This is a genomic window from Streptomyces sp. NPDC019396, assembly GCF_040632375.1.
Lineage (GTDB): Bacteria > Actinomycetota > Actinomycetes > Streptomycetales > Streptomycetaceae > Streptomyces.
In genome coordinates, this window is sequence record NZ_JBEYBS010000005.1 from 115,343 (window position 1) to 170,690 (window position 55,348).

The 55,348-nt window shown below is 71.0% G+C and carries 55 protein-coding genes, 2 pseudogenes and 1 riboswitch (2 of these 58 cut by a window edge); of the genes and pseudogenes, 34 read left to right on the forward strand and 23 right to left on the reverse strand.

From position 1 onward, the window contains the following. Positions 1 to 1,627, forward strand: the 3' portion of a protein-coding gene (locus ABZ532_RS07485; protein ID WP_361280234.1) for an ABC transporter permease subunit. It extends 356 nt beyond the left edge of the window; only the last 1,627 of its 1,983 coding nucleotides appear in the window; its start codon lies beyond the left edge, outside the window; it ends in the stop codon at positions 1,625 to 1,627. Between the two features lie 50 nt (positions 1,628 to 1,677). Then, entirely contained in the window at positions 1,678 to 2,634 is a 957-nt protein-coding gene (locus ABZ532_RS07490; protein WP_361280235.1) for a glycine betaine ABC transporter substrate-binding protein, read from the forward strand. Positions 2,635 to 2,823: 189 nt separating this feature from the next. Here ABZ532_RS07490 and ABZ532_RS07495 read toward each other — a convergent pair whose 3' ends face one another. Further along, on the reverse strand, positions 2,824 to 3,216 hold the full coding sequence (locus ABZ532_RS07495; RefSeq protein ID WP_361280237.1) for a VOC family protein: 393 nt from the start codon (positions 3,214 to 3,216) through the stop codon (positions 2,824 to 2,826). Between the two features lie 145 nt (positions 3,217 to 3,361). Beyond that, positions 3,362 to 3,865, reverse strand: coding sequence for a carboxymuconolactone decarboxylase family protein (locus ABZ532_RS07500; RefSeq protein WP_361280239.1), 504 nt, complete (start codon positions 3,863 to 3,865; stop codon positions 3,362 to 3,364). A gap of 159 nt (positions 3,866 to 4,024) precedes the next feature. Between ABZ532_RS07500 and ABZ532_RS07505 the strand changes: the two genes are divergently transcribed. Beyond that, the gene (locus ABZ532_RS07505) at positions 4,025 to 5,434 is read left to right on the forward strand and encodes a PLP-dependent aminotransferase family protein (RefSeq protein ID WP_361280240.1); all 1,410 of its coding nucleotides are present in this window, start codon (positions 4,025 to 4,027) and stop codon (positions 5,432 to 5,434) included. Between the two features lie 27 nt (positions 5,435 to 5,461). Here ABZ532_RS07505 and ABZ532_RS07510 read toward each other — a convergent pair whose 3' ends face one another. Further along, the gene (locus tag ABZ532_RS07510; RefSeq protein WP_361280242.1) at positions 5,462 to 6,319 is read right to left on the reverse strand and encodes a hypothetical protein; all 858 of its coding nucleotides are present in this window, start codon (positions 6,317 to 6,319) and stop codon (positions 5,462 to 5,464) included. A gap of 139 nt (positions 6,320 to 6,458) precedes the next feature. On the opposite strand from ABZ532_RS07510, the gene ABZ532_RS07515 reads away from it, so the two are divergent. Both ABZ532_RS07515 and ABZ532_RS07520 read left to right on the forward strand, forming a co-directional pair. Continuing rightward, positions 6,459 to 6,743 (forward strand): hypothetical protein, encoded by a 285-nt coding sequence (locus ABZ532_RS07515; RefSeq protein WP_361280468.1) that lies wholly within the window; start codon positions 6,459 to 6,461, stop codon positions 6,741 to 6,743. Positions 6,744 to 6,764: 21 nt separating this feature from the next. Then, on the forward strand, positions 6,765 to 7,958 hold the full coding sequence (locus ABZ532_RS07520; protein ID WP_361280243.1) for a glutathionylspermidine synthase family protein: 1,194 nt from the start codon (positions 6,765 to 6,767) through the stop codon (positions 7,956 to 7,958). A 49-nt stretch (positions 7,959 to 8,007) separates the two neighbouring features. On the opposite strand, the gene rocD is transcribed toward ABZ532_RS07520, so the two are convergent. After that, complete coding sequence (gene rocD, locus ABZ532_RS07525) at positions 8,008 to 9,216, reverse strand: ornithine--oxo-acid transaminase (RefSeq protein WP_361280245.1); 1,209 nt, start codon at positions 9,214 to 9,216, stop codon at positions 8,008 to 8,010. 171 nt (positions 9,217 to 9,387) lie between these two features. After that, positions 9,388 to 9,478: riboswitch (ZMP/ZTP riboswitch) on the forward strand. Positions 9,479 to 9,574: 96 nt separating this feature from the next. Between rocD and glyA the strand changes: the two genes are divergently transcribed. From glyA to ABZ532_RS07550, 5 genes are all read left to right on the forward strand, one after another. Then, positions 9,575 to 10,852 carry a serine hydroxymethyltransferase gene (gene glyA / locus ABZ532_RS07530; protein ID WP_361280246.1) on the forward strand — a complete coding sequence of 426 codons (1,278 nt, stop codon included), beginning with the start codon at positions 9,575 to 9,577 and terminating at the stop codon, positions 10,850 to 10,852. Positions 10,853 to 11,179: 327 nt separating this feature from the next. Beyond that, positions 11,180 to 12,193: a tryptophan--tRNA ligase gene (gene trpS, locus ABZ532_RS07535; protein WP_361280247.1), complete on the forward strand. Its 1,014-nt coding sequence runs from the start codon at positions 11,180 to 11,182 to the stop codon at positions 12,191 to 12,193. A gap of 200 nt (positions 12,194 to 12,393) precedes the next feature. Beyond that, on the forward strand, positions 12,394 to 12,987 hold the full coding sequence (locus tag ABZ532_RS07540) for a 2'-5' RNA ligase family protein (protein WP_361280248.1): 594 nt from the start codon (positions 12,394 to 12,396) through the stop codon (positions 12,985 to 12,987). A 334-nt stretch (positions 12,988 to 13,321) separates the two neighbouring features. Then, positions 13,322 to 14,566, forward strand: a complete 1,245-nt coding sequence (locus ABZ532_RS07545) for a YncE family protein (RefSeq protein ID WP_361280249.1) — start codon at positions 13,322 to 13,324, stop codon at positions 14,564 to 14,566. A gap of 64 nt (positions 14,567 to 14,630) precedes the next feature. Then, positions 14,631 to 15,185, forward strand: coding sequence for a hypothetical protein (locus ABZ532_RS07550; protein WP_361280250.1), 555 nt, complete (start codon positions 14,631 to 14,633; stop codon positions 15,183 to 15,185). Between the two features lie 84 nt (positions 15,186 to 15,269). Here ABZ532_RS07550 and ABZ532_RS07555 read toward each other — a convergent pair whose 3' ends face one another. Further along, complete coding sequence (locus tag ABZ532_RS07555) at positions 15,270 to 16,025, reverse strand: decaprenylphospho-beta-D-erythro-pentofuranosid-2-ulose 2-reductase (protein WP_361280251.1); 756 nt, start codon at positions 16,023 to 16,025, stop codon at positions 15,270 to 15,272. A 52-nt stretch (positions 16,026 to 16,077) separates the two neighbouring features. Next, positions 16,078 to 17,514 (reverse strand): FAD-binding oxidoreductase, encoded by a 1,437-nt coding sequence (locus ABZ532_RS07560; protein ID WP_361280252.1) that lies wholly within the window; start codon positions 17,512 to 17,514, stop codon positions 16,078 to 16,080. 150 nt (positions 17,515 to 17,664) lie between these two features. Between ABZ532_RS07560 and ABZ532_RS07565 the strand changes: the two genes are divergently transcribed. From ABZ532_RS07565 to ABZ532_RS07575, 3 genes are read left to right on the forward strand one after another with little or no spacing between them, the layout of a single operon-like run. Then, entirely contained in the window at positions 17,665 to 18,219 is a 555-nt protein-coding gene (locus tag ABZ532_RS07565; RefSeq protein ID WP_361280253.1) for a phosphatase PAP2 family protein, read from the forward strand. Continuing rightward, positions 18,212 to 19,189 carry a decaprenyl-phosphate phosphoribosyltransferase gene (locus tag ABZ532_RS07570; RefSeq protein WP_361280255.1) on the forward strand — a complete coding sequence of 326 codons (978 nt, stop codon included), beginning with the start codon at positions 18,212 to 18,214 and terminating at the stop codon, positions 19,187 to 19,189. The genes ABZ532_RS07565 and ABZ532_RS07570 overlap by 8 nt, the downstream gene beginning before the upstream one ends. Positions 19,190 to 19,241: 52 nt before the next feature. Beyond that, complete coding sequence (locus tag ABZ532_RS07575; RefSeq protein WP_361280256.1) at positions 19,242 to 20,177, forward strand: YihY/virulence factor BrkB family protein; 936 nt, start codon at positions 19,242 to 19,244, stop codon at positions 20,175 to 20,177. Here the strand turns inward: ABZ532_RS07575 and ABZ532_RS07580 are convergent. Then, positions 20,125 to 21,444 (reverse strand): D-alanyl-D-alanine carboxypeptidase, encoded by a 1,320-nt coding sequence (locus ABZ532_RS07580; RefSeq protein WP_361280257.1) that lies wholly within the window; start codon positions 21,442 to 21,444, stop codon positions 20,125 to 20,127. The genes ABZ532_RS07575 and ABZ532_RS07580 overlap by 53 nt on opposite strands. Before the next feature lie 130 nt (positions 21,445 to 21,574). Here ABZ532_RS07580 and ABZ532_RS07585 point away from each other — a divergent pair, with 130 nt between their 5' ends. The 3 genes from ABZ532_RS07585 (at position 21,575) to ABZ532_RS07595 (ending at position 24,081) form a co-directional block, all read left to right on the forward strand. Beyond that, entirely contained in the window at positions 21,575 to 21,829 is a 255-nt protein-coding gene (locus ABZ532_RS07585) for a hypothetical protein (RefSeq protein ID WP_361280258.1), read from the forward strand. 14 nt (positions 21,830 to 21,843) lie between these two features. After that, entirely contained in the window at positions 21,844 to 23,196 is a 1,353-nt protein-coding gene (locus ABZ532_RS07590; RefSeq protein ID WP_361280259.1) for a metallophosphoesterase, read from the forward strand. A gap of 213 nt (positions 23,197 to 23,409) precedes the next feature. Then, positions 23,410 to 24,081, forward strand: a complete 672-nt coding sequence (locus tag ABZ532_RS07595; RefSeq protein ID WP_361280469.1) for a TMEM175 family protein — start codon at positions 23,410 to 23,412, stop codon at positions 24,079 to 24,081. A gap of 60 nt (positions 24,082 to 24,141) precedes the next feature. Here ABZ532_RS07595 and ABZ532_RS07600 read toward each other — a convergent pair whose 3' ends face one another. From ABZ532_RS07600 to ABZ532_RS07615, 4 genes are read right to left on the reverse strand one after another with little or no spacing between them, the layout of a single operon-like run. After that, positions 24,142 to 25,104, reverse strand: a complete 963-nt coding sequence (locus tag ABZ532_RS07600; RefSeq protein ID WP_361280261.1) for an alpha/beta hydrolase — start codon at positions 25,102 to 25,104, stop codon at positions 24,142 to 24,144. A gap of 35 nt (positions 25,105 to 25,139) precedes the next feature. After that, positions 25,140 to 25,880 carry a TetR family transcriptional regulator gene (locus tag ABZ532_RS07605; protein WP_361280262.1) on the reverse strand — a complete coding sequence of 247 codons (741 nt, stop codon included), beginning with the start codon at positions 25,878 to 25,880 and terminating at the stop codon, positions 25,140 to 25,142. A gap of 11 nt (positions 25,881 to 25,891) precedes the next feature. After that, on the reverse strand, positions 25,892 to 26,296 hold the full coding sequence (locus ABZ532_RS07610) for a DCC1-like thiol-disulfide oxidoreductase family protein (protein ID WP_361280470.1): 405 nt from the start codon (positions 26,294 to 26,296) through the stop codon (positions 25,892 to 25,894). Between the two features lie 8 nt (positions 26,297 to 26,304). Further along, the gene (locus tag ABZ532_RS07615; protein ID WP_361280263.1) at positions 26,305 to 26,739 is read right to left on the reverse strand and encodes a hypothetical protein; all 435 of its coding nucleotides are present in this window, start codon (positions 26,737 to 26,739) and stop codon (positions 26,305 to 26,307) included. Between the two features lie 175 nt (positions 26,740 to 26,914). Between ABZ532_RS07615 and ABZ532_RS07620 the strand changes: the two genes are divergently transcribed. After that, positions 26,915 to 27,739, forward strand: a complete 825-nt coding sequence (locus ABZ532_RS07620) for an alpha/beta fold hydrolase (protein ID WP_361280264.1) — start codon at positions 26,915 to 26,917, stop codon at positions 27,737 to 27,739. Here ABZ532_RS07620 and ABZ532_RS07625 read toward each other — a convergent pair. Continuing rightward, on the reverse strand, positions 27,725 to 28,285 hold the full coding sequence (locus ABZ532_RS07625) for a hypothetical protein (RefSeq protein WP_361280265.1): 561 nt from the start codon (positions 28,283 to 28,285) through the stop codon (positions 27,725 to 27,727). The genes ABZ532_RS07620 and ABZ532_RS07625 overlap by 15 nt on opposite strands. A 124-nt stretch (positions 28,286 to 28,409) precedes the next feature. On the opposite strand from ABZ532_RS07625, the pseudogene ABZ532_RS07630 reads away from it, so the two are divergent. Further along, a pseudogene (locus ABZ532_RS07630) lies at positions 28,410 to 28,622 on the forward strand (MarR family winged helix-turn-helix transcriptional regulator); the annotation flags it as partial. A gap of 43 nt (positions 28,623 to 28,665) precedes the next feature. On the opposite strand, the gene ABZ532_RS07635 reads toward ABZ532_RS07630, so the two are convergent. From ABZ532_RS07635 to ABZ532_RS07660, 6 genes are all read right to left on the reverse strand, one after another. Next, positions 28,666 to 29,214 carry a hypothetical protein gene (locus ABZ532_RS07635; protein WP_361280267.1) on the reverse strand — a complete coding sequence of 183 codons (549 nt, stop codon included), beginning with the start codon at positions 29,212 to 29,214 and terminating at the stop codon, positions 28,666 to 28,668. A 114-nt stretch (positions 29,215 to 29,328) separates the two neighbouring features. Beyond that, positions 29,329 to 30,093: a succinate dehydrogenase iron-sulfur subunit gene (locus ABZ532_RS07640; protein ID WP_361280269.1), complete on the reverse strand. Its 765-nt coding sequence runs from the start codon at positions 30,091 to 30,093 to the stop codon at positions 29,329 to 29,331. Then, positions 30,093 to 31,847: a succinate dehydrogenase flavoprotein subunit gene (gene sdhA, locus ABZ532_RS07645; RefSeq protein WP_361280271.1), complete on the reverse strand. Its 1,755-nt coding sequence runs from the start codon at positions 31,845 to 31,847 to the stop codon at positions 30,093 to 30,095. Before sdhA ends, ABZ532_RS07640 begins: the two co-directional genes overlap by 1 nt. A 23-nt stretch (positions 31,848 to 31,870) precedes the next feature. Beyond that, positions 31,871 to 32,347 (reverse strand): succinate dehydrogenase hydrophobic membrane anchor subunit, encoded by a 477-nt coding sequence (locus ABZ532_RS07650; protein WP_361280272.1) that lies wholly within the window; start codon positions 32,345 to 32,347, stop codon positions 31,871 to 31,873. 8 nt (positions 32,348 to 32,355) lie between these two features. Beyond that, positions 32,356 to 32,736 carry a succinate dehydrogenase, cytochrome b556 subunit gene (gene sdhC / locus ABZ532_RS07655; protein WP_147987791.1) on the reverse strand — a complete coding sequence of 127 codons (381 nt, stop codon included), beginning with the start codon at positions 32,734 to 32,736 and terminating at the stop codon, positions 32,356 to 32,358. A gap of 155 nt (positions 32,737 to 32,891) precedes the next feature. After that, a complete protein-coding gene (locus ABZ532_RS07660; protein WP_361280471.1) occupies positions 32,892 to 33,443 on the reverse strand; it encodes a 2-oxo-4-hydroxy-4-carboxy-5-ureidoimidazoline decarboxylase in 552 nt (183 codons plus the stop codon). Positions 33,444 to 33,781: 338 nt separating this feature from the next. On the opposite strand from ABZ532_RS07660, the gene ABZ532_RS07665 reads away from it, so the two are divergent. The 3 genes from ABZ532_RS07665 to ABZ532_RS07675 all read left to right on the forward strand — a co-directional run bounded on the left by ABZ532_RS07665 (position 33,782) and on the right by ABZ532_RS07675 (position 37,022). Continuing rightward, on the forward strand, positions 33,782 to 35,413 hold the full coding sequence (locus tag ABZ532_RS07665) for a glycoside hydrolase family 20 protein (protein WP_361280273.1): 1,632 nt from the start codon (positions 33,782 to 33,784) through the stop codon (positions 35,411 to 35,413). 144 nt (positions 35,414 to 35,557) lie between these two features. Then, positions 35,558 to 36,379: a DUF4328 domain-containing protein gene (locus ABZ532_RS07670; RefSeq protein ID WP_361280274.1), complete on the forward strand. Its 822-nt coding sequence runs from the start codon at positions 35,558 to 35,560 to the stop codon at positions 36,377 to 36,379. A gap of 115 nt (positions 36,380 to 36,494) precedes the next feature. Next, entirely contained in the window at positions 36,495 to 37,022 is a 528-nt protein-coding gene (locus ABZ532_RS07675; protein ID WP_361280276.1) for a hypothetical protein, read from the forward strand. Positions 37,023 to 37,029: 7 nt separating this feature from the next. Here the strand turns inward: ABZ532_RS07675 and ABZ532_RS07680 are convergent, their stop codons facing one another. After that, positions 37,030 to 38,700 (reverse strand): N-acetylmuramoyl-L-alanine amidase, encoded by a 1,671-nt coding sequence (locus tag ABZ532_RS07680; protein WP_361280277.1) that lies wholly within the window; start codon positions 38,698 to 38,700, stop codon positions 37,030 to 37,032. Positions 38,701 to 38,917: 217 nt separating this feature from the next. Here ABZ532_RS07680 and ABZ532_RS07685 point away from each other — a divergent pair, with 217 nt between their 5' ends. The 7 genes from ABZ532_RS07685 to ABZ532_RS07715 all read left to right on the forward strand — a co-directional run bounded on the left by ABZ532_RS07685 (position 38,918) and on the right by ABZ532_RS07715 (position 45,785). Beyond that, positions 38,918 to 39,430 carry a hypothetical protein gene (locus ABZ532_RS07685; RefSeq protein ID WP_361280279.1) on the forward strand — a complete coding sequence of 171 codons (513 nt, stop codon included), beginning with the start codon at positions 38,918 to 38,920 and terminating at the stop codon, positions 39,428 to 39,430. 47 nt (positions 39,431 to 39,477) lie between these two features. Further along, complete coding sequence (locus tag ABZ532_RS07690) at positions 39,478 to 40,029, forward strand: hypothetical protein (protein ID WP_361280281.1); 552 nt, start codon at positions 39,478 to 39,480, stop codon at positions 40,027 to 40,029. Positions 40,030 to 40,054: 25 nt separating this feature from the next. Further along, positions 40,055 to 41,302 (forward strand): MAB_1171c family putative transporter, encoded by a 1,248-nt coding sequence (locus ABZ532_RS07695; protein WP_361280282.1) that lies wholly within the window; start codon positions 40,055 to 40,057, stop codon positions 41,300 to 41,302. Beyond that, positions 41,299 to 42,864, forward strand: a complete 1,566-nt coding sequence (locus ABZ532_RS07700; RefSeq protein ID WP_361280283.1) for an amidase — start codon at positions 41,299 to 41,301, stop codon at positions 42,862 to 42,864. The genes ABZ532_RS07695 and ABZ532_RS07700 overlap by 4 nt, the downstream gene beginning before the upstream one ends. Before the next feature lie 348 nt (positions 42,865 to 43,212). Next, entirely contained in the window at positions 43,213 to 43,737 is a 525-nt protein-coding gene (locus ABZ532_RS07705) for a GNAT family N-acetyltransferase (RefSeq protein ID WP_361280284.1), read from the forward strand. A gap of 249 nt (positions 43,738 to 43,986) precedes the next feature. Further along, positions 43,987 to 44,727 (forward strand): RNA polymerase sigma factor, encoded by a 741-nt coding sequence (locus tag ABZ532_RS07710; RefSeq protein ID WP_361280472.1) that lies wholly within the window; start codon positions 43,987 to 43,989, stop codon positions 44,725 to 44,727. Then, entirely contained in the window at positions 44,727 to 45,785 is a 1,059-nt protein-coding gene (locus ABZ532_RS07715; protein ID WP_361280285.1) for a hypothetical protein, read from the forward strand. Before ABZ532_RS07710 ends, ABZ532_RS07715 begins: the two co-directional genes overlap by 1 nt. A 229-nt stretch (positions 45,786 to 46,014) precedes the next feature. On the opposite strand, the gene ABZ532_RS07720 is transcribed toward ABZ532_RS07715, so the two are convergent. Then, complete coding sequence (locus ABZ532_RS07720; RefSeq protein ID WP_361280286.1) at positions 46,015 to 46,884, reverse strand: L,D-transpeptidase family protein; 870 nt, start codon at positions 46,882 to 46,884, stop codon at positions 46,015 to 46,017. A 155-nt stretch (positions 46,885 to 47,039) separates the two neighbouring features. Here ABZ532_RS07720 and ABZ532_RS07725 point away from each other — a divergent pair, with 155 nt between their 5' ends. Beyond that, positions 47,040 to 48,629, forward strand: coding sequence for a methylmalonyl-CoA mutase family protein (locus ABZ532_RS07725; protein ID WP_361280288.1), 1,590 nt, complete (start codon positions 47,040 to 47,042; stop codon positions 48,627 to 48,629). 78 nt (positions 48,630 to 48,707) lie between these two features. Beyond that, the gene (leuE, locus tag ABZ532_RS07730) at positions 48,708 to 49,361 is read left to right on the forward strand and encodes a leucine efflux protein LeuE (protein ID WP_361280289.1); all 654 of its coding nucleotides are present in this window, start codon (positions 48,708 to 48,710) and stop codon (positions 49,359 to 49,361) included. Here the strand turns inward: leuE and ABZ532_RS07735 are convergent. Then, a pseudogene (locus ABZ532_RS07735) lies at positions 49,348 to 49,961 on the reverse strand (FAD-dependent monooxygenase); the annotation flags it as partial. The gene leuE and the pseudogene ABZ532_RS07735 sit on opposite strands and share 14 nt — an antisense overlap. Between ABZ532_RS07735 and ABZ532_RS07740 the strand changes: the two are divergent. Next, entirely contained in the window at positions 49,914 to 50,063 is a 150-nt protein-coding gene (locus tag ABZ532_RS07740) for a hypothetical protein (RefSeq protein ID WP_361280488.1), read from the forward strand. The pseudogene ABZ532_RS07735 and the gene ABZ532_RS07740 sit on opposite strands and share 48 nt — an antisense overlap. On the opposite strand, the gene ABZ532_RS07745 is transcribed toward ABZ532_RS07740, so the two are convergent. Together ABZ532_RS07745 and ABZ532_RS07750 are read right to left on the reverse strand one after the other, a co-directional pair. Then, positions 50,060 to 51,454 (reverse strand): polysialyltransferase family glycosyltransferase, encoded by a 1,395-nt coding sequence (locus tag ABZ532_RS07745; RefSeq protein WP_361280290.1) that lies wholly within the window; start codon positions 51,452 to 51,454, stop codon positions 50,060 to 50,062. The genes ABZ532_RS07740 and ABZ532_RS07745 overlap by 4 nt on opposite strands. Continuing rightward, complete coding sequence (locus tag ABZ532_RS07750) at positions 51,454 to 52,470, reverse strand: glycosyltransferase family 2 protein (protein WP_361280292.1); 1,017 nt, start codon at positions 52,468 to 52,470, stop codon at positions 51,454 to 51,456. The genes ABZ532_RS07745 and ABZ532_RS07750 overlap by 1 nt, the downstream gene beginning before the upstream one ends. A gap of 187 nt (positions 52,471 to 52,657) precedes the next feature. On the opposite strand from ABZ532_RS07750, the gene ABZ532_RS07755 reads away from it, so the two are divergent. The 3 genes in view from ABZ532_RS07755 to ABZ532_RS07765 are tightly spaced (at most 32 nt apart) and all read left to right on the forward strand, a layout consistent with a single transcriptional unit that may run on beyond the window. Continuing rightward, positions 52,658 to 53,995, forward strand: coding sequence for a DUF6716 putative glycosyltransferase (locus ABZ532_RS07755; protein ID WP_361280293.1), 1,338 nt, complete (start codon positions 52,658 to 52,660; stop codon positions 53,993 to 53,995). A gap of 32 nt (positions 53,996 to 54,027) precedes the next feature. Next, on the forward strand, positions 54,028 to 55,281 hold the full coding sequence (locus ABZ532_RS07760; RefSeq protein WP_361280295.1) for an acylneuraminate cytidylyltransferase: 1,254 nt from the start codon (positions 54,028 to 54,030) through the stop codon (positions 55,279 to 55,281). A 10-nt stretch (positions 55,282 to 55,291) separates the two neighbouring features. Next, positions 55,292 to 55,348 carry the beginning of an N-acetylneuraminate synthase family protein gene (locus ABZ532_RS07765; protein ID WP_361280296.1) on the forward strand. 900 nt of this gene lie beyond the right edge of the window, so the window shows 57 of its 957 coding nt (coding positions 1–57); it begins with the start codon at positions 55,292 to 55,294; its stop codon lies beyond the right edge, outside the window.

Sequence of the window (55,348 nt, forward strand, 5' to 3'; positions counted from 1 at the left end):
TGTGGTGGCGGCCGGAGTGCTGGTCGCCTGGCGCGCCGCCGGTCTCGGGGCACGCGGCGCCCGGGTGGCGCTCACCGCGCTCGGGGCGTTCACCGTGTGCGGGCTGCTCGGCATGTGGGACGCCACGCTGATCACCATCGCGCTGATGGTGGTGGCCGTGGCGGTGGCCGCCGTGCTCGGTGCCCTGATCGGGCTTCTCGCCGGGATCTTCGACAGGTTCGACCGGGTACTGCGCCCGGTGCTGGACACCATGCAGGTGCTCCCGGCGTTCGCGTATCTGCTGCCGTTCGTGCTGGTCTTCGGCACGGGTACACCCGCCGCGCTGTTCTGCACGGTCATCTACGCGGCCCCCCCGATGGCCCGGCTCACCACGCTCGGCCTGCGCGGCGCCGACCCCGGGGCCCTGGAGGCGGCTCAGTCGCTCGGCGCCAGCGGCTGGCAGCGGCTGTGGACGGCCCGGCTGCCGCTCGCGCGCAAGCAGATGCTGCTCGGCCTCAACCAGACGATCATGATGGCGCTCTCGATGGTCGTCATCGCCGCGCTCGTCGGCGCGGGCGGCCTCGGCGAGGAGGTCTACTCGGCGCTGTCCACGACGGACGTCGGCAAGGCCTTCGCCGCAGGCGTCCCGATCGTGCTCATCGCGATCTGGCTGGACCGTACGACGGCGGCGGCGGGCGACCGCCTGGCCGCGACGGATCCGGGTGGCGGCTGGCTGCACGGTGGCAGGGCCTGGGCGCTGGTCGCCGTGGGTGCCGGCGCCGCAGCCGCCGTGCGCACCACCACCTGGCCCGAGGCGTGGACGTACGAGATCTCCACGCCGGTCAACCAGGCCCAGGAGTGGATCACCGAGAACCTCGCCTTCGTGGAGGTCTGGGCCCGGGAGTTCACGCTGTGGATCCTGAACCCGCTGCGGGACACCCTGATGTGGCTGCCGTGGTGGTCGGTGCTGCTGCTTGTGGCAGCCGTGGCCTGGCTGGTGGGCAACTGGGTCTCCGCGCTCACTGCGACCGGCGCGATGGCCGCCGTCGGCGCGCTCGGCGTCTGGGCCAAGTCCCTGGACACCCTGTCCCAGGTGCTCGCGGCACTGGTGGTCACGCTGGTGCTGGGCATCCTCGTGGGTGTGCTCAGCGCACGGGCCGGATGGCTGGAGCGGCTGCTGCGTCCGCTGCTGGACGCGATGCAGACGATGCCGCAGTTCGTGTACCTGATCCCGGTGGTCGCGCTGTTCGGCGCCACCCGTACCTCCGCGATCGTCGCGGCGGTCGTGTACGCGCTGCCCGCCGTCGTCCGGATCACCACCCAGGGTCTGCGCGAGGTGGACCCGGGCGCGATGGAGGCCGCGCGCTCGCTCGGCTCCTCCGCGCGCCAGCAGCTTCTCGGCGTCCAGCTCCCGCTGGCCCGACCGGCCCTGCAACTCGCCGTCAACCAGGGCGTGGTGCTGGTGCTGGCCGTGGTCGTCGTCGGCGGTCTCGTCGGTGGCGGTGCGCTCGGCTACGACGTCGTGAAGGGCCTGTCCCGGGGCGAGATGGGCCTCGGCATGACGGCGGGTCTCGCGATCGTCTGCCTGGGACTCGTCCTCGACCGGATCACCCAGCCGACGGCGCGTACCGCACGCAAGCACGGCTGACCCCCGCCTTTCCCACCTTTACCCGCTTTCCGACAGGAGCACCAAGCACCATGCGTACTGCTATTCGCACCGCCACCGCGCTCGCCGGCGCCGTCGGCGTCCTCTCCCTGACCGCCTGCGGCGCCGCCGACACCGGCAAGGGCAACGACGTCGGCGGCGACAAGACCGTCAAACTGACCGTCCCCTCCTGGGTCGGTGCTCAGGCCAACGTGGCCGTGGCCAAGCACATCCTCGAGAAGGAGCTCGGCTACAAGGTCAAGACCCAGCAGATGGGTGAGGTGCTCGCCTGGGACGCGCTGTCCAAGGGCGACATCGACGCGGTCCTCGAGGACTGGGGCCACCCCAAGGAGGAGAAGCAGTACCTCGAGACGAAGAAGTCCGTCGTCAAGGGCGGCGACCTCGGCGTCACCGGCCACATCGGCTGGTACGTGCCGAAGTACTTCGCCGACAAGCACCCGGACGCCACCGACTGGAAGAACCTCAACAAGTACGCCGAGGAGTTCAGGACGGCGGAGAGCGGCGACAAGGGCGAGCTGCTCGAGGGCTCGCCCGACTACGTCACCAACGACGACGCGATCATCAAGAACCTGAAGCTGGACCTGAAGACCAACTACGCGGGTTCCGAGGCCGCCCAGATCACGGCGATGAAGAAGTACGAGAAGGAGAAGAAGCCCTTCCTGACGTACTGGTGGACCCCGCAGTGGCTGAACGCCGAGATCGACATGGTCGAGGTCAAGCTGCCCGAGTACAAGGAGGGCTGCGACGCCGACCCGAAGAAGGTCGCGTGCGCCTACCCGCACACCCCGCTCCAGAAGTACTTCAACGCCGACTTCGCCAAGAAGGGCGGCGAGGCGGCCCAGTTCCTGAAGAACTTCAAGTGGACGACCGACCAGCAGAACGAGGTCGCGCTGATGATCGCGGACCAGAAGATGTCGCCGGAGGCCGCGGCGGAGAAGTGGGTCAAGGAGAACGAGGCCACCTGGAAGGCCTGGCTCCCGAAGAAGTAGCGGTTGCCTGAACCGACCGTACGAGCGGGCGTTGCCGGGGCCACCCTCACGGGCCCGGGGCCGCCCGCTCGTGCGTGTCCCGGCTGCGGCCCGCGTTGTCCCGGGCCGGTACGCAGGCGGGGCGGATGTGCCGGGGGGAGTGGTCGTGAGCGGTGAACGGCGTCGCGTCGGTTCGGGTGCGGCGGTCGGCTACTGCGGCTTGGTCGCGATCTGGATCAGGTTGCCGCAGGTGTCATCGAGAACCGCGACGGTGACCGGGCCCGTCTCCAGGGGCTCCTGGGTGAAGCGGACGCCGAGGCCGCGCAGCCGCTCGTACTCCGCCGTCACGTCGTCGACGGCGAACTGCGCGAGTGGGATGCCGTCCTTGACCAGCGTGTCACGGTAGGCCTTGGCGGCCGGGTGACGTGCGGGTTCCAGCAGGAGTTCGGTGCCGCCGGGCTCGTCGGGCGAGACGACGGTCAGCCACCGGTCCTGCTCGCCCACCGGGATGTCGTGCTTCTTCACGAAGCCGAGGACCTCGGTGTAGAAGCGCAGGGCCTCGGCCTGGTCGTCGACGAAGACACTGGTCAGATGGATCTTCATGAGGTGCTCTCCGCGGTGAGACGGTCGTCGGCCACGACCTCAGGATAGGGGCCGTTGACGGGGCCCTCAGGTCCGTGGCACCCCCGTGTCCCCGGACCGTCGTCGGACCCCGACCTCGGAGCCGTCCCCGCGGCGGCGCGCGGCATCAGTGCGCGAACTGCCCCGGCGTGTAGTGGCCCGGCACGGCCCGGGTGGTGACACCGAACCGGTTCCAGGCGTTGATCACCGTGATCGCGGCGATCAGCTGCGCCAGCTCCGCCTCCTCGAAGTGCGTCGCCGCCTTCTCGTACACCTCGGCCGGCACGAAGCCTTCCGTCAGCACGGTGATCGCTTCGGTGAGCTCGATCGCGGCGATCTCCTTGGGCGAGTAGAAGTGCTGCGACTCCTCCCAGGCGCTGAGCTGGATGATCCGCTCGGGGGACTCCCCGGCCGCCAAGGCGTCCTTGGAGTGCATGTCGAGACAGAAGGCGCAGTGGTTGAGCTGCGAGGCACGGATCTTCACCAGCTCCAGCAGCACGGGGTCGACCCCCTTCCGCGCCGCCGCGTCCAGTCTGACCATCGCCTTGTAGACCTCGGGGGCGTGCTTGGCCCACTCCATGCGGGGCGCGGGTTCGGGGTTGAGCTCGTGGTGCGTGTGGTTCGTGGTCATGGCATCGACCATATGCTCGGCATGGCGCACCGATGTGGTCCATTTCCGCGCCGGATGACTGGGCCACTTGCCGCGCCGGCGGCACCGGGGAGAGCAGGTGCGGAGGCCGCGTGCGCACAGCCGACGCGCCCTTCGTGGGGCGGAGTAGGGTCCACCTCCATGGCGGATGAATGGGCCGGCTTCGGGGCCGACCTGCACCTCGAGCTGCGCGGCCAGGGGCTGCGCGCAGGCCTCATGGACGCGTTGCGGGAGGCCGTGCGCACGGGGCGGCTCGCGCCCGGGGCCAGGCTTCCTTCGTCCCGTACGCTCGCCGCCGATCTGGGGATCGCGCGCAACACCGTCGCCGACGCCTACGCCGAGCTCGTCGCCGAGGGCTGGCTCACCGCACGGCAGGGGTCCGGCACCCGGGTCGCCCGGCGTGCGGCGCCGCGCAGGAGCGGGGCTGCCTCGCCGACTTCGCCGCGCACCGGCCGGGTCCGGCAGCGGCCCGCGTACAGCCTCGTGGCCGGTACGCCCGATCTGGCGTCGTTCCCGCGTGCCGAGTGGATCAAGGCGTCGCGGCGGGCACTGACGGCCGCGCCGCACGAGGCGTTCGGGTACGGAGACCCGTACGGACGCGTCGAATTGCGTAACGCGCTCGCGGACTACCTGGCGCGGGCGCGCGGGGTGTACGCCGAGCCGGGGCGCATCGTCATCTGCTCCGGCTTCGTCCACGGGCTGACGCTGATCGGCACGGTGCTGCGGCAGCGGAAGGTGCGGGACGTGGCCGTCGAGGCGTACGGCTACGCCGTGCACCGCGAGCGGCTCGGCGACACCGGACTGCGTCTGCCCGCACTGCCCTTCGACGCGCTCGGCAGCCGCACCGGGGAACTGGCCGCGATGAAGGACGTCGGTGCCGTGCTGCTCACTCCCGCGCACCAGTTCCCGATGGGCGTCGCGCTGCATCCCGACCGGCGGACCGAGATCGTGGACTGGGCGCGGCGCTCGGGCGGGCTGGTCCTGGAGGACGACTACGACGGGGAGTTCCGCTACGACCGCCAGCCCATCGGTGCGCTCCAGGGACTCGACCCGGACCGGGTCGTCTATCTCGGCACGGCCAGCAAGGCCCTGGCTCCGGGCCTGCGGATCGGCTGGCTGGTGCTGCCGCCGGGCCTGGCCGATGAGGTCGTGGCGGTGAAGGGCCCCGTGGACTGGGCGACGAGCACGCTGGACCAGCTCACGCTCGCGGAGTTCCTCGTGTCCGGTGCGTACGACCGCCATGTGCGCGGGATGCGGCTGCGCTACCGCCGACGCCGTGACCAGCTCGTCGAGGCACTCGCGGAACGCGCCCCGGAGATCACGGTCAGCGGTATCGCGGCCGGGATGCACGCGGTACTCGAACTGCCCCCGGGCACCGAGACCTCCGTAGTCCAGGCAGCCGCCTGGCAGGGCCTGCTCGTCGAGGGCCTCGCGCAGTACCGCCATCCCGCCACCCCACCCACGCGCGACGCCCTCGTGGTCGGCTACGGCACCCCGCCGGACAGCGCGTGGTCGGGCACGCTCGACGCGCTGTGCCGGGTGCTGCCGTAAGGCCCGCCACGGCCGTGGCTGGGTCCGTCAGGGCACAGGGCCCTCCGGTGGCCGTTGCGTCTCCGGCGTCGGGAGCTCCCCGAAGCGGGCCAGTGCCAGTGCCCCCGCCACGGAGATCGCGAAGCCGGTCACGGCCAGCCAGGCGAGGCCCTCGCGGGGGCGGTCGCCGAGCCAGACGACGCCGACTGCCGAGGGGAGCAGCGTTTCGGACAGGACCAGGCCGGCCGTCGCCGTGGTCACCGAGCCGCGGGCGAAGGCGGAGGTGAGGAGCAGGAAGGCGGAGGCGCCGCCGAGGACGACGGCGTAGAGCGCCGGGCTGCTGAAGTCCAGCGAGTCGAGGAGCCGCACCGCCACCTCGGGCACCCCGAAGCCGATCCCCGCGCCCAGCCCGAGTGCCAGGGCCCGGGAGCGGCCAGGCAGGCGGCCCGCTGCCGCGCCGATCAGCAGGACCACTAACGCCGTGCCGAGCAGCGCCCACTTCAGGGCGGGCGGCGGGGGAGTGCTGCCCTCCGGGCCCGAGGCGAGGCCCAGCATCGCGAGACCGAGGCAGACCACGCCCACCGCGGTCCACTCGACCCGGCTGAGCCGCACCGACAGCAGCCGGGTCGCGGCGACCGCCGTGACCGCCAGGCTCGCGGCGAGGGCCGCGCTCACCGCGTAGATCGGGATCAGGCGGAGTGCCACGACCTGGAGGGCGAAGCCCGCCCCGTCCAGGGCGAGCCCGGCGACGTACCGCCACTGCCGCACCGCGCGCAGCAGCAGGGCCGCGTCCACCCCGGAGGTCGCGTCCGGGTCGGCGACGGACCGGGCGGCGATCGCCTGGAAGACCGTGGCCAGGCCGTAGCAGACGGAAGAGGCGACCGCGCAGAACATCCCGAAGTACACAAACCGACTCTAGATGGGGAGGCTTCGTGGACCAGGCTTACGGCGGCGCGGCACGGCCCTCTAGTGTGTGCGGCGGTTCATCGAGTGGCTTGATGTGTACGCAGATGTGTACGAGAACGAGAACGGGGAGGCCGGGGGGATGGCGCGGCGCAGGCTGAGGTCGGGGACGGTCGTGCTCGGCGGCATGGGGGTGCTCGCGGCGACGCTCACCTCCTGCGGCTCGGAGCCGGACGAGCGGTGCATCGACCCGGTGACATACGAGGTCCTGCCCGACTACGAGTGCGACGACGATGACGGCGGCGGTGGCCACGGCCGCTACTACTACGGCGGCAACGTCAGCAACGGCAAGGCCTCGGGTGGCAGCTACGACAAGTCGGCCGTCAAGACCGGCGGTTTCGGCTCCTCCGGCTCCAGCGGCGGCTGAGCAAGAAACAACCGTGCAGCGATGAAACGCCACACCATCGAACCCCGCCCCGGCTGGCAGCAGACCGTCGAGGAGCAGGGCGTCATCTATCCGCTCACCCGCTATCCGGACGGCTCGCTGCGCCCGTACTGGGACGAGAGCGCGTACTACGAGTTCTCCCTGCCCGAGGTCGAGGCGCTGGAGGAGGTCGTCGAGGAGCTGCACGCCATGTGCCTGGCCGCGGCCGGGCACATCGTGGAGCAGGGACGATTCGCCGATCTCGGCATCACCGACCGGCGGGTGGCCAGGCGGGTCGCCGAGTCCTGGCGTCGCCGCGCCGAACTTCCCTCCCTCTACGGGCGCTTCGACCTGCGCTACGACGGGACGGGACCGGCGAAGCTGCTGGAGTACAACGCCGACACCCCCACCTCGCTGGTGGAGGCCGCCAGCCCGCAGTGGTTCTGGATGGAGGAGCGCTTCCCGGGCGCCGACCAGTGGAACTCCCTGCACGAGCGGCTCGTGGACGCCTGGAAGCGCCAGGCCCCGTTGCTGCCGCCCGGCCCTGTGCACTTCGTGCATTCCGACGGCGACGAGCTCGGCGAGGACCTGATGACGGTCGCGTATCTCCGCGAGACCGCCCAGCAGGCCGGGCTGAGCACCGAGGCGCTGTCGGTGGAGCGGATCGGCTGGGACCGGATCTCCGGGCGGTTCGTGGACGACCGGCTGCGCTTCATCCGCAGCTGCTTCAAGCTGTACCCCTGGGAGTGGCTGACCACCGACCCCTTCGGCCCGCATGTCCTGGACACCCTGGACAACGGCGGCGGCACCGGCACCACCTGCTGGATCGAGCCCGCCTGGAAGATGCTGCTCTCCAACAAGGCGCTGCTCGCCGTGCTGTGGGAGCTGTATCCGGGGCATCCGAACCTGCTCCCGGCCTATCTCGACGGCCCGCGCGAGCTCGCCACCACCACCGGTTATGTGGCCAAGCCGCTGCTGGGCCGGGAGGGCGCGGGCGTCACCGTCCACGAGCCGGTCGCGGAGTCGGACGGCGATCCGGTGGCACGCGAGGAGCCCTGCTGCTACCAGGAGTTGGCGCCGCTCGCCGACTTCGACGGCAACCGGGTCGTGCTCGGCGCCTGGGTGGTCGAGAACGAGGCGGCGGGATTGGGCATCCGCGAGTCGTCGGGGCTGATCACGGACGGGTACGCCCGCTTCCTTCCGCATGTGATCCTCTGAGCCCCGGGTCCCGGGGAGGCGCAGGGCCTCAACGGGACCCGGGTCACGGTCACTCCCCGGCCAGCACCGCGCGGAGCTGGTCGAGGCCCCAGTCCAGATCCTCCTTGCTGATCACCAGCGGGGGAGCGATCCGGATCGTGGACCCGTGGGTGTCCTTCACCAGGACGCCCCGGTCCATCAGCTTCTCCGAGATCTCCCGGCCCGTGCCGTGTGCCGGGGTGATGTCGACCCCCGCCCACAGCCCCCGCCCGCGCACCGCGTCGACCGCGCCCCCGCCGACCAGGAGACCCAGCTCGTGGTGCAGGTGCTCGCCCAGCTCGGCAGCCCGCTGCTGGAACTCGCCGGTGCGCAGCATACCGATGACCTCCAGCGCGACCGCGCAGGCCAGGGGATTGCCGCCGAACGTCGAGCCGTGCTCACCCGGCCGGTAGATCCCGAGCACATCGGCGGACGACACGACCGCCGAGACGGGGACGACGCCACCGCCCAGCGCCTTGCCGAGCACGTACATGTCCGGAACCACGCCCTCGTGCTCACAGGCGAAGGTGCGCCCGGTGCGGCCCAGGCCCGACTGGATCTCGTCGGCGATGAACAGCACCCCGCGCTCGCGGGTCAGCTCCCGTACCCCGGTGAGATAGCCGGCCGGTGGCACCAGGACGCCGGCCTCGCCCTGGATCGGCTCGAGCAGCACGGCCACCGTGTTGTCGCTGAGCGCGTGCTCCAGCGCGGTGAGGTCGCCGTAGGGGACGATCTCGAAACCCGGGGTGTACGGGCCGAAGTCGGCGCGTGCCTCCGGATCGGTGGAGAAGCTGATCACCGTGGTCGTACGGCCATGGAAGTTGTTGGCCGCGACGACGATCTTCGCCTGGCCTTCCGGGACCCTCTTGACCTGGTAGCCCCACTTCCGGGCCGTCTTCACGGCGGTCTCCACCGCCTCGGCGCCGGTGTTCATCGGGAGCACCATCTCCATGCCGCACAGCTCGGCGAGCTGGGTGCAGAAGTCGGCGAACCGGTCGTGGTGGAACGCCCTGGAGGTCAGGGTCACCCGCTCGAGCTGGGCCTTCGCCGCGTCGATCAGCCGCCGGTTGCCGTGGCCGAAGTTCAGCGCCGAGTACCCGGCGAGCATGTCGAGGTAACGGCGGCCCTCGACGTCCGTCATCCAGGCACCGTCCGCGGAAGCGACGACGACGGGCAGCGGGTGGTAGTTGTGGGCGCTGTGCGCCTCCGCGGAGGCGATCGCCTTCTCCGTAGCAGACACGGGGTCTCCGTTCGTCCTGCGGCATGGGTATGCGGGCCGGGCCTGGGTGGTGGCCCCTTTCTATCGTCGCTCGCGCGGTGCGTGAAGAAACATGAGTGACGGAACCAGGACGACGAACCGGCAACCCTGAACCCGGGACAGGGGGCTTCGGCAGCAGCGAGTAGGGTGGGCGGCACGCACGGCGACTGGCGTACGCGGAAAGGACCGCGGGGAAGCCGTGTGCGGCAGAACCGACGAGGTGCCGCCCGCCTGGGCACCTTCCGAGTGGGTGCTGCCGCTGCCCCGCCGCCCGCGGGGCCCGCGAGCCGTACCCCGGGACACGACACCGAACGCCCGCCCTGCCCGGAGGACGCCCGCCATGACGACGCTCCCTGCCCAGCACGCCCACCCCGCCCTTACCGCGGCCGACCCCGAACTCGCCGCGCTCGTCGGAGCCGAGGAACAGCTCCAGGCCGCCACCCTGCGGCTGATCCCCAGCGAGAACTACGTGTCGGACGCCGTGCTCGAGGCCTCTGGCACCGTCCTCCAGAACAAGTACAGCGAGGGCTACCCCGGCCGCCGCTACTACGAGGGCCAGCAGAACGTCGACCAGGTCGAGCAGCTCGCCGTGGCCCGCGCCAAGGCGCTCTTCGGGGTCGAGCACGCCAATGTCCAGCCGTACTCCGGCTCCCCGGCCAACCTCGCCGTCTACCTGGCCTTCGCCGAGCCCGGCGACACGGTGATGGGCATGGCCCTGCCGATGGGCGGCCACCTCACCCACGGCTGGGGCGTGTCGGCGACCGGCAAGTGGTTCCGCGGGGTGCAGTACGGGGTGCGCCGGGACACCGGCCTGATCGACTACGACGAGGTGCGCGAACTCGCTCTCAAGGAGCGGCCGAAGGTCATCTTCTGCGGCGGCACCGCCCTTCCCCGGACCATCGACTTCGCCGCCTTCGGGGAGATCGCCCGCGAGTCCGGTGCGGTGCTGGTCGCCGATGTCGCGCATATCGCCGGTCTGATCGCGGGCGGGGCGCACCCCTCGCCGGTGCCGCACGTGGACGTGATCTCCACGACCACCCACAAGACGCTGCGTGGGCCGCGCGGGGCGATGCTGATGTCCCGCGGGCAACACGCGAAGGCCATCGACAAGGCGGTCTTCCCCGGCCTCCAGGGCGGCCCGCACAACCAGACCACCGCGGCGATCGCCGTCGCCCTGCACGAGGCGGCGCAGCCGGCGTTCCGGGACTACGCGCACGCGGTCGTGGCCAATGCCAAGGCCCTCGCCGAAGCGCTGCTCGAGCGTGGTTTCGCGCTGGTGTCCGGTGGCACCGACAACCACCTGATCCTGATCGACCTCACGCCCCAGGACGTCCCGGGCAAGGTCGCGGCGCAGGCGCTGGACCGCGCGGGCATCGTCGTCAACTACAACACCGTGCCCTACGACCCGCGCAAGCCGTTCGACCCGTCCGGTATCCGCATCGGCACCCCGTCACTCACGTCCCGCGGCCTCGGCTCCGCGCACATGCCCGCCGTCGCCGACTGGATCCAGCGGGGCGTCACCGCCGCCAGGTCGGGCGACGAGCAGGCCATCGCCGTGATCCGTGCGGAGGTCGCGGAGCTGATGGCGGCCTACCCGGCGCCGGGTCTCCGGGCGTAGCGGCCGGCGCCCGTCCCGCACTCTCCGCCTCGGGGGTGCGGGACGGCTCGCGGCGTGTCCTGCCGGCCGTGTGTCCGTGTGTTCCTCGTCTCACCGGTGATCGTCATACGGACCCGCGGAGCACGCCGGGATCATGTCGCGACCCCGCGCTCGTCCCCGGATCACCGGCATCCCGCGCATCCCGGGCATGCGAGGCGTCCCCGCCGCGGGCCACCGGCCGCGCGGTGCCCCGGGCACATGCCCCGGGCCACTCGACGACGGGCGCGGCGCGACGCCCGCCCGCAAACCGTTCCCGGACTGTCGGCGGCACCTGAGAGAATGCTTCACATGGCCTCTGACAGTCCTCGCGTGCTTTCCGGCATCCAGCCCACCGCAGGTTCGTTCCACCTCGGCAACTACCTGGGCGCGGTCCGCCAGTGGGTCGCGCTGCAGGAGACCCATGACGCCTTCTACATGGTCGTGGACCTCCACGCGATCACGGTTCCCCAGGACCCGGCCGAGCTGCGGGCCAACACCCGTCTCGCGGCGGCCCAGCTGCTCGCCGCGGGGCTCGACCCCGAGCGCTGCACGCTGTTCGTCCAGAGCCATGTCCCCGAGCACGCCCAGCTCGGATGGGTGATGAACTGCCTCACCGGCTTCGGCGAGGCGTCCCGGATGACACAGTTCAAGGACAAGTCCGCCAAGCAGGGTGCCGACCGGGCCACCGTCGGCCTGTTCACGTACCCGATCCTCCAGGTCGCCGACATCCTGCTCTACCAGGCCAACGAGGTGCCGGTCGGCGAGGACCAGCGTCAGCACATCGAGCTCACGCGTGATCTTGCCGAGCGCTTCAACGGCCGGTTCGGGCAGACGTTCACGGTCCCGTCGGCGTACATCCTCAAGGAGACGGCCAAGATCTACGATCTTCAGGACCCGTCCAGCAAGATGAGCAAGTCGACGTCCAACCCCAAGGGCCTGATCAACCTTCTCGACGAGCCGAAGGCGACGGCGAAGAAGGTCAAGAGCGCGGTCACCGACACGGACACCGTGATCCGCTTCGACGCGGAACACAAGCCGGGCATCAGCAATCTGCTCACCATCATGTCCACCCTCACCGGCACCGCCGTCGCGGATCTGGAGCAGAGCTACGAGGGCAAGGGCTACGGTGCGCTGAAGACCGACCTCGCCGAGGTCATGGTGGACTTCGTGACCCCGTTCAGGGACCGCACCCAGGAGTACCTGGGCGACCCGGAGACCCTGGACTCGATCCTGGCCAAGGGTGCGGAGAAGGCCCGCGCGGTCGCCGCCGAGACCCTCGCCCAGACCTACGAGCGGGTGGGCTTCCTGCCGGCCAAGCACTGAGCCGGGGCCTTGGGCCGGGCACTGAATCCGGACACTGAGTCCAAGGACACAGGCACAGCGGCCCGGGACAGACCAAGGGCCCTGGCGGGAGGCCCGCGGCAGCCGTCACACTGGCGGCTGTGGAGAGGCTTCACCACCGCTGGAGAAACCATCGACCCGGATCCCGGACACCCGGCCGGAGACCCGGAGAGGAGAACGACGTGGGGACCGTAACGCTCGGCGTTTCGATCGCGGTCCCGGAGCCCTTCGGCAGCCTGCTCCAGCAGCGGCGCGCGGGCTTCGGGGATCCCGCTGCCCACGGCATTCCGACGCATGTCACCCTTCTCCCGCCCACCGAGGTCGACGCCTCGGTGCTGCCCGACGTCGAGACGCACCTGAGCCGGGTCGCCGCCGACGGGCGGTCCTTCCCGATGAGGCTGCGCGGCACGGGCACCTTCCGTCCGCTGTCGCCCGTCGTCTTCCTCAAGGTCGTCGAGGGCGCGGCGGACTGCACCCGGCTACAGCAGCAGGTCAGGGAGTCGTCGGGCCCGGTGGCCCGGGAGCTCCAGTTCCCGTACCACCCGCATGTGACCGTCGCTCACGGTATCGCCGAGGAGGCCATGGACCGGGCGTACGAGGAGCTCGCGGGGTACGAGGCGGCGTGGACCTGCGCCTCCTTCGCGCTGTACGAGCAGGGTCCGGATGCCGTGTGGCGCACGCTGCGGGAGTACGAGTTCGAGGGCGGCGGCTCAGGGCTGTCCAATGTGCCCCCGCAAGGCACCGCGGTCGACACCCCGGCGCCCGCGCCCAGGTAGGCGGCACCCGCGCCCCAGCGGGCCGCGCCCGTGCAAGCCAAGCCCGGTCGGTCAGACGACGGCCCCGGATCCGACGAGGATCCGGGGCCGTCGCCATGACCGCGACCAGGTGACGTCGGATGTGGGCCAGGAGCCCGTCCCCTGAATGGTCCTGCGGCCCGGCCCGGGTTGTCGCTCATCCGGCCCCATTGGGAATGTCGAATGATTATCTGCCCATTGCCGGTGCTTAGCGTCGCAGCAGTCGCACCGGTGAGCCCGGATCCGCTCCGGGTCCACGAGCCACCGGGACTCTCAGACTCGAACACACACCTCGGTGTGCACGCGGGAGGTCTTCATGTCGCGTATCGCAGTGTTGCGGGTGCCTCCACGGGCAAACGCCCCCGGAAGGGAAGACGGGCACGGGCGCTCGTGGTGGCTGCGCCTGAGGTCCTTCGCCGCGGGAGTGGCCGTGGTGGCGGGGCTGGCGGCCCCGCTCGCCCTAGCCGCTCCGGCGACGGCGCAGTCCGGTACCTACGCCTTCGTGGCCAACCAGGGCTCGGACACCGTGTCGGTGATCGACACAGGCACCAATACGGTCGTCGACACCATCCCCGTCGGCGACTTCCCCTCAGGCGTGGCGCTCACCCCTGACCGCACCCGCGCCTATGTCAGCAACCTCCTCGACGGCACCGTGTCGGTGATCAACACCTTCACCCGCGCCGTCATCGCCACCGTCGACGTCGGCGACGGCCCGACCGGGCTCGCGGTCACCCCCGATGGCACTCAGGTCTACGTCGCCAACGAAAGCTCGGGCGATGTAACCGTGATCGACACCACCACCAACACCGTGACCACCACCATCGCGGTCGGGGGAAACCTCGTGGACGTGGCGATCACACCGGACGGCGACACCGCCTATGTGAGCAATACCGCGACCGGCAGCGTCACGGTGATCGACATCGCCACCAACACGGTCAGCACCAGCATCCCGGTCGGCACCACTCCGATCGGTCTGGCGGTCACCCCCGACGGCACCGAGGTCTGGGTCGCCGTCCAGGACTCGGACCAGGTCACGGTGATCTCCACCGCGTCCAACACGGTCACCAACAACATCCCGGTCGGAAGCGACCCCCGCGACGTGGCGTTCACCCCGGACGGCGCCAAGGCGTACGTCCCCCGCCTGTTCGTGAACAGGGTGGAGGTGATCGACACCGCCACCGAGGCCGTCACCGGCTTCGTTCCCGTCAACACCAACCCCGTCGCCGTGGCGGTCTCGCCGGACGGCGGATTCGCCTACGTCACCAACTACCAGTCGTCCAACGTGTCGGTGATCAACACCGCCACCGACACCGTGGCCGCCACCGTCGGCGTGGGAGGCAACCCGTTCGGTGTCGCGGTCGCCGAGATCCCCGCTTCGGCGTCCGCCGAATGCCCGGTCGGCAGCGTCATCACCGGTGGCGGACATGAGATCAGCGGCCCCCCGCCGAGCGATTTCAGCAGCAAGCCGGTGGGCGACACCTGGCAGGTGTCCCTCGTCAACGAGACCGACGAATCCATCACCTTCATGCCCTACGCCGTGTGCGCCCCTGAAACGCCCTAGGGGAAGGCGCCGTCCGGGCCCTCCCTACCGAGGACGGCCAGATCCCGAACGAAAGGAAACCCGCATGACTTCTCACGGCCCACCGCCGTCCCCCTCACCGCTGGGCCCGCTGCCCGGCCGGGCAGCATGGCAGACCGGCGGCGTGATCGCGTCGGTCGCGCTGGTCCTGATGGGAATCACGATGCCCGTGGCGACCGCCGTGCAGCTGCCGGGCGCCCCTTCGCCGCTCAGCGCGGCAACTCCCGGGCCTGCCAGGGGCGACAGGGACCAGTGCGACAAACCCTGGCCGAACGGCGTGAGCGCGAGCGCCTTCGACGGATCCGACAGGTGCAGACCGGACCACGGGTGGACGGGCGCGACGGGTCCCACCGGCGCCACGGGACCGACCGGTCCCACCGGCGCCACGGGACCCACCGGTGCCACGGGCTCTGGTGCGACAGGGGCCACCGGCGCGACGGGACTCGTCGGAGCCACGGGTGCGACAGGTGCCACGGGGCCGACAGGGCCGACGGGCCCGACCGGTGACACGGGCCCCGCCGGCCCGGTGGACACGTTCATCGTCCAGGGGCCCACGGTGACGGTCCCTCCGGCCGGGGACGGCCCGGGCCTGACCTTCTGACCCACCGTGATGCGACGGGCTCCCGTGCCGGCACCGCTACTCCTGCCCGGCACGGGAGCCCGGACGACTCCGGCACGGCTCCGCTCAGACCGGTAGCCTCCGGAACAGCCCACGTGGCACATGCCGCAGCGCCGACATCACCACCCGCAGCTGCCCCGGCACCCACACGGTCTCCGCGCGCCGCCGCAGCCCCGTCTCGATGGCCAGAGCGACCACATCAGGAGTGGTCGACAGCGGAGCCTGAGGCAGCCCGGCCGTCATCTTCGACCGTACGAAGCCCGGCCTGACCACCATCACGTGCACGCCGGTTCCGTGCAGCGCGTCGCCGAGCCCCTGGGCAAAGGCGTCCAGGCCGGCCTTGGACGACCCGTAGATGAAGTTGGCCCGCCTGGCCCGCTCGCCGGCCACCGACGACAGCACCACCAGCGAGCCGTGCCCCTGAGCCTGGAGGGCCGCCGCGCACACCAGGCCTGCGGAGACCGCGCCGGTGTAGTTGGTCTGGGCGACCCGGACCGCCGAGAGCGGCTGGGCCTCGTCCCGTGCCTGGTCACCGAGGACGCCGAAGGCGAGCAGCACCACGTCGATGTCGCCTTCGGCGAAGACCTTGCCGAGCACCTCCTCGTGCCGGGCGGGTTCGAGGGCGTCGAAGGGGACGGTACGCACCTCCGCGCCCAGGACCCGTAGCGAGTCCGCGGCCTCGTCCAGGGCGGGGGACGGCCGCCCGGCCAGCCACACCGTGCGCGCACGCCGTGCCACCAGCCGGCGCGCGGTGGCCAGACCGATCTCGGATGTGCCGCCGAGGACGAGCAGGGACTGGGGTGCTCCGAAGGCGTCCTTCATGAAGTGCTCCTTCTCCGATGGGGCTTCGATCAGGCTTCGATCACGGCGGACGTCACAGGGACAGGCGGCGGGACAGGTCCGAGACGAACACCCCGCGCGGATCGAGCTCCGCGCGCAGCGCCCGGAAGCGCTGCACCTCCGGGTACATCGCCGTCAGCAGTTCGGGCCGAAGCCGGGAGTCCTTCGCCAGGTACACCCGTCCACCTGCCTCCGCCACGTCCTCGTCCAGCGCGTCGAGCAGCGGGCCGAGACCCGGCAGCCCGGCCGGGACGTCCAGCGCGAGCGTCCAGCCGGACATGGGGAACGACAGCCAGCCCGGGTCGGCCGCGCCGAACCGTTTGAGCACGGCGAGGAACGAGGGGCAGCGGTGCCGTGCGATACGCCGCACGATCCGGTGCAGTGCCTCCTCCTGACCGAACCCGACCACGAACTGGTACTGCACGAGGCCGCTGCGCCCGTACACCCGGTTCCAGTGCGGAACGCCGTCCAGCGGATGGAAGAACGCGGAGACCGGCTGGAGTTCACCGGTGCGCGAACGCGGCGCCCTGCGGTACCAGAGGTCGTTGAAGCAGGACACCGACGTACGCCCGACGAGCCCTCTCGGCACGAAGTCCGGGGCGAGTCCGGCGAGTCCGGCGAGACCTGCGAATCCGGGGGCGCCCGGGAGCGGGCGCGGCCGGAACTCCAGGGGCCGCCGCAGGGCACGCGGCGGGAGGGCGTCGAGCGGGGCGTGGTCCCCGCGGGTGAGCACGGCACGCCCGGCCGATCCGCCCCGCGCGAGCAGGTCGATCCATGCCACCGAGTAGCGGTAGCGGTCGTCTCCGGCGGTGAGCCGGGCCATCAGGTCGTCCAGGTCCGGGGTCCGTTCGGTGTCGACGGACATCAGGGAGGACTCGACGGGGTGCAGCCCGATCGTGGCGGACAGGATCACCCCGGTCAGGCCCATGCCGCCCGCGGTCGCGTCGAACAGCTCCGTGCCGGGCAGGGCGGTACGCACCTCGCCGTCGGCGGTGAGCAGTTGCAGCGAGCGCACATGGCGGGAGAAGGAACCGGAGACATGGTGGTTCTTGCCGTGGATGTCGGCGCCGATGGCCCCGCCGACGGTCACATAGCGGGTGCCGGGCGTCACCGGGACGAACCAGCCGAGCGGCAGCAGCACCTCCATCAGGTGGTGCAGGCTGACTCCCGCGTCGCACACCACGATGCCGGCCTCGGCGTCGATGGCGCGGATCCGGTCGAGGCCGGTCATGTCGAGTACCGCGCCCCCCGCGTTCTGCGCGGCGTCGCCGTACGCCCGGCCCAGACCGCGCGCGATGGACCCGCGGGCGCCGCAGCACCGTACCTCCTCCGCCGCCTCCTCGTGGTTGCGCGGACGGACGAGCCGCCGTGCTGCGGACGGGGCGGTGCGGCCCCAGCCGGTCACGGTGACGGGGCCGGCCGGGATGTCGGCGGCGACGGTGCGGGAGTCGGCGGGGCGGTCAGCGGACATACTCGGACGCTAGCGCCCCTTATAGGCGAATTTGCCGGGATCTGTCTGCTGACTCGGCTGACTCGCCTGACTCGCCGAAATGGGTGATTAAACGAGTGTCATTAAAGATGTGCCGCGAATGACGGCCTCGGGTTGAGAAGAGTCGCCCATATGCGACACGTCAACTGGGAGCACGCCGACCGCCGTCTGCTGGCGGCCCTGCGCGACTGCGGACGGGACCCACGGGTGGCCGCGACGGCCCGCGCTCTCTCGCACGGCGGCGAGCACGGCGCGGTGTGGCTCGCGGCGGGCCTGGTGTGCGCGGCGGCCGACCGGGAACGCCGCCAGGGCTGGCTGCGCGGTACCGCACTGGTGGGCGCCGCCCATCTGGCGAGCATGGGGGTCAAACGCGTGGTACGCCGCCCGCGTCCCCGGCTGCCCCGGCTTGAGCCGTTGGTGAAGACCCTGGGCAGGCACTCCTTTCCCAGCTCGCACGCCACCGCCGCGGCAGCGGCCACCGTCGTCTTCGGCGCCCTGCGCCCGGCGGGAGGCCGGCTTGTGCCACCGCTGGCCGCCGCGATCTGCGTGTCCCGGCTGGTCGTCGGGGTCCACTACCCGACCGACGTGGCCGCTGGAGCACTGCTCGGCGGTCTGACGGCCCGTCTGGGCGCTGGCTGGCTGCGGGCCGCGCCGGTCGCCGGTCGCGGGGGCGACAGTCATGGCTGAGCCCAGCACCGCGGTCCTGGACCAGCCGGAACGGCGCCCGGAACGCCCGGACGCCACAGAATCCACCCCCGTCCGCCGCCATCCCGGCGTCATGCTCACCGGCCTGGTCAGGACTGCCCGCCCACGCCAGTGGATCAAGAACGTACTGGTGGCAGCGGCCCCCGCGGCGGCCGGTGACCTGGCCTCCTGGCACACCGCCGCCCAACTGGCCCTCGTCTTCGTTCTCTTCACCACCGCCGCCTCGTCGGTCTATCTGATCAACGATGCGCGTGATGCCGAAGCCGACCGCGCCCATCCGGTGAAGTGCCACCGCCCCGTGGCGGCGGGCGAGGTCCCGGTATCCGTCGCCTACGCCGCGGGGACCCTGCTGACGCTCGCCACGATCGGCGCGGCCGTGGCCCTGTGCGATGCGCTGTCCGCCGGGCTGCTGAGCGCGTACATCGCGATGCAGCTCGCCTACTGCGTACGGCTCAAGCACGTGCTCGTCGTGGACCTGGCCGTGGTCACCACCGGATTTCTGATGCGCGCCATGATCGGCGGGGTGGCGCTGTCCATCCCGCTGTCCCGGTGGTTCCTGATCACCGCGGGGTTCGGGGCGCTGTTCATGGTCGCGGCCAAACGCTACTCGGAGGCCGTGCGGATGGCGGACTCGGGCGGGGCGACCCGGGCGCTGCTCACCTCCTACACCAGCAGCTATCTGCGCTTCGTCTGGCAACTGGCAGCCGGGGTGGCCGTCCTGGGCTACTGCCTGTGGGCACTGGAGTCCGGCGGCGGTGCCGCGGGCGGCTCGCTGCTGCCCTGGCGCCAGCTCTCGATGATCGCCTTCACCCTGGCCGTGCTGCGGTACGCGGTCTTCGCCGACCGGGGCGCGGCGGGTGCCCCCGAGGAGGTCGTCCTCCGGGACCGGCCGCTGGCCGTCATCGGGCTCGTCTGGCTGGCGATGTACGGCATGGCCGTGGCGGGCATCTGACATCCAGGTTCATGGATGGATCGTTCTCCGCTCAGAAGGGCAGGCGTACGGCATGGACTGGCTGACCCGACTCCCCGTCATCGGACCGCTCGTACAGCGCCTGATGAAGACCCACGCCTGGCGCACCTACGAGCGGCTCGACCGGGTGCACTGGACCCGCCTCGCCGCCGCGATCACCTTCATCAGCTTCCTGTCCCTCTTCCCGCTGATCACCGTGGCCGCGGCGGTCGGTGCGGCGCTGCTCAGCGACAGCCAGCTCAAGGACCTGGAGAAGAGGCTCACCGACCAGGTGCCGGGGATCTCCGACCAGCTCGACATCGAGGGTCTCGTCGCCCACGCCGGCACGATCGGGCTGATCGCCGGTGCGCTGCTGCTGCTCACCGGCGTGAGCTGGATCGGGTCGATGCGCGACTGCCTGCGCGCTGTCTGGCAGCTCGACGACACCGACGAGGGCAACCCCATCGCGCGCAAGGCCAAGGACGCCCTTGTGCTGCTCGGCTTCGGAGCCGTGGTCCTGGCCTCGTTCGCCGCGTCCGCACTCGGCTCCACCGCGCTCGGCTGGAGCGCCGACCGGCTCGGCATCGACCGCGCCGGGGCGGGCGGGGTCCTGCTCCAGACCTGCGCCCTCGCCATCGCCGTGCTCGCCGACTTCCTGATGCTGCTCTACGCCCTGACCCTGCTGCCCTCCGTGCAGCCGCCACGCCGCCGGCTGATCGTCGCCGCACTGCTCGGCGCGGTCGGCTTCGAGCTCCTCAAGCTGCTGCTCAGCGGCTATATCTCGGGCGTCGCGTCGAAGTCGATGTACGGCGCCTTCGGGGTGCCGGTGGCCCTGCTGCTGTGGATGAACTTCACCGCGAAGCTGCTGTTGTACTGCGCGTCCTGGACGGCGACCGGAAGCGCGGGGGCCGCCGCCCAGGATTCCGCCAGGACAGGCCCTAGCGACGAGGGAGACGGCGGACCAGATCAGGCAGCGGCCAGCGCCGGTTGACCAGGAACACCCCTCCGGCCAGCAGCACCAGCACTCCGCCGGTGATGGAGAGCGCGATCCCGACGCCGCTGGAGCCCTCGTGGGCAGCGGCGGACGCGTGCTGCGGACCGGCGCCGTTCTTCGGGCTCTCCTTGGCGCCGCTGACGGTGCCCTCGTCCTCACCGTCTCCGCCCGACGACGACTGCGAGCCGCCCGAGGGGCCGGTGTCCGCGGACCGGGGGGCGACCAGCTCGCCGACCGGCTCCACCTTTCCGGCCGCCGTGAAGCCCCAGTCGAGCAGGCGGGCGGTTTCCTTGTAGACGGCCTGGGGCTCCTTCGACGACGGGTTCATCACCGTCACCAGCAGCACCTTTCCGTTCCGCTCCGCGACGCCGGTGAAGGTCGAGCCCGCGTGCGTGGTGTTGCCGTTCTTGACTCCGGCGATGCCCTGGTAGGGGGACACGCCGGAGGCCCCGGTGAGCAGCCGGTTGGTGTTCTGGATCTCGAACGTCTCGCGCTTCTTGCCGGGCTTCTGCTCACCGGGGAACTGGGCGCGCACCGTCGAGCAGTACTCCCGGAAGTCCTTCTTCTGGAGGCCGCTGCGGGCGAACAGCGTCAGGTCGTACGCGCTCGACACCTGCCCCGTCTCGTCGTAGCCGTCCGGGGTGACCACATGGGTGTCCAGGGCCTGGAGTTCCTCCGCGTGGTCCTGCATGTCCTGGACGGTCTGCTCGACGCCGCCGTTCATCGAGGAGAGCACGTGGACGGCGTCGTTGCCCGAGCGGAGGAACACGCCGAGCCAGAGGTCGTGGACGCTGTAGCTCTGGTTCTCCTTGACCCCGACGAGGCTGCTGCCCTCGCCGACGCCCATGAGGTCCGCACGCGTGACCGTGCGCACGTCGTCCTTGTTCATCCGGGGCAGGAGCGTGTCCGCGAACAGCATCTTCAGCGTGGAGGCGGGCGCGAGCCGCCAGTGGGCGTTGTGGGAGGCGAGCACCGCGCCGCTCTCCGCGTCCGCGACGATCCAGGAGCGTGCGGAGAGGTCCTTGGGGAGCACCGGGGCGCCGGCACCCAGGTTGACCTGGGTGCCCGGAATGCCGAGCTGAGAGCCGCCGACCGTGGACATCTGCGCGGGAGGGTTCGGTGCCTTGGCGTCCGTTTTGCCGGTATTGATCGCGCCGATCGCTGCTCTGGCTCCTGAGGTGACCGCCAGCGCGGGTGCGGCGGTGATCGAATGCAGCAAAGCGGCGGCGATGACCGTCAATGCGGTCTTTTTCAAAGCGGACACGATCGAGAAAGTACATGGACTAGTCAGAGAATCTGACACCGGTGGGATGACCCGCCGCGAGCTCCGCCAGGACAGCCCATCCATCGGACCCCGCCGCACCGGTGTGGCGGACAGCGGTGATACTGACTCCATGAAGCTCAGCCGCCCCGTCTCCTGGTTCCTGCTCGCGTTCGGGGTGTGGAGCTGGGTCATCTGGATCACTTTCGTCAAGAACCTGTGGCAGGACGCCAGCGGGCTCGCCTTTGACGACGCGGGTGACCCGACTGCGTACTTCTGGGTCCATCTACTGCTCGCCATCACGTCCTTTCTCCTGGGGACGGCGATCGGGGCCATCGGGTTGCGTGCTCTGCGCGCCTTGCGCCGCGACCCCGAGAACCACGGGTGAGGGGAGCCGCTGCCGTGCTGGTGGTCCTGCTGGTGATCGTCGTGGTCCTGGCCCTGCTCGTGGGCGTGCACGGGTACGTGTGGCGGCGGCTGGTCCGCGACACGACGGCGCCGGGCGGTGCCGTACGTCACGCCGGCACCGCGGCCGTGGTGCTCCTGCCGCTGCTCTCCGTGGGGGCGTTGACCTCCGGGCGGGCGGGCGCCCCGTTCTGGCTCCAGCAGGTGCTGGCCTGGCCCGGCTACCTGTGGCTCGCGGTGCTGCTGTATCTGACGCTCGCCCTGGTGGTCGCGGAGGGCGTACGGCCGCTGCTGCGGCGGTGGCTGGAGCGCAGGGCTGACGCGGCCTCAGCCGACGCCGGGGCGGTGGTCGTGACGATGGCCGCCGAGGCCCCTGCCGCCGTGGTCACCCAGGGCGCCGGGGCCACGGGCCGGACCGCCGTGCTCCCGGAGGCTGCACCCCCGGGCCCGGCTGCGAACGAGACCGCTGACGGGACCGCCACCGACGCCGCGGACCGGGTGGACCGCCCCGCCTCCTCCGGCGAGCTGACGCGGCGGCTGTTCGTCGCGCGCGCCGCGGGCGGTGCGGCGGTGGCGGCCGCCACCGGGACCGTCGGCTACGGGACGTACGGAGTGCTGCGCGGGCCGCGGGTGAAGAAGGTCACCGTGCCGCTCGCCAAGCTGGCGCGCGGGGCGCACGGCTACCGGATCGCCGTCGTCAGCGACATCCACCTCGGGCCGGTCCTCGGCCGCGCCCACAGCCAGCGGATCGTGGACACGATCAACGCCACCCAGCCCGATCTCGTGGCCGTCGTGGGAGATCTGGTCGACGGCAGCGTCGCCGATCTCGGCCGGGCCGCCGAGCCCCTGGCGCAGCTCAGGGCACGCGACGGGGCCTTCTTCGTCACCGGCAACCACGAGTACTTCTCGGGCGCCGACGCCTGGGTCGACCATGTCCGCGAGCTCGGACTCACCCCGCTGCGCAACGACCGCGCCGAGCTCGCGGCATTCGACCTCGCGGGCGTGGACGACGTGGCGGGCGAGCGCGAGGGCCATGGCCCCGACTTCGCCCGCGCACTGGGGGACCGCGACCGCTCCCGTGCCTCGGTGCTGCTCGCCCACCAGCCCGTCGTGATCCACGACGCGGTACGCCACGGCGTGGACCTCCAGCTCTCCGGCCACACCCACGGTGGTCAGCTCTGGCCGGGCAACTTCATCGCCGAACTGGCCAACCCGACCGTCGCGGGCCTGGAACGCTACGGCGACACCCAGCTCTACGTCTCGCGCGGCGCGGGCGCCTGGGGCCCACCCGTCCGCGTCGGCGCGCCGTCCGACATCACCGTCGTGGAGCTGGCCTCCCGCCAGGCCTGAGCCGTCGGGACCGCGGCCACGGTCACGGTCACGGGCTCGAGAACACGGGACGGCATCACGTTCGGCGACAGGACACCCGACGGTCGGCCGGCCCCGCACTCGTCGTCATCCGGACGGATCACGGTCGCTGATCCTTTCGCTGCGATGTGCTCCCGGCAGGACGGTCCGGCGCGGGGACAAGCCCCGTGAGCGGTCTACGGTGCGGTCATGGGTGTGATCGGCACGGAAAGCACGGCGGACGCCGGCGAGCCTGCGTACGTAGAGAGCCCTGTGCGACTGATCGCCCTGTCCGACGGCATCTACGCGATCGCCATGACGCTCCTGGTGCTGGACGTCTCCGTCCCCGGGGGCCTGGACGCGGCGGGCTTCCGGCACGAGATGGGCCGGGTCTGGCCCCAGCTCGCCGCCTACGCGCTCAGTTTCGCCGTGCTCGGCGCCTTCTGGCGCGACCAGCGCCAGATCCTCCAGCGGGTACGGCGTGTCGACACCTTCACCATCCGGCTGACCCTGGCAGGCCTGGGCGCGGCCGCTCTGCTGCCGTTCCCCACCGCGCTGCTCTCCGAATACGGCAGCGAGGAGCCGCTCGCCGTCTCCGCCTACGCGGCCGCCATCGCTCTGCTCAGCCTGCTGCACCTCGCGCTGTTCACCAGTGTCTGGCGGCGTGAGCACCTGCAGGCCCGGCCCATTCCCGACCGTATGGGCTGGACCGTCGTCACGGAGCAGGGGTCGGTGGCACTGGTCTGCGCGGCGTCCGTGGTGGTGGCGTTCGCCGTCGCCCCTCAAGCGGCGCTGTACACCTGGCTGCTGACGTTCCCCCTCAGACACGCGATCCGCTGGCGCGGCCGAACACCTCGCCACCGGGATCGCGGCCGACGTCAGGCCTGACGACAGGTCGGGCAGCAGGTCTGGAGTCAGGTCTGGACGAAGGCCGCCTCAGGATCAGGTTCAGGAACCGGAACACGTGCGGAGGAATTCGACGAGTGCCTCGCTCACCTCTGCCGGGCGTTCCTGCTGGGTCCAGTGTCCGCACCCGGCGAGCTTGAGGGGCTTGCTCTGCAGGTTCGGCATCAGCGCGGGCAGACGCTCGATGAGTTCGGGCATTCCGGGAAACGCGGGGACGGGGTCGCGGTCGCCGTAGACGTAGAGGGCGGGCCTGGTGACGAGGGCGCCCTGCCACGGTGCGGTGAGTTCCCAGTTGCGGTCGAGGTTGCGGTACCAGTTGAGTGCGCCGGTGAAACCCCGCGAGAAGCTTTCGGTGAGCGCGTCGAGGTCGTCCTCGGTGAGCCATGGCGGCAGCATCTCGGGGTCGGGCATGTCCGCGAGCCAGCCCCGGTCGAGGTCGACCAGCGGCTGCTTGGTCCCGCCGGGGGAGTCGCCGGAGGCCGAGTAGAGGAACTTCCGCAGCGTGGTGCGCGGGTCCCTCGCGAACTCGGCGTCGGCGACGCCCGGAAGGGCGAAGTAGTTCCAGTAGAAGCGGCCGCCGAACCTCTCCTCCATGGCGGCCAGCGGAGGCACCGGTCCGCGGAACGAGGGCGCCACGCTCAGGCCTGCCACCCCGAGCACCATGTCCGGACGCAGCAGCGCGGTGTGCCAGGCGACCGGCGCTCCCCAGTCGTGCCCCACGACATACGCCTTCCTCTCACCCAGCGCCTGGACCAGACCGACCACATCACCGACCAGGTGGAAGATGGTGTACGCCCCGACGTCGGCGGGATGGTCACTGAGCCCGTACCCCCGCTGGTCCGGGGCGACTACCCGGAAGCCCGCGTCCGCCAGCGGGCCGAACTGGTGGCGCCAGGAGTGCCATGACTCGGGGAAGCCGTGCAGGAGCACTACCAGCGGGCCCTCGCCCTGCTCGGCGATGTGCAGCCGGATCCCGTTCACGTCGACCAGGCGATGCTCAACCATGGACAGGAGCGTATGCCGCGGAGCGGGATATTTCCCTACTTGGCCACGCCGCTGCGCACCTTCGGCACCACGAACTCCTGCATCAGGTCCACGGCGTCGCGCACCAGCGGGCGGACGATCTTGAAGCGGGAAAGCCGGACCGCGCGGGCCACGAGCGGAGTGCACTTGTGCACGAAGGCCAGGGTGCGCTCCGCATCCTCGCTCCGGTCGAACACCCAGTACAGCACCACTCCCATGAGATACAGCCACAGGAGATCCGGCAGCAGGTCGCTCAGCTCCGCGTCCAGCTTCGCGCCCACCTTCGAGCCCTCCAGCACCTCCCGGAAGATCTGCACCGCCTGTGCGCGAGCGGGATGGGACTCGTCCGAGAAGGGGCTCAGGGGGCTTTCCGGGTCCGCTGCCGTGCTGAAGAACTGGGCCGCGAACTCGTGGTACGGGCGCGCGCAGTCGACCCAGGCTGACACCGCCACATCGAGGCGCTCCTCGAAGTCGTCGATTCCCCGGAGCCGTTCCTGCGCCACTGCGGCGTGCTCGCGGGTCATCCGGTCGTAGAAGCCGGTGATCAGGGACGCCTTCGAGTCGAAGTAGTAGTAGGCGTTGCCGACCGAGACGCCGGCTTCCTTGGCGATGGCCCGCATGGTGGTCTTGTCGTACCCACGCTCCTGGAAGAGCCGCATGGCGGTTTCAAGGATGAGCGTCCGGGTCTGCTCACTCTTGGCCGGTTTCTCGGCGGGCCTGCCGCGCTTCTCGTCCTGAGGGTCGTTCGCATGGGTCACGATGTCCGAGCCTAACGGGGTGTGCCGGGCGCCTCGCACCGCCCGTCCGCGCAAGGGGCCGCGGTGGCCTCCCTGTACTTCGCGGCGGCCAGCACGGTGACCCGGGCGAAGGGGGCGCCCGCCGGGGTCGCCAGCCAGTGGGCCTTCGGCCGGTACTCGGCGAGGGCCCAGAGGCAGACGATCCACGCGGCGGTCGATCGGTACACCTGCCCGCGGTCCCCCACCGCGGTGATCTCCCGCAGGGTGCTCTCATGGTCGAGCCCGGGGAAGCGGCGCCGGGCCTCGTCCGATGCGGCGGGCACCAGATCCAGTGGGATCAGCTGCCGTTGCCGCATCAGCCAGTGCCGCAGATGGACGCAGAGCGAGCACTGCGCGTCGTAGAGAACCGTGAGCCGCTTCACCGGTGCCCCGCCCATGGTCCCGGTCACGCTCCCGCGACAGGCGCGGCCCAGGGGCCCTTGCCGTCCACGCCGGTCCAGCCCTGCGGCGGGACGGGCGGGGTCTGCTCACGCTCCATCATCCCGCGCCTGCGGATCTTGTTGAGGACGTAGACGTTGCCCAGGTGCATCACTCCGAGGACCAGCAGCACGACGCCGAGCTTGACCGAGAGTGCCTCGAAGACCCCGCGGGCGGTGGTGACGGTGCTGTCCTGGTTCAGATAGAGGGCGACGAAGCCCAGGTTGACCAGATAGAACCCGACCACCAGTAGGTGGTTGACGGCGTCGGCGAGCTTGTCGTTCCCCTTCAGTACGTCGGCGAGGAAGATCCGTCCGTTGCGGCTGAGGGTGCGGGCCACCCAGATGGTGAGCGCCACGCTGATCAGCAGGTAGACGGCATACGCGAGCACAGTGAGGTCCATGCCCCACCCCTCCTTGAACGTGTTCAAACGGCTGTTGCCTTGGACTGTAGACCCACTCTTGAACATGTTCAAGTCGACAGGGGTGGCCGGGACGAGGGGGGCGTCGGACGCTGCCGGGCGGGCGCGGTCGACATGTCACATGACGCCGGTGATCAACTCTTCTAGAGTTGCGCCGATGACTCTTACTCACGATGTGGCGGGGCACGGCCCCGCGGTGGTGCTCCTGCACTCGTCCGTCTGCGACCGGCGGATGTGGGACGCCCAGTGGAAGGTGCTGGCCGACGCCGGTCACCAGGTGGTGCGCTGCGACTTCCGCGGCTTCGGCGAGACCCCGGCCGAGGCGGTGCGGCCGTACGAGGACGTTGACGACGTACTGGCCCTGCTGGACGAGCTCGGCATCGAGCGCGCGGCCCTGGTCGGGGCCTCCCATGGCGGAAGGGTCGCCGTGGAGCTCGCCGCCCGCAGTCCCGAGCGGGTGAGTGCTCTGGTGCTGCTCTGCGCGGGGATGCCCGGTTACGAACCGGGCCCGGCGCTGAAGGACTTCGGCAAGCGGGAGAACGCCCTGCTCGAAGCGGACGACCTCGATGGCGCCGTCGAGCTGAATGTGGACACATGGCTCGGCCCCGATGCGGACGAGCTGGTGCGTGAGCGCGTACGGGGCATGCAGCGGCATGCGTTCGAGGTCCAGCTCGCCGCCTACTACGCGGCCAAGGAAGCGGCAGCCGGGCATGTCGCGTCCGGCGAGGGAGCGCCGGCGGCGGCCACGGACGACGCGGCCGACCCGCCGTTCGATCCCGCTCCCGTTCAGGCTCCTGCCCTCGTCGTCACGGGAACGCACGACGTGGACGACTTCCGCACCATGGGCGCCCTGCTCGCCGACGGTATCCCCGGCGCACACCGCGTCGAACTGCCCTGGGCCGGCCACCTGCCGTCGCTGGAGCGCCCCGATGAGGTCAACGACCTGCTCACCGGCTTCCTGGGCGGGCTATCCGGCCGGTGATCCGTCGGTGCGCCATGCCGGAGGCCAGGCGGCGGCCTCGCCCACAGCCGGACCGTCCACCCCGAGGCTGGCCCGGGCGTGGTCCAGGTACTGCCGCCGGGCGGCCCTGAACTCCGCGTAGGCCTGATCCCAGTCCTGCCCGCCGGCGGTGGGCAGGCCCTGGGCCAGGTATTCGAGGTGCCAGAGACAGTGGTTGAGCCGCTTCGCGGCGGTGTTCGCCGCGGTGTCGCCCAGCAGCTCCAGCTTGTCCGAGAGTGCTGACCGGTGGGAGTCGGCTGCCCGTATCCCGTCCAGGACCTCGCCGGTCAGCTCCAGCGGTAACGAACCCGCGGTCAGTCCCCGGCCGACCGCGATGCGCTGGTAGCGGGCGGCGAGCTCCTTGACCGCGTGGGCGTATTCCACATACGCGGCCAGCCGGGCCTCGTCCCAGCGCACCGCCTGCTGCCGCCGCCACCTCGTCCGTTCGTTCAGACCCGTCACCAGGAAGGACAGCACCGCGCCGATGACGACGCCGGCGAGCGGAAGGATCTGACCCGTCAGACTCATGCTGCCCCCTTGGCTCGGACGATCAACGACGCGCCGTCATCCATCCTTCCCCGGAGCGCCCCGCACCGACCCGCCGACCGGTGTCAGGATGTCCGGCGAGGCAGCCGGTCCGCCCCGGTCACCGACACGATCCACCACCGACCGGCGCCGGGTGGTCGTGGAGCTCACGCCTGACGGCCGTGCGACCTGGCTGGGCGCCATGGACGTCCTCGGCCACGAGGAGTACCGCCTGCTCGGCGTGCTCGGCAAGGACGAACGCGCGCTCCTCAACGACATGCTGCGCCGCATCATGGTCGTCTCGGAGGAGCGCGGCGACGCCGCCTGGGACACCCCGTGAGAAGCGCGCTGCCCCGCCCGGACAGGTCCGGGCAGGACGGTGCCTAGACGCTCAGTGAGCGCGCGTAGTTGACCTGCCCCATCACCCACTGGATGGTCTGCGGGCCCGCGGCCGGGATCATCGTCGTGTGGTGGCGGCCGCCACTGCTGACGCTCACCTGGATGAAGCCCGTGGTGACCTTCTCCTTCATCAGCAGGAAGAACAGGCCGAGCAGGCAGAAGATCGCGAAGATCACCGCCAACACGACCCCGGCGGTGGGGATCTTCTCGTCGGTGCGGGACATGTCCGTGACGTTCCACACCGCGCCCTTGAGGGGGAGCATGCCGGCCGGGGTGACGATCGAGTCCTGGAGCACCGTGATGTCCCCGAGCGACAGCATCGTCATGCCCGGAGCGCCTGGCGCACCCGCGGCGGCCGGTGCGATCGGAGCCCCGCCCGCAGCACCCGGAACAGCCGGGAGCGTCTGCGGATAGCCGTATCCGGGCACGGTGTGGGGATAGCCGTAGCCGCCGCTGTACTCAGGCGTGCCCGGAGACTGCGGCGGCCCCCACTGGTAGTCGCCGCTTTCCTGGTAAGGGTTCGGCGCGCTCATCTCGTCCCCGCTCTCACACAACAATGGTCAATGACAAATGGCCATGGCAAAGGGCCCGTTCCGTACGGTGAGCGTACAGAAACGGGCCCCTGGGCGCTGCCGGACCCCGAGGGCTCAGAAGCGGCGCGTGATCAGCGCCCGCTTGACCTCCTGGATCGCCTTGGTGACCTCGATGCCACGAGGGCAGGCGTCCGTGCAGTTGAAGGTCGTACGGCAACGCCACACGCCATCACGGTCGTTGAGGATCTCCAGGCGCTGCTCCCCGGCCTCGTCACGCGAGTCGAAGATGAAACGGTGCGCGTTGACGATCGCGGCCGGGCCGAAGTACTGCCCGTCGTTCCAGAACACCGGGCAGGACGACGTGCACGCGGCGCACAGGATGCACTTGGTGGTGTCGTCGAAGCGCTCGCGGTCCTCGGCGGACTGGAGGCGCTCACGCGTCGGCTCGTTGCCGGTGGTGACCAGGAACGGCATGACGTCCCGGTATGCCTGGAAGAACGGCTCCATGTCCACGACCAGGTCCTTGAGGACCGTGAGGCCCTTTATGGCCTCGACCGTGATGGGCTTCTCCGGGTTGATGTCCTTGATCAGCGTCTTGCAGGCGAGCCTGTTCTTGCCGTTGATCCGCATCGCGTCGGAGCCGCAGATGCCGTGCGCGCAGGAGCGCCGGAAGGTCAGCGTGCCGTCGACGTTCCACTTGATCTTGTGGAGGGCGTCGAGCACCCGCTCCTTCGGGTCGATCTCGATCTGGAAGTCCTGCCACTGGGCATCGTCCGAGATCTCGGGGTTGAAGCGGCGGATCCGGAAGGTGACCGTGATGTACGGGGACGCGGGGCTCGCCGGGATCGCGTCCGACTTCTCGAGTACGGGGGTTGCCATCAGTACTTACGCTCCATCGGCTGGTAGCGGGTCTGGACGACGGGCTTGTAGTCGAGACGGATGGTCTCGGAGCCGTCGGCGCCGACCTCGCGGTACGCCATGGTGTGGCGCATGAAGTTGACGTCGTCGCGATTCGGGAAGTCCTCGCGGTAGTGACCGCCGCGGGACTCCTTGCGAGCGAGCGCGGAGACGGCCATGACCTCGGCAAGGTCGAGCAGGTTGCCCAGCTCGATGGCCTCCAGCAGGTCCGTGTTGAAGCGCTTGCCCTTGTCCTGGATGGACACGCTCTTGTAGCGCTCGCGCAGCTCGGCGATCTTCTTGACGGCCGTCTTGATGGTCTGCTCCGTACGGAAGACCATCACGTTGGCGTCCATCGTCTCCTGGAGCTCCTTGCGGATCTGTGCGACCCGCTCGGTGCCGGTGGAGGAGCGCAGCTGCTCGACCATTGCCACCACGAGGGAGGCGGGGTTCTCGGGCAGGTCCACGTAGTCCGCCTTCGCCGAGTACTCGGCGGCGGCGATACCGGCGCGGCGTCCGAAGACGTTGATGTCGAGCAGCGAGTTGGTGCCCAGGCGGTTGGCGCCGTGCACCGACACGCAGGCGACCTCACCCGCGGCGTACAGACCCGGGACGACGGTGGTGTTGTCGAGGAGGACCTCACCCTCGACGTTGGTCGGGATGCCGCCCATCGCGTAGTGCGCGGTCGGCTGGATCGGGATCGGGTCCGTGTAGGGCTCGATGCCGAGGTACGTACGCGCGAACTCGGTGATGTCCGGGAGCTTCGCGTCCAGCTGCTCCGGGGGCAGGTGGGTGAGGTCCAGGTAGACGTGGTCGCCCTCGGGACCGCAGCCGCGGCCCTCGCGGATCTCCGTGTAGATGGAGCGCGAGACGACGTCACGCGAGGCGAGGTCCTTCATGACGGGCGCGTACTTCTCCATGAAGCGCTCGCCGTCCTTGTTGCGGAGGATGCCGCCCTCACCGCGGGCGCCCTCCGTCAGCAGGATGCCCATGCGCCAGATGCCCGTCGGGTGGAACTGGAAGAACTCCATGTCCTCCAGCGGCAGACCGCGCCGGTAGCAGGCGGCCTGTCCGTCACCGGTCAGGGTGTGCGCGTTGGAGGTCACCTTGAAGAACTTGCCGGTACCGCCGGAGGCGTAGATGACGGCCTTCGCCTGGAAGACGTGGATCTCACCGGTGGCCAGCTCGTACGCGACGACACCGGCCGACCTGCGGACGCCGTCGACCTCGGTGATGAGCTGGTCCAGGACGTAGAACTCGTTGAAGAACTCCACGCCCTCCTTGACGCAGTTCTGGTAAAGCGTCTGGAGGATCATGTGACCGGTGCGGTCCGCGGCATAGCAGGACCGGCGCACCGGGGCCTCGCCGTGGTTGCGGGAGTGGCCGCCGAAGCGACGCTGGTCGATGGTGCCGTCCGGGGTCCGGTTGAACGGCAGGCCCATCTTCTCCAGGTCGAGGACGGCGTCGATGGCCTCCTTCGCCAGGATCTCGGCGGCGTCCTGGTCGACCAGGTAGTCACCGCCCTTGACCGTGTCGAAGGTATGCCACTCCCAGTTGTCCTCCTCCACGTTGGCCAGCGCGGCGGCCATGCCGCCCTGCGCGGCGCCCGTGTGGGAGCGGGTGGGGTAGAGCTTCGTCAGCACGGCGGTGCGGCTGCGCTTCGTCGCCTCGATGGCGGCGCGCATACCGGCGCCGCCTGCGCCGACGATGACGGTGTCGTACTTGTGGATCTTCATCAGTGTTTCGCCTCAGCCCGTGCCTAGCGGATGTTCGGGTCGAAGGTGAAGATCACCAGCGTGCCCAGAAGGATGGTGAACACGGTGGCGGTGTACAGCAGGCCCTTGAGCCACAGGCGCGTGTTCGCCCGCTCCGCGTAGTCGTTGATCACGGTACGCAGGCCGTTGGCGCCGTGCAGCATCGCCAGCCACAGCATCAGCAGGTCCCAGACCTGCCAGAACGGGGACGCCCAGCGGCCGGCCACGAAGGCGAAGCCGATCTTGGAGACGCCGCCGTCCAGCACGAGCTGGATCAGCAGGTGGCCGATGACGAGGACGACCAGCACGACACCGGACAGGCGCATGAAGAGCCATGCGGCCATCTCGAAGTTGCCGCGGGTGGTCCTCGGCGTCCTTGAGGTCCGCTTGCGCGGGGCCTCGATGAGGGGAGCCGGGTTCTCGACGTCGTAGAGGGCAACGCCCTCGACGGCGCCGATCGCGGAAGGGGTCTCAGCAGACATGTCTGGCGTCAGCTCCCGAACAGTTCACGTGCGGCGTGGCCGAGGACGGGGTAGAGCGCGCCTGCCATCAGTACGACCCAGATGCCCATGACGGTCCAGAGCATCTGCTTCTGGTAGCGGGGGCCCTTTGACCAGAAATCGACGGCGATGACACGAAGGCCGTTGAGCGCGTGGAAGAGGATGGCGGCCACGAGGCCGTACTCCAGCAGCGCGACGAGCGGTGTCTTGTAGGTCGCCACGACCTCGTCATAGGCCTCGGGTGAGACGCGGACGAGCGCGGTGTCCAGCACGTGTACGAACAGGAAGAAGAAGATGAGGACGCCGGTGACTCGATGAGCCACCCAGGACCACATACCTTCCCGGCCGCGGTACAGCGTTCCAGCCGGCACGGAAAAACCCTCCGGGAGCGGGGATTGGAGCCGGCCGCCAGCGTTCTCCCAAAGGTGACAGCTCTGTCGGTCTGGCCCGGCCGGGTACGGTCCACCGGCCCCGGCCATGGTAGCGACGAGTTGTCGGTTCCCTCGCGCGGGGTCGTGTTGTGTGATCAAACAGGCACGGACGGGCTATCAGGACGGCCTTCGGGACAACCGGAATGGCCCTGCCGGCTCTGTCCGGGCACGGCCGGGGCAGTGGCGGCCCCGTTGGCCACCAGATGGGCGAGCCGGGCGCGGGCGAGCCGGCGCAGTTCGTCGGCGGCGATCACCCGTTCGTCGTCCGGATCGTTGCCGAGTCGTGAGCGGATCGCGGTCAGTATCTGGTCGGGCTGCTCGTCGGGGCGGTAGCCGTCGAGGCAGATCACGAAGGCATGGCCGAATCTGCTCTGGTACGCGGCGTGTGCGGCGTTCAGCGCCATGTGGGCGGCAGGGGGCGCGCCCGGGGGCAGGGCGGCGGGGGTCTCGTCGGCGAGCGCCTCGTCCATATCGGCCGCCGAGAGGTCGTAGCCGGCCTCGTCGGCGGCGGCGAGGAGGGCGTGCAGATCGGGGTAGGGCCGGTGGGTGGCGATGCGGCGGCCCCAGCGACGGCTGCCGCAGCAGGCGAGCAGGGCCGCCTCGGCGGCGCCGTCGGACGCGGTGTTGAACCGGTCGAGTCCGGGCAGGCGGGGGAAACGGGAAGGGGCGCCCCCCGGGCCACGTGACGGTCCGGACGGGGCGGGGACCCGCGGGAGGCCGCTGTGAGAATCGCTGGACCTGGACAGCGCGTGTGCTCCTCGGCTCCTTGGCTTGCTCCACTTGCTCCACCCGGGCGTGTCGTACGCCTGCGAACAGTGGGGCGCGTGCGCCTTCACGCTATCGATTCAGGGGCGGAAACCGTCCGGTTGTTGCATGAATTTCACCCGGAAGGGAGAGTTTCGGGGAGCATAGTAGACGATCCTGCCTGACTTCGCCTGATTCATCTTGATTGGTCATACTTCTTCGGGATGAGGAGGCTGATCAGATGATCTCGCGGTCCAGGAGCACACGGCTGCTGGCGGGCTCGATAGCCGCGGCGACGGCTGCCCTGACGACGATGGTGTCCTGCTCCCCGGGAGCGTCCGGGGCGCCCGGAGTGTCCGGCGACAGCCCGGCGGGCGCACGGGGCGAAGGGCAGCGGCCGCCCGCCGTTACCCCCACTCCCACCCCGACCCCCACGAAGAGCTATCCGCTCTCCACGGCTCCCCGCACCATCCCCTCGGTCCGCACGCACGAGCCGGCCCGCGGCCCCGGCTGGCGCCCGGCCCCCGGCAGCGCGATCGTCGTCGCCAAGGGCAGCGAGGCGCTCGCCGACGAGGCGCGGCTGCTGGGCAAGGAGCTGAAGACCGGCGTCCGCAACGGCGGCCAGGTGCACCCGGGGGATGTGGAGCTGACGCTCGGCGCGGCGGGCGCCGGCGCCCCGGAGTCGTACACCCTCACCACCCGAGGCAACCGGGTACGGATCACCGGCCCTGACGAAGCGGGTGTGTTCTACGGCACCCGTACCCTCAAGCAGGCACTGCGCTCGGGCGGCACCATGCCCGAAGGCGTCGTACGCGACCGGCCCGACCGCCCGCAGCGCGGGCTCAACGTCGACATCGCCCGCAAGCACTACACCGCGGGCTGGATAGAGGCCCGGCTGCGCGAGATGGCCGACCTCAAGCTGAACGCCCTGGGCCTGCACTTCTCCGACGACCAGGGCTTCCGAATCGCGTCCGACTCCCACCCCGAGGTGGTCTCCGCACAGCACCTCAGCAAGGCCGAGGTGCGCCGGATCATCGCCCTGGCACGCAGCCTGCACATCGATGTCGTCCCCGAGATCGACTCGCCCGGGCATCTGGGCGCGGTGCTGCGCGCCCACCCGGACCTGCGGTTGCTCAATGTGCAGGGCGTGCCGAGGCAAGGCGCGATCGACATATCCAAGCCAGGCGCCGCGAGGATCGTGGACGATCTGCTGCGGGAGTACGCGGGCCTCTTCCCGGCCGGCTGGTTCCATGTCGGCGCCGACGAGTACCAGGCGCTGACCGTCCGCGATCCGGCAGCCTCGTACCCGCAGCTCGCCCAGGCCGCGGTGCGCGCGTACGGGCCCGACGCCGGGGTGAAGGACCTGGCGACCGGCTGGCTGAACGACCGGGCCGCGGTGGTGCGGGCGGCGGGGAAGCAGCCCAAGGCGTGGAACGACGGGTTCTTCAGCGGAGGCGTGACAAGCCCCGGCAAGAACATCGAGGTCGAGTACTGGACCGGCAAGGAGACCGGGGCGCGGCCGCCGCAGGAGTATCTGGCCGAGGGCCGCGAGGTGGTCAATCTCAACGACGAGTACCTCTACTACGTGCTCGGCGAGCCCAACGACTTCACCTACCCCACCGGCCGCCGTATCTACGAGCAGTGGACCCCGCTCGTCCTGCGCGGCACCACGCCGGTCCCGGCCCGCTACTCCGGCCAGATCCTGGGCGGACGCCTCGCCGTCTGGAGCGACCTGGCCGACGCCCAGACCCAGGACCAGGTGGCGTCGGGTATCCGGATGCCGCTGCGGGCGGTCTCCCAGAAGCTCTGGACACCGGGCCAGCCGCCGCTGGACTGGGCGGCGTTCGGCGCGCTGGCGAACCGGCTGGGGTGAGTGCGCCGGTGTCGCCGAACCCGCTGGACTGCGTGCTGCCGGGACGCATAAGGTCCGCGGGCGGTTTCTGACCCGGCCGCAATGGTGCCTTTGGGGAGAAAGGCGCCGGATAGTCCGTACCACCTCAGGGGGGAATTCCCAGCCGTGCTCTGTTCCAACTGCACCACCCACCCGGTCGCGACGAGCGGGGGTCTCTGCGAGGACTGCGCCGCGGCCCTGGCCCCGGCGCCCGCGCCTGCCCCGGCACCGGTAGCGGCCCCGCCCGCCGCTCCGGCTCCCGTGCCCGCACCGCGGCCGGAGCCGCGCGCACCCGTCGTGCTCTCGTACGTCGCCATCACCCTGCTCGCGGTCGTGGTGCTGGCCGACCTGGCGTGGATGGCGGCGGCCGCGCACATCCGTGGGCTCATGGAGGACGCGGACGCGCACACCGCGGACGAGCTGGACAGCGGGGACCTGTTCATGGCCGGTTCATCGACGGTCTACAGCGTCGCCCTGCTCGTGGCGGGCGTCTTCTTCGTCATCTGGTTCCACCGGGCGCGCGTCAATGCCGGGGTGCTGCGGCCGGATCTGCAACGCCGTGGCTCCGGCTGGGCGATCGGCGGCTGGGTCATCCCCTTCGGCAACCTCTGGATCCCGCGCTCGGTGGCCGGTGACATCTGGGACGCCTCCCTGCCCGACTACGGCCAGGACAAGAAGGGGGCGTCGCATGCCCTGCTCAACTTCTGGTGGGCGTTCTGGCTGGTCTCCGCGCTGCTCGGGCAGGTGGCCGACGCCGCGTACGACCAGGCGGAGAGCCCTGAGGCGATTCGTGTCGCCGCGGCTGTCCTGATGATCGGCAGCGTGGTCGACATAGTGGCCGCGCTGCTGGCGATCACCGTCGTGCGCAGGATGACGCTGATGCAGCAGCAGAAGGCCGGCGGGAGCGTGCCGAGCGTGGCGGTGCCCCACCCGCAGCACGGAGGCTGAGCGACCGGCGGGTCCGGAGTCCGGCGGTTTCCAGCCGAGAGGGTGACGATTTTGAGCCAGGCGACGCAGAATGAGGCAGTGACCACGCAGCGTCCGCATCGTTCGGGAGGCGTCGATGAGCCTGGTGGAACTGATCGCAGAAGCGGATGAGAGGAGTCTGGCTGCCAGTGGTGTGGCCTGCCTCGACCGCTGCCTGCCCCTCCTTGTCGAGGAGACCGACGTGCTGCGCCCCCTCTGGGCGGGCATCGCGGACGGCGAGGACGGCTGGGCCGGTCGGCTCCGGTCCACCAGGGCGGCGCTGGACGACACCACCGCGATCGGTGAAGCCGCGGCTCCGGTGCGGAGGATGATCCGCGAGGCCCCTTCCGAGTGGTCCACCGAGCAGCTCTGCGAGTGGGCCACGGCCTGTTCGGCGCTCGCACTCGAACTCCACCAGGAGCTCGACCCGTCGGGCGGCGCGGCCGGCCCGCTCGCCGCCGGCGAGCAGCGCCGGCAGGTCCAGATCCTGGAAGCCCTGTCGGCCATCCCGGGCGGCGCCGGACTGCGCAGGGCGCTGGATCTCTCGGTGGAGGGACAGCGGGTGCTGCGCGCCGCCCTCTCCCGCAGGGCGAGGGCGGCGCGGGCTCCAGCGGACCGGGCCTGAGCGGTTCTCAGCTCCCAGGGCGCTTCGCGGCGATGGCCACAGCCCCGCCCGCCCCGCCCTTCGCCACGACCGCTCCGTCGGCGAGCAGCTCTTCGTAGCCGTCGCCGTCGGTGTCCTGGGCCGTGAACGCCGCGGCGGCGGCCCACTGACCGTCGATCGTCGGCGCGCCCGTGGTGGTGAGCCCGGTGGCCGAGCCGTGGAAGGTGGCGATGCCCCGGCCGGTCAGTGCGGCCAGGTCGGCGTAACCGTCACCGTTCAGATCACCCGTGGCCAGGGCATGTCCCCCCGCGCCGAACAGCGTCGCGGGAGAGGTGGTGTCGAGCCCGCTCGCCGTGCCGTTCAGGATGAAGAGGGGGAGGTCGCCCAGCGCGGTACGGAAGGACAGTGCGGCGTCCTCGAAGCCGTCCCCGTTGAAGTCGCCGGTCGTCACCTGGATCCCGGAGGCGCCGAAAGTGCTCTTCGGGGTGAGGCCGGCCGCCATGGCCGTGGCCAGTGCCCGGATCTCGGGCAGATTGGCGTACAGCTTGTCACCGGGGCAGTCGGTCGCCGAGCCGTCACGGTGACCGGAGATACGGCGGAGACTGACCCGCTGCCCCGCCCGGTATTTGCCGTTGTCCGTGGACACGGTGAGTGTGACGCTGCCCGCGGGATCCTGCTTGTAGAGCCCGAGCTTCCAGGCGGCGACCCAGGCGACCGCCCTGCGCGCGGCCGCGGTCGCGCCGGCCGTCATGTAGTCCCCGAGCACCGAGACGCTGCTCGTGTCGACGTTCAGGCCGAGTGTGTGCGCGCCCTGGATCGGCCTGTCGATACCGCCCGCCCGGCCTTCGAAGATCTTGCCGCACTTGTCCACGAGGAAGTGGTAGCCGATGTCGTTCCAGCCCTGGCCCACCACGTGGTAGCGGAAGATGGCGCGGATGATCGAGGGCGACTGGGCGCAGGTGTAGTTGTTCGTCCCCGCGGTGTGGTGGACGAAGACCGCCTTGGTGGTCCTGTTGTACTTCGGCGGCTCCTTGACGAGCGACTCGTCGGCGCCCCAGCCGGAACGGGGGACGACCGCCGGCTTCGGGGCCGTGGCCCGGACGCGGGCATCGGGGGCTGCGGGCGGGGCCGCTGACGGCGGCAGGGCGGCGGCGGCCCCGCCGGCCACCTGCCCGGGGTCGACCAGCTCCAGCCGCAGTCCGCGCGGCAGCGCGTCCCCCTGCGCCCGCAGCTGCACACCGTCGGCGGCCCCGGTCCACAGTGGCGCGGTCCCGCCCCGCAGTGCCGTGCCCGCCGACTCGGGTGCGCGGATCTCGGCTTCGAGCGCCCGCCACGCGGACCAGGCACCCGTACGGCTGTCCCGGGTACGTACCTTGGCGGTGCCTTCCAGCTGTGCCGTGGGGTCGTCCCAGGTCAGGCCGAGCAGGCTGAACGGCTGGGTGGCGCGGGCGGGCAGCGTCCGGAGCACCGGATCGTCACCGGCCGGTACGGGCACGCGGTGGACGTGACCCGCCGCCGCCCGTGCCTCGGACGAAGGCGAGGGCAGGGTCAGGGGCAGGGGCGGAGCCAAGGGCCGGGGCCCGGGCGCAGTCGGGGAGGCGGGCACGGCGGACGTCGCGGGCCCCGCGAGGGACAGCCCCACGGCAAGGGCGGTGGCGAGGGCGGCGCGTCGTGAACGCCTGTGGGCGCGGCTGGTCATGGCGCGCGAGCTTACGGAGCAGATCACGCCAAACAGTGCAGACCCGGCCCTGTCCGCTGCGCTGATCGCCCGAAATGAGGAGGTGATCGACGGGCCATCGGCGTACTTCCGACGACTGTTCGGGTGACGCTTCCCTTTGGCGGAGCGTCAACTATAGTTACGCACGACGTGTGCGCGTCAACTATAGTCACGCCTGCGGGAAGGGGGTTGGTGCGCAGTGGTGGAGTGGGACGAGCAGGGGCATCGGCCTCAGGAGGCTCAGCCGGCCCAGGCGACTCAGGGGCACGTCAGGCCGGTTCCCGTCCCGGGCCCCGGAGCGTCCTTCGGCGACCGCCTCAACTTCCTGTTCGACCGGGTGCGTCCGCCGGGGGCGGAGGAGTACACGAACGCCCATGTGGCCCGCACGATCTCGGCGTACGGCGAGGACAGCTACACGCGCTCCCACATCAGCCTGCTCCGCGCCGGCAAGCGGACCCCGACCATCACCATCGTTCCGCTGCTCGCCCGCTTCTTCGGCGTGGAGGCCGCCTACTTCGTCGAGGACGAGGTGACGCGGAAGATCGCGACGCAGTTCGAGATCCTGCGCAAGCTGAAGGAGAGCGGGGTCGAGCAGATCGCCCTCCGGTCCATGGGCGTGTCCGCGGCAGGCCAGCGCAAGGTGCTGGCCGCGCTCGAAGCCGTCCGAAGAGAGGAAGGACTGCTCGACGACCCCGCGAAGGACCTGCCGTGACCGGCGACCAGTGCCGGAACGAGACCGGAACGAGAGGAGGGCTCTCCATGTGGCTCAGCCGCCGTAAGCGTCGCAGCACGGCCGACCGGATCGAGCGTCAGAGCCGGGAGTTCGTCCAGAACCTCGGACTGCCCGCCGTCGACAGCGTCCTCGACCTGGTGCCGTTCATGGAGGAGCGCCTCGGCCGGTCGATCCGGCTCATGCCCTTCGCCTCGGACCCCGCCGATCCGGACTCCCTCGACGCCTCCTCCCCCTGCGGAATGTGGCTGGCAACGCAGGACACCGACTACGTGTTCTACGACACCGCCATCGGCCGGGCACACGCCGAGATCGTGGTGGGCCACGAGTTCGGCCACATGCTCAAGCGCCACCGGGGCAACGCCCCGATCGACGTGGGCAGCCTCGGCGGACTGATCACCGACATCGACCCCGCCACGGTGCAACTCGTCCTGGGGCGCACCCGTTTCAACGAGCCGGAGGAGTTCGAGGCCGAGATGCTGGGGTCTCTGCTGCAAGAGCATGTGACCGTGTCCCGTACGCCGGACGTCCGGGGACGCGAAGCCGATGCCGACCCCATAGCCCGCACGCTGCTGCGCTGAGCGAAAGCCGACCGGACAGAGCCTCGTGAAAGACATACTCCACCCGCTGTGCCTCGCCATCGCAGGCACCGGATTCCTCATCCTGCTCCGCGACCTGCTGATCCGCGACGCGGGCAGGAACCAGGACCCGAGCACGAGCCAGGACCAGAGCCCGAACCTGCGCCGCCGCGACCCGGCGCTCGTCGCCCTGGCGTTCACGTACGGCTTCTCCGCGCTCAGCTACGCCGTGTCGCTCACCTGGGTGTGGGTACGCGTCGACGGCTTCTTCGGCGTCCCGAACATCGTCGTCCCGATCGCCCAGGGCTTTGTGATCGTGGTCCTCGCCAGCCAGGCGACGGTCCTCGCGTACTGGTCGAAGCCCTCCGGTGAGGCCCGCCGCCGCAGCCGGATCCTGCTCGTCGCCGCGGTGGCGGTCATCGCCGCGATGGCCGTCCTGTTCGCGCTGCTCACCCCGGCCTCCACCAGACCCACCGACTTCTCCCTGTACTACGCGCACGATCCGGTGTTCCAGGCCTATGTGCTGTTGTACTTCGGCACGTACAGCGTCGCCGAGACCTACCTGGCGGTGTCCTGCTGGAGGTACGCGCGCAAGGCCACCAACCGCTCGATCGCCTTCAGCCTGCGCCTTGTGACCGTCGGCGCGGTCATCACCCTCGTGTACAGCGGCATCCGGATCGCCGCGATCATCGGCGCCGAGACCGGCTTCAGCGTCAGCCATCTCAACGACTTCGCCTGGGCGTGCGGGGACATCGGTGCCACGCTCACCCAGATCGGCTACCTCATCCCCACCGTCGCCCTGCGCGCGGCGGATGTACGCGACTGGGCCACCGCGCACCTCCGCTACCGGCGGCTGGGGGCGCTGTGGTCCGCGCTCGACCAGGCCGACCCGGGCATCACCCTGCGCCGCCCGGCCCGCCAGGGCAGGGACGTACTCCGTGGCCGCAGCGCCCACTTCCCCCTGCTGCGCCGCCGCGTCGAGATCCGCCAGGGCCAGAAACTGATGCGCCGCTACCTCGACCCGGCCGTCCGGACGCGGGCCGAGGAGCGCCGCGCGGCCGAAGGCCTGACCGGCCCCGAGCTCGTCGCGGCCGTCACCGCCGACCAGATACGCGCGGCCCTCGTCCAGCACGCGGCGGACGAACCCGCCCCGGCCCCGGCCGAGTTCGCCGACGCCGAACTGGCTCTCGCCACCACCGAGGACGAGCTGCTGCACCTCCAGCGCGTCGCCGTGTACTTCACTCCCGTCACTTCAGGTTCAGGAGCCCGTCCGTGATCCTCCGACGCACCCTGCTCATCGCCTGCACGGCCCTTGCCGCGACGGCGTCCATGGTGAGCATGTCCGTGGCAGCCGGGCGTTCCCGTGGCGGCGGCGACTCCGCGAAGCCCGCGCGCGGCACCGGCGAGCTGCACCTGGCACCCGCCCGCGAACAGCTCGCCGCGCTGCGACGGCGGACGATCACCAGCCGCGCCCTGCTGGAGCAGTACCTCCGGCACATCGACAAGACCAACCCCGGCCTCAACGCCGTCATCACCCTGGACGCCGAGGCCGCACGGTCGGCGGCCGACGCCGCCGACCGCCATCTGGCCACGACCGGGAAGCCGCTCGGGGCACTCCACGGCCTGCCCCTGACGGTCAAGGACGCCCTGGAGACGAAGGGGCTGCGCACCACGTGCGGTTCCCCCGACCTCAGTGACCATGTCCCCGACCGGGACGCGGACGCCGTGGCCCGGCTGCGCGCGGCCGGGGCCGTCATCGTCGGCAAGACCAACGTCCCGGTGATGTGCCAGGACCTTCAGACCTCGAACCCGGTCTTCGGCGCGACGAAGAACCCGTACGACGGCACGAAGACCCCGGGCGGCTCGTCCGGGGGTCCCGCTGCCGCCGTCGCCACCGGTATGACCAGCCTTGAGCTCGGCTCCGACCTCGCGGGCTCCCTGCGCCTCCCGTCCGCGTACTGCGGTGTGTACGCGCTGCGCCCCAGCAGCGGCATCGTCCCCACCCGGGGCCACATCCCACGCCCCCCGGGCTGGCTGACCAGCTCCGACATGCTCACCCCCGGCCCGCTCGCCCGGAACCCCGAGGACCTCGACCTCCTCCTCGGCGTACTGGCGGCCCCGGCCCCGGCCGAGGCCGCCGCCTGGCGGATCGACCTCCCGGCGCCGAGGCACGACCGGCTGGCGGACTACCGCTTCGGGCTGTGGCAGGACGACCCGTACTGCCACGTAGACGAGGACACCCGCGGCCTGCTGGACCAGCTCTCCGTACTCCTGCGGTCCGCGGGCGCCACCGTCGACGACGGCACCCGGCCCGTGGACTTCGCCGGCAGCGACAGGCTGTTCCAGCGCCTCATGTTCGCGACGGCGAGTGCCACCGCAACGGATGACGGCTTCGCCGCCGACGTCGAAGCCGCCGAGAAGATCCCCGCCGACGATCCCAGTGGACTCTTCCTGCATTCACGCACCATGCGGCACCGGGACTGGCTGCGCGCCAACGAGGACCGCGAGAAGCTGCGGGGCCGGTGGGCCGAGTACTTCGCCACTCATGACGTCCTCATCACACCGGCCGTGCCCGCCGCGTCCGTCGACGACCAGACGTCCACGCCGGTCCCGGGCCGGTCCATCACGGTCGACGGTGAGAAGCGTCCGTACTTCGACCAGACGGCCTGGCTGAACCTGGCCGGTCCGGTGGGCCTTCCGTCCCTCGTGATGCCCGCGGGCCGCACCGCCGACGGCCTCCCGCTGGCCATCCAGATCATCGGCCCCTACCTGTCGGACCGCACGGTGACCGCCGTCGCCGCCCACCTGTCCCGTCGCCTGCCCGTCCCGGCGACGTGACCGGACACCCATGAACCGGGCTCGCTCTGCCCCCACGGGGGTGGGGCGGGGCGAGCCCGCACAGCGGATCAGCCGCACCCCGGCCGGGACGATCGGCCGGGGTGCGGCTGATCCACGAGGTGCATGGCCACGGAGCGCGCGAACGCCGAGTTGGCCGGCGTCTGAGCCCCGCGTGCGGGCGCCCAGCGCAGAATGGCCCGGATACCGACGGGGGATGCGGTATCCGGGCGCGTGATCATCCTCTCACAGGAGTGGGCAACGGGCACCGGCGTCGCGGTCCGATGGCCGGATACGACCGCGTGTCGCCGGTGTGGCCCCTCCGGTGACCAACCCCGGCGAAGGAGTTCCGTGCCTGACCTCGTGCGCCTCGCGAGCGCTGCCGACCAACCCGTACTGGAGCGTCTGTGGCTGATGTTCCGTCATGACCTGTCCGAGCACTCCGACCAGCTGCCGATGCCGGATGGAACCTTTCGCGACGACCGGCTCCGGACAGCCCTTTCCGACGCCGACTGGATGCCGTATCTGCTGATGAGCGACGACCGCCCCGCCGGTCTTGCGCTCGTCCGCGGTCTGAACGGCCCGACGCGTGTGCTGAACAGCTTCTTCGTCGTCCGGGGGGCACGCAGGAGAGGGATCGGGGCGCAGGCTGTCGTGGAGATCACGGCCAGGCATCCGGGACCGTGGGAAGTCGCCTTCCAGGACGCCAACCGGGCCGCGGTCCGTTTCTGGCGCCATGTCGCGACCAGGGTCGCAGGCGAGGGATGGTCCGAGGAGCGCAGGCCGGTGCCTCGGCGGCCTGACCTGCCACCGGATGTCTGGATCTCTTTCAGCGCCGCTCGCCCGAGCGATCACGGTCGCGGCGCCCTGGAGTAGTGGGGGGGAGGACGACCGGGGCCGCCACCCCCCACAGGAGAGGCCCCGGTCGTCGTCCTACGAAGCCGCTGTGCGGCCCCGTACTCCGTTCAGCGCCGGGGGTGCGTTTTCTGTCACACGCATCGACAGCGCAGAATGTTGCAGGTTGTACAAGACGTGGACGTACGCAGCGGTAGCCGCGTAGCGTGCTTCTGCGCGAGGGTGTGTGCGGCGGCGGTGACCAGCCGCGATGACGAACGGGTAGTGGGAGTGCTGGGGGACGACGCGGAGCTGACCGCCGCGGTGCTCGCGGCTCAGGACGGAAGTGAAGACGCCTTCCGGACTGTGTACCGCGCCGTGCATCCGCGGCTGCTCGGTTACATACGCACACTGGTCGGTGAAGCGGACGCCGAGGACGTCGCGTCCGAGGCCTGGTTGCAGATAGCCCGGGACCTGGAACGGTTCAGCGGGGACGCGGACCGGTTCCGCGGGTGGGCGGCGCGGATCGCGCGCAACCGCGCCCTGGACCACATACGGATGCGTGGGCGGCGCCCCGCGATCGGCGGCGACGAGACCGAACTGACCGGGAAGCCCGCCCAGTCCGACACCGCCGACGAGGCCATGGAGGCGCTTGCCACCGGGCGGGCGATGGAGCTGATCTCGCAGCTGCCGCAGGACCAGGCGGAGGCGGTGGTGCTGCGGGTGGTCGTGGGGCTTGACGCCAAGACAGCCGCGCAGACCCTCGGGAAGCGGCCCGGGGCTGTCCGTACCGCCGCGCACCGGGGTCTGAAGCGGCTGGCCGAGCTGCTCGGCGCGAACGACGGCCCGGTGGGCGACGGCCCGGGTGACGGAAGTCACGGCGGTCAGCCGAACGGCGGAAGGCGCGGTTCCGTGAGTCTTGGAAAGGGCGCCGAACTGGGCGCCGTACCCCCGCAGCGACGCCCTCGGCGTGGAGTGGCGCGCTCCGCGGGTGTGACGCATTCGCGTCTGCGGACGCAGAAGGACATGTGATGGCCTACGAGCGCTACCCATGGCTCGACCAGGAGGCCGCGGAGCGGTTGCTGCGCGGTGAGCCGGTCGAGCCTGCTGGCGTTGACGCGCGTAGTGCGGTCGAGGCGCGGCGGCTCGCCGCTGCTCTCGATGCTGCCCGTACGCCCGAGGCGGCAAACGATCCCCTGCCGCTGCGTGGCGAGGAGGCGGCGCTGGCCGCCTTCCGCAAGGCGCGTGACGGTGGCGCGGAGGAAATCCTGCCGACTGCGGTGCGGCTCGGCGGCGCGGCGCCGGACACTCCCGTGACACCCGTGGGGGCCGGCGCTGCCGCGTCCCGCCCGGGGCGCTGGGCGCGGCCGATGCGCTGGGGACTGGCCGCCTCGCTCGCCGGGTTCGCGGTGGGGGGTGTGGCAGTGGCCGCCGGCACGGGTGTGCTGCCCACTCCCTTCGGTGACGATCGCGCGCCACTGCCCGGATCATCCGTATCCGCTCCGGTTTCACCAGGTCCGGTCGAGTCCGGTTCCGTGACCGGTGGTTCCGGCGCGGCGACCCCGGATGGGCCGCAGACCGGCGATGGTGCCGTGGCGCCGTCGTCCCCTGGCGCCGAAGAGCCCACCGGTGGGGCGGACGGGGGTGGCACGGCGAGCCCGGACGGTCGCGACCGCAGCGACAAGCAGGGCGACGGCCACTCCCGGGACTGGGACAACGACGGGGACAGCCGCAGCGAGTGGTACGCCAAGACCCTCGAGGCGTGCCGCGACTACCGCAGCGGGAAGCTGGGCGAGGAGAGCAGGCGTCAGCTCGAGTCCCTGGCCAAGGGGTCGGACCGGGTCACACGGTTCTGCGACCGGCTGCTCAGCGGCGCGCCCGGGAGCGCCGGTGACGGGACATCCGGTGACGGTGACAACAGCGGCGACGACGACGGTGACGGCGACGACGGCCGCGGCGGGAACGACGACGACGGCGGCGGCGATCCGGGCAAGGGCTGGAGCGACGGCGGCAGCACCCAGGGGACGAACTCCCTGACGGCCGTTCCGCTGCCCGCGCTGTCCCTGTCGGCCGCGATCCACGTCCTCTGACGTGCTCTGAGCTGCGCTTTCCACCTTCCCGCAAAAAATTTTCGGCCAGGTGTGACGTTTTTCGGCGGTGGGGCGCAGTTGTAAGTGAGCCGACTGGTCATCGGCCGCGCGAGCCGGGGTTCCCCCCGTACCTACGGCTCAGCGCACATGGCGCGGGCGGGACACGTTCCCCCGGTCCCGCCCGCGCCCCCTCTCTCCTCTCCGTCCCAGGGACGGGATTCCCAGAGCGTCACCAGTGGACGACGACCTTGTCGCCCTTCTGCACCTGGTCGAATACCTGCGCGATCTTCTGCTTGTTCCGGACGTTGACGCAGCCGTGCGACGCGCCGTTGTAGCCCCGGGCCGCGAAGTCCGCCGAATAGTGCACCGCCTGGCCGCCGCTGAAGAACATCGCGTACGGCATCGAGGTGTGGTAGATCGTCGACGTCCACTCCTTGGCCTTCCAGCCCACGGTGAACGTGCCCTCACGGGTGGGGGTGTTCTCCGATCCGAAGCGCACGTCCATCGCCGCGATCACCTTGCCGTCGATCATCCAGGCGAGCGTCCTGCTCTCCTTGCTGACGCACAGCACCCGGCCCTTCAGACAGCGCGAGTCGGGCTTGTCCAGCTCGTTGGTGGTGGCCGGGTTCAGCTCCTCGGCGGTCGGCTTGCGCGTGGCGCCCGTCAGGGTGCTCCAGGTGGTCCCGTCGACCGTGCCGGTCGCGGGCAGTCCGCTCTTCTTCTGGAAGGCGCTGACGGCCTTCGCGGTCATCGAACCGTAGAAGGCGGTGGGGGAACGGTGGAACCGGCCGATCTGACGCAGCCGCGCCTGGAGCTCCCGTACCTGCTCGTTCTCCGTGCCTTCGCGCATGAGTACCCCGGCCTGCTTGTCCGAGGGGCTGGACGCCGAGGGGGACGCCGAGCCGCCCGGCTTGGCGTCCGTGACCGGATCGGCCGAAGCGCCCGGGGCCTTCGACGGGGTACCGGCCGGGGACGGCCGTGCCGGTGACTTGCTGTCGCCCGGTGACGGGGCGGTGCAGCCCGCGGCGAGGGCGATGGCGACGGCGGCCAGCGCGGTGCGGCTGAGGACGGTTCTCTTCAGGACAGAGGTGTGACGCATAGGGGCCCCCCGGGACGAATGTGTGTGCCAGTAGGGATGCTTTCCTGCCGTGCTTGGTTGCTGCCGGGGGAGCATCCTGTGAGGAAGCTGACAGAAGCAGCGAGGAAGAACACCTTTAGCACCTTTGGCACCAGCTCCAGCGGGAGGCACGGCACATGGCGCGCGAGTCGGAGTCGGGTCTGCCCATCCAGCCGGTGTACGGGCCGCAGGCGCTGAGCGGCACGGACGGCTGGGACGCCGCCGAGCGGCTCGGGGAGCCCGGCGGGTACCCGTTCACCCGCGGCGTCTACCCGACCATGTACACCGGGCGGCCCTGGACGATGCGGCAGTACGCGGGCTTCGGCACCGCGGTCGAGTCGAACGCCCGCTACCGGGACCTCATCGCCCACGGGACGACGGGACTGTCCGTGGCGTTCGACCTGCCGACCCAGATGGGATACGACAGCGACGCGCTGCTCGCGCACGGGGAGGTAGGCAAGGTCGGGGTGGCCATCGACTCGATCGACGACATGCGGGTGCTGTTCGACGGGATCCCGCTCGACCGGGTGTCCACGTCCATGACGATCAACGCACCGGCCGCCGTACTGCTGCTGCTCTACCAGCTCGTCGCCGAGGAACAGGGCGTGGCGGCCGGCCGGCTCACCGGCACCATCCAGAACGACGTGCTCAAGGAGTACATCGCCCGGGGCACGTACATCTTCCCGCCCAAGCCCTCACTGCGGCTGATCGCCGACATCTTCAGGTACTGCAAGGCCGAGATCCCGAGGTGGAACACCATTTCGATCTCCGGCTACCACATGGCGGAGGCCGGGGCCTCGCCCGTACAGGAGATCGCTTTCACCCTCGCGGACGGCATCGAGTACGTCCGGACGGCGGTGGCGGCCGGGATGGCCGTCGACGACTTCGCCCCCAGGCTCTCCTTCTTCTTCGTCGCGCGTACGACCCTGCTGGAGGAGGTCGCGAAATTCCGTGCCGCGCGGCGGATCTGGGCGCGGGTGATGCGGGAGGAGTTCGGTGCGCGTGATCCGAAGTCGATGATGCTGCGCTTCCACACCCAGACGGCCGGGGTGCAGCTGACCGCGCAGCAGCCCGAGGTCAACCTGGTGCGGGTCGCCGTCCAGGGCCTGGCCGCCGTGCTGGGCGGCACCCAGTCGCTGCACACCAACTCCTTCGACGAGGCCATCGCCCTGCCCACGGCCACCTCGGCGAGGCTGGCGCTGCGCACCCAGCAGGTGCTCGCGTACGAGACCGATGTGACGGCGACGGTGGACCCGTTCGCCGGCTCGTACGCCATGGAGAAGATGACCGACGACGTGGAGACGGCGACGCTGGAGCTGATGGCGAGGGTCGAGGACCTCGGCGGGGCGGAGGCCGCGATCGAGCACGGTTTCCAGAAGAACGAGATCGAGCGCAACGCCTACCGCATCGCCCAGGAGACCGACAGCGGCGAGCGCGTCGTGGTCGGGGTCAACCGCTTCACGCTCGACCGGGAGGAGCCCTACGAACCGCTGCGCGTCGACCCCGCGATCGAGGCCCAGCAGGCCGGGCGGCTGGCACGGCTGCGGGCGGAGCGGGACGGGGAAGCGGTGGGGACGGCGCTCGCCGGGCTGAGGGAGGCGGCGGAGGGGACCGCCAATGTGCTCTACCCGATGCGGGAGGCGCTTCGGGCGCGGGCGACAGTGGGGGAGGTGTGCGACGCGCTGCGCGGGGTTTGGGGGGTTTATGTGCCGAGTGATGCGTTCTGAGATGCACGTCTGCCGTGAGAGAGCGTCACGCTGGAACGCCGAGGCGGAGTGTCGTACCCGTGTGCGACACTCCGCTTCATGCTGGGTGTGACAGATCTGCCGACGTACCTCGTGGGCGTGGTGCTGATCGTGCTGCTGCCGGGGCCGAACTCGCTGTACGTGCTCTCGGTGGCGGCACGCCGTGGAGTCCGGGCGGGGTATACGGCCGCGGCCGGTGTGTGGTGCGGGGACACGGTGCTGATGACGCTGTCCGCGGCCGGGGTCGCCTCGCTGCTCCAGGCCAACGCGGTGCTCTTCGGCATAGTGAAGTACGCGGGCGCGGGCTATCTGGCCTGGCTGGCGATCGGGATGATGCGGGCCGCCTGGGGGCTGTGGCGCACCCGGCGTGAGCGGGTGCTGGAGGACGGCGGGCCCGGTGATCCGCCCCAGGGCGAGCGGCCGTTCCGGCGGGCGATGGTGGTCAGCCTGTTCAATCCCAAGGCGATCCTCTTCTTCGTCGCCTTCTTCGTGCAGTTCGTGGATCCCGGCTACGCGTACCCGGCGCTCTCCTTCCTTGTGCTCGGCATGTTCGCCCAGGTGGCGAGCTGTCTGTACCTGACGCTGCTGATATTCGGAGGCACGCACCTGGCATCCGCCTTCCGCCGTCGCAGGCGGCTCTCGGCGGGGGCCACGTCCGCCGTCGGGGTGCTGTTCCTCGGCTTCGCGGCGAAGCTGTCGCTCAGCAGTGCCTGAAGGTCATGAGTGCCTCGGCGCCCATGACAGTCGCCAGGTAGTCCTGGAGCCCCCTGGCGTCCTCGCCCGCCCAGCCGACGTAGCCGTCGGGGCGCACCAGGAAGAGGCCTCTGCCGTACGCCTCGTATGTCTCGTGCGGCGCTGTCCGCAGGGTGCTGACGGCGCCAGGGAGCCCCTGGGGGCCGAGTGCGTCCGTGTCCACCGCCAGCAGGGTGAAGTGCGGACCGCGGAAGGCGTCGAACAGCCGGGTGCCGTCTGCGCGGCGGCGGCCGTCGGGGGCGCGGTCGCCCGCCGTCAGGGCACCCGCGGCCGAGCTGGCGGGTGCTGCAGCAGCGCATCGGGCGCTCTGTGGCGCAGCACCTGGCCCAGCTTCCAGCCCAGGTTGTAGGCGTCCTGGCGCTGGTGTTGAGGCCCTGGCCACCGGCGGGGGAGTGGACACGGGCGGCATCCCCGGCCAGGAAGACCCGGCCGTCGCGGAACCGCTCGGCGAGCGCCCGCGAGCGGACGGAAGTCCGATGCCCAGCGCACCTCTGTCACCTGGTTCGCCGTCAGATGGGTGCGGTTCGCGACCAGGGCGCGTACGCCGTCGGTGCCGAGCTCTTCGCCCACCACGACGAGGGCTTCGAGCTGGGACTGGCCGCCGTGGTGGCGGGCATCGGGCAGCTGACGCCGACCGCGCGGACCGCCCCGGCCAGGAGCTAGAAGCGCGCCGCCTGCCCGGACAGAACCCGGAACAGGACCCGCGTCCTGCGTGCCACCTTGCGGAGCGTCCCGTTCGCCCGTGCCCTGCGCGCCATCCTGCGCACCGCCGCATGGCGCGGCACCGGGATGCCGCCCGGCAGGCCGAGCAGCGTCAGCCGGCGGCGCGTGAAGTAGCGCCGGGTCTCCGGGGACAGCCGCGCCGACAGATAGCCCTCGGCGGCCGACCGGAGATCGGACCTGACCTGCGGCTGCATCGCAAAGCCCACCGCCTGGACCAGCCCGGAAAGCCGCTCGTCGACCGGCGCCGGAGCGCCCGCGGTGCCCCGCTCCAGATCGGGCACCAGCGCGTCGGCGATCGTGACGGGCACCCGGTTGCTGTTCTGGTAGGGGGACAGCCGGGCGAGCAGCATCTCAGTGCCGACCCGCGCGACCGGGATGCCGTAGAACGTGCCCGCCGTGAGCAGCCCGGTGGAGAAGCAGCCCACCACCAGCCCGGGCTTCAGCCGCTGGTACAGCACCTCGGCAAGGCAGGGTTCCTCCCATATGGTCAGCTCCGCGCCGAGCCGTTCCGCCTCCCGTTCCAGAGCCCGGGACCAGGCCGAAGGCGCCACCGGGTGCGGCTTGAAGACGAGGTGGCGGTGGCCGAGGGCGACGGCGCCCCGGAGCATCCGCAGATGCAGCTCCTCCTCCTCGGCGGCCGTGAGGATGTCCAGAGCCGCGAGGTACTGGCCGAGCAGCAGGGCCGGGGGCGGCGCAGGAGGTTCGGCACCCGCCGACTCGGCCGACTCCGCGGCCAGCTCACCGACCACCTTGGTGAACGCGTCCACCGGCACCAGCACCGGCCGTGCGCCGAACTCCGCAAGCAGCAGCGGTTCGAGGCCCGGCACCAGATCCAGATGCAGCAGCCGCCGCACCCGACCGCCGACCAGGGGGTCGATCTTGTTGCGCGTCGGGCCGTAGCTCATCAGACCGTCCGCATACACGTCGAGCCGCGCGTCCGGGAAGAGCTGGGCGAGTGCCAGCGCCGGACTGACCTGGACGGACTCGACGGCGAGCTGGATGCGGTCATCGCCAAGGCCCCACAGCCGCCTCAGGTGCCGCTCCCACATCGGGATGTCCTCCGGGCGGGGCATCCAGCCGCCCGGATGCAGCGGGGCGATGGTCTCGTTCCAGGACAGCACCTCGTCGAAGCGGCCCCGGAGCCTTTCGAAGCCCGGCATCTCGTCCAGGGCGGGGGTCGTCTCCGGAACGGCCGAGTTGTTGCTGACCAGCAGCATCCGGCGGTCCGCGAGCGGGAAGCGGCCGCTGTCCAGCGCCGCCGCGAGGGTCACGGCTCCGTAGAGCGTGGAGGCGTAGAAGAGCTGGGTGGTACGGGGGAGGGGTGTGGTCATCAGGCGACAGCCCCCGTGGGTGCCGGCTTGGTGGGCTGCTTGCGGAGCACCGGGCTGAGCCGCTGGACGCGGCGGACACGGCGCACCCGGGACGCCCGCTCGACGTCCATCGAGCCCAGCGCCTCCCGCACGATGTCCTGGGGCATCCTGTTCAGTGCCTGCGCGCTCATCGCGCGCAATTTCCGGGCCACGGCCGGCTCGTACCTCTCCGACGATCCCAGATGATGGGAAATGAGCGCGCAATATGTGCGCACGGCTTTGGGCAACAACTGTTCGGAATCCGGATCCTCTGCCGTTTCCTCGATCACCTGGTCGAATGCTCTGATGAAATCGAGCTGACGAATATCGCCGATCTGTGTGAGTGACGAGTCGATGCCGCGCCGGTAGAAGACTCCGAGCAGACTCACCGCGGCGAAGGATTCCGCCTCACGGTGCAACCGCCAGATCCACGGCCGGTCCTCCGCCGTCCGCAGCCCGTCGGTGAAGTGCAGCAGCCCGCGGTCGAGCAGCGTGCGCCGGTAGACACCGGCCCAGGCCATCGGATAGTCGACGGAGGTGGTGCGGTCGGCGGGCAGGATCGCCTCGCGCGGCCGCAGCACCTCGTCCCTGCGGCTGACCGGGGCCCGGGTCACCCTGCGGTCGCGGCCGGTGCAGCGTACGTGGTCGGTGCGGAGGAAGTCGGTGCCGAGCCCCTCGATCGCGGCGACGAGTTCGGCGAGATAGCCGGGCGCCAGCCAGTCGTCACCGTCGAGGAAGGTGAGGAACTCACCTCGGGCCGCGTCGAGTCCGCTGTTGCGGGCGGTGGCAAGACCGCCGTTGCGCTCCTGCCGGATCAGCACCGCGCCGGGAAGTTCGCGCTCCGCGCGCTCCAGGCTCTCCCGGGTGCCGTCCGTGGAACAGTCGTCGACAAGGACGAACTCGAAGTCGGCCCGCGCGTTCGCGTGCAGACTTCTGAGGGCGTCGGACGCATACGGCAGCACGTTGTAGAACGGCACGATGACGGAGAGCTTGACCACTCACCGGACACTAAGCGCGGGGCTGTCATGCGCCCTGACTCCGGGGCGGACAGCGGGTGAACAAGGTGCGGCGGAATTGTTAACCGGTCAGGCTCCTGGGCCTTTTCCCGTTTCGGCGGCCCGCTGTTAACCATTTGTTGCTGCCCAGTTGGGCCGCCGAGCGAAATGCCTTTCTAACGTCCTCGACGTGCCATCACGTACCAGTAGCGAGACCCTGCGCGTCGCCGTGCTCGCCGACTCCGACACCCGGTGGAAGTGGGGTGCGCTCACCGCACGCCGGATCACCACGACGGGCACCGCGCTCACCGGATTCCTGCTGCGAGGCCGGGCGACACCCACCGCACGCCAGCTCGCCGAGGTCGGCGTCACGGCGGACGCCCTTCGCGAGGTGACCGGCGCCGAGTTCCTCCGGGCCGTGCGGGACGAGGGGTACGACGTGGTCGTCCTCGCTCTCGTCGGCGGCGCCGTGCAGGCCCTGCTGCACGGACTGGCCGCGCTGCGGCTGCCGCGCAGGCCGGTGCTGGTCACCGGCTATGTCGGGGTGGTCTACGAGAAGCTGGCCGACGGACTGCTGCTGAGGCATGGCGCCGATGTCGTCCTGGCCAACTCCCGCCATGACGCTGACCGATTCCGCGCGGTGTACGAGGGCGTCGGCGCCGATGCCTCGGCGGTGACCGAGGCCGCGCTGCCGTTCCTCGGTGGGGCGCCGTACCGGCGCGACGCAGGCCACGACGACCGCGAAGTGGGGCGCGACACCGTGGTGTTCGCGGCCCAGCCGTCCGTGCCGGAGACCCGGGCCGAGCGCATGTACCTGCTGTGCAGGCTCACCGAGCACGCCCGCCGGCACCCGCACCGTGAGGTGCTGCTGAAGCTGCGCTCCAAGCCCGGCGAACACACCACGCACCTGGAGGAACTCCCCTACCAGAAGCTGGCGGACAGGCTCCCCGGCGGGCTGCCGCCCAACGTCCGCCTGGTGTACGGGAACATGGGCGAGGTCCTCGACCGGACCGATCTGCTCATCACGGTCTCGTCGACGGCCGCCCTCGAAGCGCTGCACCGCCGCATCCCGACGGCGGTCCTCACCGACTTCGGCGTCCGCGAGGCACTCGGCAACCACCACTTCCTCGGCTCCGGGCTGCTCACCTCCTGGGACGCGCTCGACGGCGGCCACCTGCCCCGGCCGGACGAACGATGGCTGGACAGGCAGGGCGTCGCGGCCGACGGCGCGTACGAGAGCGCCTTCGACGCGGCGCGGGAGCGGGTCGCCGAGCTGCTCGACCGGCCGGAACTCCCGCCGGTCGACCCGTACTACACGGCTGCCACCGCGCCTGGATACCTGCCCGGCATCCTCGCCCGACACCACCTCGCCCCCGACGGCACCCCGCTGCCCGTCGCCGCCCCGGCGACCGAACCGGCCGGTGTGCGCCGGCTGGTGCGCGACGCGGTACGAGGCGCGGCGCGTGGCGCGTACCGCCACGGCGTGCAGCGCGTCGCCCCCGTCATCCGCCGCATGGGCGCGCTGTGACCCCCCTGAAGGCATCGAAGGAGCCCTCCGCCATGTCGCCGTCCACCGTTCTCGCCGTGATCCCCGCCAGGGGCGGTTCCAAAGGCGTCCCCGCGAAGAACCTGGCCCGGGTGGGCGGGGTCCCACTGGTGGCCCGGGCGGTGCGGGCCTGCCTCGGGGCGCGCCTGGTCACGCATGTCGTGGTGTCCACCGATGACGCCGCGATCGCGGACGCGGCCCGGGCCGCAGGCGCCGAAGTCGTACGGCGTCCGCTGCTCATCGCGGGAGACAAGGCCACCAGCGAGTCCGCCGTGCTGCACGCGATGGACGCCCATGCGGCGGTCCATGGCCGCCCGATCGCCGTGGCGCTGCACGTCCAGTGCACCAGCCCCTTCCTGACCAGCGAGGACGTGGACGGTGTCGCGTCGGCGGTGATCGTGGGAGGCGCGGACACGGCCGTCACGGTCGCGCCCTTCCACGGCTTCGTCTGGCGCCGCACCGGGGGAGCGGTTCAGGCACAGCCGGAGGACGGCGAGGGCGTCAACCACGACAGGTCCTGCCGCCCGCGCCGCCAGGACCGTCCCGAGGACTTCCTGGAGACCGGGGCCGCCTACGCCATGGAGGCCGCCGGCCTCCGTACCCACGGCCACCGCTTCTTCGGCCGGACCGCGCTGGTCGAGACCGACCCCGCGCGGGTACTCGAGATCGACGATCCGCATGACCTGGCCCGCGCCCGCGCGCTCGCGCCGCTGCTCGACCCGGCGCCCCTGCCGACCCGCGCGGACGTCGACGCCGTGGTCCTCGACTTCGACGGCACCCAGACCGACGACCGCGTACTGATCGACGCGGACGGCCGTGAACTCGTCGCCGTGCACCGGGGGGACGGTCTCGGTGTCGCCGCGCTACGCCGCGCGGGCCTCAAGCTGCTGATCCTCTCCACCGAGCAGAACCCCGTGGTCGCCGCACGCGCCCGGAAGCTCAACATCCCCGTGCTGCACGGCGTCGACCGCAAGGACCTCGCACTCAAGGAGTGGTGCGAGGAGCAGTCGATCCCGCCCGAGCGGGTCCTCTACGCCGGAAACGACGTCAACGACCTGCCCTGCTTCGGGCTCGCCGGCTGGCCCGTGGCCGTCGCGAGCGCCCACGAATCCGTACGGGCCGCCGCCCGCGCGGTCACCACCACACCGGGTGGCGCCGGCGCCATCCGTGAGATCGCCGCCTGGCTCCTCGGCCCCGGCCTCACCGACACCTCCTCCCCCGACACCCCGAGCACCCCTGCCTCCACGCTCAACAACCCGATCCCGTAAGGAACCCCGCATGAACTCCCGTCTGCGCGTCCTCGGCGGCAAGATCGCCGGCCCCGGCCACCCCGTC

Coding starts and splice junctions, on each gene's coding strand:
- ABZ532_RS07515 (WP_361280468.1), top strand. CDS start 6,459: ATGGCGCGGCGCAGGCTGAGGTCGGGGACGGTCGTGCTCGGCGGCATG.
- ABZ532_RS07675 (WP_361280276.1), top strand. CDS start 36,495: ATGAGCCTGGTGGAACTGATCGCAGAAGCGGATGAGAGGAGTCTGGCT.
- ABZ532_RS07570 (WP_361280255.1), top strand. CDS start 18,212: ATGGCTGAGCCCAGCACCGCGGTCCTGGACCAGCCGGAACGGCGCCCG.
- ABZ532_RS07665 (WP_361280273.1), top strand. CDS start 33,782: ATGATCTCGCGGTCCAGGAGCACACGGCTGCTGGCGGGCTCGATAGCC.
- ABZ532_RS07505 (WP_361280240.1), top strand. CDS start 4,025: ATGGCGGATGAATGGGCCGGCTTCGGGGCCGACCTGCACCTCGAGCTG.
- ABZ532_RS07680 (WP_361280277.1), bottom strand. CDS start 38,700: ATGACCAGCCGCGCCCACAGGCGTTCACGACGCGCCGCCCTCGCCACC.
- ABZ532_RS07740 (WP_361280488.1), top strand. CDS start 49,914: ATGGGTGCGGTTCGCGACCAGGGCGCGTACGCCGTCGGTGCCGAGCTC.
- ABZ532_RS07725 (WP_361280288.1), top strand. CDS start 47,040: ATGGCGCGCGAGTCGGAGTCGGGTCTGCCCATCCAGCCGGTGTACGGG.
- ABZ532_RS07715 (WP_361280285.1), top strand. CDS start 44,727: ATGGCCTACGAGCGCTACCCATGGCTCGACCAGGAGGCCGCGGAGCGG.
- ABZ532_RS07615 (WP_361280263.1), bottom strand. CDS start 26,739: ATGGACCTCACTGTGCTCGCGTATGCCGTCTACCTGCTGATCAGCGTG.
- ABZ532_RS07635 (WP_361280267.1), bottom strand. CDS start 29,214: ATGAGCGCGCCGAACCCTTACCAGGAAAGCGGCGACTACCAGTGGGGG.
- ABZ532_RS07720 (WP_361280286.1), bottom strand. CDS start 46,884: ATGCGTCACACCTCTGTCCTGAAGAGAACCGTCCTCAGCCGCACCGCG.
- glyA (WP_361280246.1), top strand. CDS start 9,575: ATGACGACGCTCCCTGCCCAGCACGCCCACCCCGCCCTTACCGCGGCC.
- trpS (WP_361280247.1), top strand. CDS start 11,180: ATGGCCTCTGACAGTCCTCGCGTGCTTTCCGGCATCCAGCCCACCGCA.
- ABZ532_RS07760 (WP_361280295.1), top strand. CDS start 54,028: ATGTCGCCGTCCACCGTTCTCGCCGTGATCCCCGCCAGGGGCGGTTCC.
- ABZ532_RS07585 (WP_361280258.1), top strand. CDS start 21,575: ATGAAGCTCAGCCGCCCCGTCTCCTGGTTCCTGCTCGCGTTCGGGGTG.
- sdhA (WP_361280271.1), bottom strand. CDS start 31,847: ATGAAGATCCACAAGTACGACACCGTCATCGTCGGCGCAGGCGGCGCC.
- ABZ532_RS07650 (WP_361280272.1), bottom strand. CDS start 32,347: ATGTCTGCTGAGACCCCTTCCGCGATCGGCGCCGTCGAGGGCGTTGCC.
- ABZ532_RS07600 (WP_361280261.1), bottom strand. CDS start 25,104: ATGGTTGAGCATCGCCTGGTCGACGTGAACGGGATCCGGCTGCACATC.
- ABZ532_RS07500 (WP_361280239.1), bottom strand. CDS start 3,865: ATGACCACGAACCACACGCACCACGAGCTCAACCCCGAACCCGCGCCC.
- ABZ532_RS07610 (WP_361280470.1), bottom strand. CDS start 26,296: ATGGGCGGGGCACCGGTGAAGCGGCTCACGGTTCTCTACGACGCGCAG.
- ABZ532_RS07625 (WP_361280265.1), bottom strand. CDS start 28,285: ATGAGTCTGACGGGTCAGATCCTTCCGCTCGCCGGCGTCGTCATCGGC.
- ABZ532_RS07745 (WP_361280290.1), bottom strand. CDS start 51,454: ATGACCACACCCCTCCCCCGTACCACCCAGCTCTTCTACGCCTCCACG.
- ABZ532_RS07565 (WP_361280253.1), top strand. CDS start 17,665: ATGCGACACGTCAACTGGGAGCACGCCGACCGCCGTCTGCTGGCGGCC.
- ABZ532_RS07490 (WP_361280235.1), top strand. CDS start 1,678: ATGCGTACTGCTATTCGCACCGCCACCGCGCTCGCCGGCGCCGTCGGC.
- ABZ532_RS07495 (WP_361280237.1), bottom strand. CDS start 3,216: ATGAAGATCCATCTGACCAGTGTCTTCGTCGACGACCAGGCCGAGGCC.
- ABZ532_RS07545 (WP_361280249.1), top strand. CDS start 13,322: ATGTCGCGTATCGCAGTGTTGCGGGTGCCTCCACGGGCAAACGCCCCC.
- ABZ532_RS07640 (WP_361280269.1), bottom strand. CDS start 30,093: ATGGCAACCCCCGTACTCGAGAAGTCGGACGCGATCCCGGCGAGCCCC.
- ABZ532_RS07690 (WP_361280281.1), top strand. CDS start 39,478: ATGTGGCTCAGCCGCCGTAAGCGTCGCAGCACGGCCGACCGGATCGAG.
- ABZ532_RS07555 (WP_361280251.1), bottom strand. CDS start 16,025: ATGAAGGACGCCTTCGGAGCACCCCAGTCCCTGCTCGTCCTCGGCGGC.
- ABZ532_RS07560 (WP_361280252.1), bottom strand. CDS start 17,514: ATGTCCGCTGACCGCCCCGCCGACTCCCGCACCGTCGCCGCCGACATC.
- leuE (WP_361280289.1), top strand. CDS start 48,708: ATGCTGGGTGTGACAGATCTGCCGACGTACCTCGTGGGCGTGGTGCTG.
- ABZ532_RS07550 (WP_361280250.1), top strand. CDS start 14,631: ATGACTTCTCACGGCCCACCGCCGTCCCCCTCACCGCTGGGCCCGCTG.
- ABZ532_RS07620 (WP_361280264.1), top strand. CDS start 26,915: ATGACTCTTACTCACGATGTGGCGGGGCACGGCCCCGCGGTGGTGCTC.
- ABZ532_RS07520 (WP_361280243.1), top strand. CDS start 6,765: ATGAAACGCCACACCATCGAACCCCGCCCCGGCTGGCAGCAGACCGTC.
- ABZ532_RS07575 (WP_361280256.1), top strand. CDS start 19,242: ATGGACTGGCTGACCCGACTCCCCGTCATCGGACCGCTCGTACAGCGC.